Consider the following 56868-nt stretch of genomic DNA (forward strand, 5'->3'; position numbering starts at 1 on the left):
CTCGCCGGCGATGGCACGGCGCGGCGCGGTCGCGACAAGATCGGTCGGCGAAACGATCGCCCCGCCGGCGGGTGGCCCGGCCTGCGTGTCGGCAGGCGGCGCTGACGGCCGTGGCGTCGGCACGGGCGCTTCGGGAACCGGTGGGTTGGGAAACAGGTCGACGATCAGGGCCGGAAGGGTAACTGCGCCTGGTTCGCCGCCGACGTTGGCCTCATTGCCGTCTTTCGGGCAGTCGGCAGCCGCCGCTCCGGCCGCGTCGGTGCAGTCGGCCCGGCCGGCATTGGGATCATTGGTCTGCGCCGACGCCGGCACGGCGACGATTGTCGTCGCCGCCACCAGGATCGCCGCAAATCGAATGACCGCCCTAGCTGCCATCAACCGGTTTCCTTCCCTCGATCACAGTCTCCGCGAACGGCTGGGCGGCAATAAGGCCGACGAGCCTGGTGTAGTCTGCTCCGGTCTTGACCGGGATGGCAATGCGGAAGACGCCCGAGGCGGTCGGCCCGCCGGCGATCTTCAGCGCGTTCTGGTCGAGGAAGGCGGCGATGTCGGACATCTTCGCATCCGGCTTGAACTTGACCAGCGCGAACGGCAGTTTCGTCAGCTCATCCTCGGCGCCGGCAACCTCGAAATCATGGCTCTTGCCGCCGGTCTGCACGTAGGACTGCACCACGACCAACGCCAGCAGCACCGCCGCTGCCGCCCAGCCGACCGTGGCCGGCATCGCCGTGAACCGGCCGAGTGCCTGCGCCAGCCAGGAACGGCCCGCGGGAGCGCGGACCGGTCCGGCTTCGGCGTCGAGCGCCCTGGCAAAGCGGCTGAGCGCATCGGCCGGTGGCCGGATCGCCTCGTTGGCGGCGGTGGCGCCGGAGAATTCCGCCTCAGCCTCGCCAAGCGCCGCCGTCGCCGCCGGATCGCTCGCCAGCCATTCCTCGACGGCTTCGAGGTCCGAGCCTTCCAGCGAGCCGTTCAGGTAGAACGGCAGCAGCGTTTCCATTTCGTCACGGCGCGACGTTTTTTCAGCGGCGCTCATGTCTTCAGGATTGCTCATGGCCACCCCCTGTCGTAACCGGCGGCCTTGAGGGCTTCGCCGAGTTTCTTGCGGGCGTAGAACATTCGGGTCTTGACGGTGGCGACCGGGATGCCGAGCACCTCGCCAATCTCCGTCACCGACTGTCCATGGTAATAGGCAAGGTCGATCACCGAGCGGTGTTCCTCCGGCAAGGCATCGACGAAGCGCCGCAAAGCGGCGCCCTTGTCTTCCTTCATGGTGGCGACTTCCGGCGTGTCGGCGCCGTCGGGAACCTGCGCCGCATCGTCGTCATCGATCCAGTCTTCTTTTTTCTTGCGAAGCATCGACAGCGCCTTGAACCGGGCGATGCCGAGCAGCCATGTCGAGACTTCCGAGCGCCCTTCGAAACCGGGCGCCTGGCGCCACAGCTCGAGAAAGACCTCGTTTGCGATATCGTCGGCCATCATTTCCGATCCCGTCTGGCGCACCACGAAGCGGTAGACCCGCGCGTGGTGACGCATGAACAGCAGCCGAACAGCGGCACGGTCGCCCTTCGCGACCCGGTCGACAAGCGCGCGATCAGTCTCGGTCGCTGCCGTCATGGCCGGTCGAGCCGCCTGGCTCCTGTCTGCTCTGTCGCCGATAGGTTCAAAAAGGTTCATCCTTCCGCCAAGGAATTTTGGCGAAGCTAACCGAAGAGAGGGAGTGTTGCCAGAGCGTCTCCCTTCTCCCCGTCACTATACGGGGAGAAGGTGCCGGCAGGCGGATGAGGGACGGCGCCGGCGTTGGGGTATTTATTTTGATGTTAGCGCTGCCCCTCACCCTTACCCTCTCCCCGTATAGTGACGGGGAGAGGGGGTAGCGAACGGCGGCTCAGCGACGACCTCCGTCACCCCAAAAACGGCTTAGCCTTCATGGTCTCCGGCACCGGCACACCCAGCCGCTTCAGCACCGTCGGCGCCAGTTGCAGCTGATCAAGCAGCGGGTCCGGATCCGGCCCTTTGCCGGCTCCGAAATAATACAGCGCGAAATCCTGCATTTCATCGTCGCGGCCGCCATGATGGCCGCGGTCTGTCTGGCCGTGGTCGGCGGTTACGATCACCTCGTAACCGGCTTGCCGCCAGCCCGGCAGGAAGGCTGCCAGCATGCCGTCCATCGCATAGCAGGCATGGTCCATTTCGTGGCAGTCATGGCCGAAGCGATGGCCCATCGAATCCAGCGTGCAGGTGTGCAGGATCCCGTAGTCGATGGCGTGGCGCCGGGTCAGCTGGGTCAGTGTCGCAAACAGGTCGACATCGCTCGGGGTCATCTGGTTGCGGGCATTATAGCCGGTCATGGTGTGGAAGCGGCCATGCGTGATGGGTCCGTTGGGCTCGTCGAACTCCATGTCCTCGATCAGGTCGAACGGATAGGAGCGGAAGAATTCGGACCAGTAGGAGTGCGTCACCGCGCCGGTCTTGCCGCCGGCCTTGCTGACTTCGGAGAAAATATCCGGCTTGTTGACGAGAAACCGGTTTTCGTTGGACAGGATGCCGTGCTCCTGAGGCGAAACCCCGGTGTGAATCGAAGCATAGCAGCAGGCCGAAGTAGACGGCAGCACCGAGCGCATCTTCCACACCTGCGCCTCGCCCGATTGCACCCAGCCTTCGAGATTGCCCATCAGCCGGCGCCAGTTCCGGTAGGGCACGCCATCGAGAATGATGAGCAGCAGTTTGGTCTTGAGCGCCATGGGCGGCTCCGGAAAGCTTTTGCCGTTGAAAGAAGTTTTCGCGACAAAGGCCGCGAATTCCCTACTAATTCCCCGCGCTCGCCATGCGCCGTCCCTTGATCGCCTTTTCCAGCCAGCCGATCTCCATCTCGGGAACGGACGACAGCAGCAGGTCGGTATAGGCGTCGAAGGGCGGCGTCAGCACCTTGCTCTTGGCGCCGTAGCGCACCACCTCGCCGCGGTACATCACCGCGATCGAATCGGCGATCGACTTCACCGTCGCCAGATCGTGAGTGATAAAGAGGTAGGCGACCTTCTCGTGCTGCTGCAGGTTGAGCAGCAGCTTGAGAATGCCGTTCGCCACCAGCGGGTCGAGCGCCGATGTCACCTCGTCGCAGATGATCAGCTTGGGCTTGGCGGCGAGCGAGCGGGCGATACAGACGCGCTGTTTCTGGCCGCCGGAGAGTTCGGCCGGATAACGATCGAGAAAGCCCTTGCCCATCTCGATCTCGTCGAGCAGTTCGGCGACGCGCTTGTCGCGCTCGCGGCCGCGTATGCCGAAGTAGAATTCCAGGGGCCGGCCGATGATGGTGCCGACGGTCTGGCGCGGGTTCATCGCCACGTCGGCCATCTGGTAGATCATCTGCAATTGCCGCAGATCCTCCTTCGGCCGGTCGGCAAGCCTGTTGGCGAGCGGCCTGCCGTCGAAGGTGACGGTGCCTTCTTCCGGCGGCAACAGCCCGGTGATGGCGCGCGCCAGCGTCGACTTGCCGGAGCCGGATTCACCGACGACGGCCAGCGTCTGTCCCGGATAGATGTCGACCGAGACGTTCTTCAGCACCTTGACGTGGCTGCCGCCGTAAGCGGCGGTGACGTTCTTGACCGACAGGAACGGCGCGGCGCCGGGCTTCTGCTCGGCATGCTCGATCTCATGCACCGAGACCAGCGCATTGGTGTATTCCTGGCGCGGCTCCTTGATGATCTGGCGAGTGCCGCCCCATTCGACCAGCCTGCCATGGCGCAGCACCATGATCTCGTCCGAGACCTGGGCGACGACGGCAAGATCGTGGGTAATGTAGAGCGCCGCGACATGGGTGTCGCGGATGGCGTCCTTGATCGCCGCCAGAACGTCGATCTGCGTCGTCACGTCGAGCGCCGTGGTCGGCTCGTCGAAGACGATCAGGTCGGGTTCCGAACACAGCGCCATAGCCGTCATCACCCGCTGCAACTGACCGCCGGAGACCTGGTGCGGGAACCGTTCGCCGATGATTTCGGGGTTTGGCAGGCTGAGCTTCTTGAACAACGCCACGGCACGTTTCTCGGCCTCGGCGCGTGTCGCCGTGCCGTGCAGCAGCGTTGCTTCCACCACCTGGTCCATCAGCTTGTGCGCCGGATTGAAGGCCGCGGCCGCCGACTGCGCGACATAGCAGACCTCGCGGCCGCGCAATTTGCGGAAACCTTCCTTGCCGCCCTTGAGGATATCGCGGCCGTTGAGCAGCACCTCTCCGCCGGTGATGCGCACGCCGCCACGGCCATAGCCCATCGACGACAGGCCGATGGTCGACTTGCCGGCGCCGGACTCGCCGATCAGGCCGAGCACCTTGCCCTTTTCCAGCGTCAGCGAGACATCGTGGACCAAAACGATGTTCTTCGGCGCCTCGCCGGGCGGAAACACTGTCGCTTCGATGCGCAGATTGCGGATGTCGAGCAGCAGGCCGGGCTTTGCTTTTGTGTCAGCCATCACCCGCGTCCTCCCTTCAGGCTTGTCGTGCGGTTGAGCACCCAGTCGGCGACCAGATTGACCGAAATCGCCAGTGCTGCGATCGCCGCGGCGGGAATGAGTGCCGCCCCGATACCGAAGACGATGCCGTCCTTGTTCTCCTTGACCATGCCGCCCCAGTCGGCATCCGGCGGTTGCACGCCAAGCCCGAGAAAGGAGAGCGTCGACAAGAACAGCACCGCGTAGATGAAGCGCAGGCCAAGTTCCGAGACCAGCGGCGAAAGCGCGTTGGGCAGGATCTCGCGGAAGATGATCCAGCCGCTGCCTTCGCCCCGCAGCTTGGCGGCCTCGACATAGTCCATGACGTTGATGTCGACGGCCACCGCGCGCGACAGCCGGTAGACGCGGGTCGAGTCGAGGACGCCCATCACCAGGATCAGCGTCACCAGATTGGTCGGCAGCACCGAAAGCACGACGAGCGCCATGATCAGGGTCGGGATCGACATCAGCAGATCGACAAGGCGCGACAGAAGCGTGTCGAACCAGCCGCCGAACACCGCCGCCGAAAAGCCGAGGATGGCGCCGAGCGAGAATGACAGCGCGGTGGCCAGCACCGCGATGAACAGCGTGATGCGAGCGCCGTAGATCATGCGCGACAGAAGATCGCGACCGAGATTGTCGGTGCCCAGCAAATGTGCCGCCGTCATCGGTTCCCAGACATCGCCGACGATTTCGGCATTGCCGTACGGTGCGATCAACGGTGCCAAAACTGCCGCCAACACGAACATAGCCGTCAGCACGATGCCGATCAGCGCGGGGATGGGGATGCGTTTGATGTCGAGCATGCCCGCCGCCTATTTCGGATGTCTGAGGCGCGGATTGGCGACAATCGCCCCGATGTCCGCAATGATGTTCAGGCTGATATAGACGGCGGCGAAGACCAGGCCGACCGCCTGCACCACCGGCACGTCGCGCTTGGTGACGTGGTCGACCAGATATTGTCCCATGCCGGGATAGACGAAGATCACCTCGACCACGACGACGCCGACGATGAGGTAGGCGAGGTTGAGCATGACGACGTTGATGATCGGCGCTATGGCATTGGGGAAAGCATGCTTGCGGATGACGTTGAAGGCCGACAGGCCTTTCAGTTCTGCCGTCTCGACATAGGCCGACTGCATGACGTTGAGGATGGCCGCGCGGGTCATGCGCATCATATGCGCCAGCACAACCAGCGTCAGCGCGGTGGCTGGCAACGCGATCGCCTGCATGCGCTCACCGAACGGCATGCCGTCATAGACCGTGGAAATGGCCGGGAACCATTGATACTTCACGGCAAAGAAATAGACGAGCACATAGCCGATGAAGAATTCCGGGAAAGATGTCGAGGCGAGCGCCAGGCCGGAGATCAGCTTGTCGACCCAGCCATTGCGGTAACGCACGGCGATCAGGCCGAGGATGATGGCCAGCGGCACGGCCACGATCGCAGCCCAGAAGGCGAGGAACAGCGTGTTCCACAGCCGCCCCTTGATCGACGTGGCAATATCCTGGCCGCTCGACATCGCCGTGCCAAGATCGCCGGTGAGCACACCGCCTAGCCAATGGAAATACCTGATGTAAGCCGGCTGATTCAGGCCGAGCTGCTCGCGCAGATTGGCGAGCGATTCCGGCGTCGCCGACTGTCCGAGAATGGCTTGCGCGACGTCGCCGGGCAGGATCTGGGTGCCGGCGAAGATCAGGACCGAAACGGCCAGCAAGAGGACGATGCCCAGCGCAACGCGCTGGGCCACAAGTTTCACGACGGGTGAGGACATATCCGCAAAGCCGGGCTCAGGCTTCGAGCCAGCACTTCGCCAGCGCGTAGCCGTTCATCAGCTCCTGATGCGGATCGTCTACCCAGCCGCCGACCTTGGCGCCTGTCGCATCGATGAACTGATTGAACATCGGCAGGATCAGGCCGCCCTCGTCGCGCACCAGCACGGCCATGTCGTGGTACATCTGCTTGCGCTTGGTCTCGTCGAGTTCGGCGCGTGCGGCTAGCACCAGCTTGTCGAAGTCCGGACGCTTGAAACGGGTGTCGTTCCAGTCGGCGGTCGACAGATAGGCGGTCGAGTACATCTGGTCCTGGGTCGATCGGCCGCCCCAATAGGAGGCGCAGAAGGGCTGCTTGTTCCAGACCTCGTTCCAGTAGCCGTCGCCGGGCTCGCGCTTGAGCTCGATCTTGATGCCGGCCTTGGCCGCGCTCTGCTGGAAGAGCTGCGAGGCGTCGACCGCGCCCGGGAAGGCGACGTCGGAGGTGCGCAGCAGCACGGTGCCGTCATGGCCCGACTTCTTGTAGTGGAACTTGGCCTTGTCGGGATCATATTTGCGCTGCTCGATCTCGGAAAACAGCGGATAGGACGAATTGATCGGGAAGTCGTTGCCGAGCGAGCCGTAGCCGCGCAGCACCTTGTTCAGCATCTCCTCACGGTCGATCGCGAGCTTCAGCGCCATGCGCAGGTCGCTGTTGTCGAAGGGCGCGGTGTTGCAATGCATGATGAAGACATAGTGGCCGGGGCCGGCATGGTTGCGGATGGTGACGCCCGGTACACGCTTGATCAGGTCGACGATCTTCGGCTCGACGCGGTTGATCATGTTGACCTGGCCGCCCTGCAGGGCCGCCGTGCGCGCGGTCGCGTCGTTGATGACGATGATCTCGATCTGGTCGGCATGGCCCATCTTGTCGGCCTGCCAGTAATTGGCGAAGCGCTCGCCGCCATGGCGCACGCCGGGCTCGTTGGTGGTGACCTTGTAGGGTCCTGCCGAGATGCCGGCATCCGCCTTGTCCTTGCCGCCGTTGGGCTGGACGATGAGGTGGTAGTCGCTGAGGAGATAGGGAAGGTCGGCGTTGGCCTCCTTCAACGTAAGGACGACTTCCTTGCCACTGGCCTTGATGCTGTCGATGCCCTTCATGTAGCCCAGCGCGCCGGACTTCGACTTTTCATCGGAATGGCGCTCGAGCGTTGCCGCCACATCCTCAGCGGTCACCGTCTTGCCGTTGTGGAATTCGACGCCGTCTCGGATTTTCAGCGTCCACACCTTGGCGTCGTCCGACGAGCCGATCTCTTCGGCGATGCGGTTCTCGAGCTTGCCTTCCGGAGACAGCTCGACGATCAGTTCGCCCCACATCTTGCCAAAGGCGAACGGCACTTGCGTCATGAACAAAGCCGGGTCCAGGCTGTTCGTGGATTCGCCGCCGACGAGGCCGGCCTTCAGCGTGCCGCCCTTGACCGGGCCTTCCGCACGAGCCGCACTGGAAAGCAGCATATTGGCGAAGGGCGCTGTGACGCCGAGTGCGGCGGCGCGGCCGAGGAAATCACGACGGCTCAGCTTGCCGGACGCAACGCGCCGGCTCAGATATTCGAGTTCGTTGGACATTTGAGTTCCTCACTCTGTTGGTTCGACCTTATGGTCGTTTTTTGCTTGTTGTTACCAAAGGGATATTGACCGGAAGGCAAAGCCGTAAGCAAGACGGAATGCGACATGCCGTGGCGTAAATCGTGCGTCGCAACTGGACCAGTCGGGTGGACGCTCAGAGCAGGTCGCGCGGGATCGTCTCTTCGAAATCGCGTTCGAAAATCAGCGTTTCGCCCTCATAGGCTTCGATTCTGGCGCTGACGATGAAGTTTTGCGCATCGCAGCGCATTTCAGCCGACGTCTCGGTGCGCACCGACCATCCGTTTCGCGACAAGGTCTGCGTCCAGTGCGTGCGGCCCGAGGCAGACAGCGGGTCGTCGGGGTGGATCGTCCAGCTCTCGCGGGCAATGCTGCCATTGGCCAGTCCATGCGCGAGATCGCGCACTTCTCCGAAATCATCCGTGATCGACAGCGTGACGATGCCGGTCTTCTCATCGCGATCGACGTGACGCTCGGAATTCGCTGCACGGACTGTCGCGGTTGCCCAGGGTGTTGCGCCTTCGGGAGACTGGAATGAGGTCTCGTCGCTTTTTGCGAGCGGGCGCAGCGGCAGCCTCAGCGTCGCCGCTGAAAGGTCGAGCCGCACCGGCTCCGGCGACGGCCAGATCATCGGCCAGTAAGCGTTGGAAACAGCGATGCGCAGGCGGTGTCCGGCCGGCACGCGGTAGGCGCACTGGTCGAGAATAACGCGCGCCGAAACCGTTTCGCCCGGCACCAGCGCTTGCGGCTGTTCGTGCGAAGCACGATGCGTCAGGTTGAGCACGCCGTAGGAGATCAGTTCCGAGGCGCCGTCGGGGTGCACGTCGCACAGTCGAACCGCGATGTTCGCCTGCGGGCGATCGGACGATATCCGGACCAGAAGCTCCGGCGCGCCGACGATGTCGAGTGCCTCGGCAAGCACAGGCTGATCGAAGCAGACGGACAGCGCATCGTCCGGGCGCTGGTCGCCCGGCAGTTCCGGGCCAAAGGTGAAGGGAAAATATTCGCCGCCGGCGAGCCCGCAGCTTTGCGGGGTCGCCACGATCGCCGGCCTGACGCCGTCAGCAATGAGTTCGATCGCCCCGACCTTGATGTTGGGAGACGGCCATTCCTGTTCGGCCACCCAACGGCCCGGCCGCTCCGGGTGCCAGCGCGCGGGGCGCACACTGTCCATGACATAGGCGCGGTAGTCCGGGTCGGCCTCGACGCCGGTGTCGACGCCTTTCAGCCAGCGGTCCCACCAGCGCAACGCCTCCTGCAGGAAGCCGATGGCGGGTGTTGGCCCGGCATAATGCGGGTATTTGTGGATCCACGGCCCGACAATGCCCTTCACCGGCGCCTGGATGTTGGCGACGAGGTGCGAGATCGTGTTGCGGTAGCCGTCATGCCAGCCGCCGATCGACAGCACGGCGGCTTTGACCGCGGAGAAATCCTCGCAGATCGAACCGCGTTTCCAATAGGCGTCGCGATGCTGATGGCTGAGCCAGAGCGGCAGAAGGAAAGACTGGTTCTCCAGCCGCGTCAGCCAGAGGTCGCGCCAGCGGTTGTCGCCCGCAATCAGCGGATCCGGCGGTCGCGACGAATAGGACAACATGGTCGAGGCCCAGCCGAAATTTTCCGTCAAAAGGCAGCCGCCCTTGTAGTGGATGTCGTCGGCGTAGCGGTCGACGGTCGAGCACAGGCTGATCACCGCCTTCAGCGCCGGCGGCTGCTTGGCCGCCACCTGCAGGCAGTTGAAGCCACCCCAGGAAATGCCCATCATGCCGACACTGCCGTTGCACCAGGGCTGTGCTGCCGCCCAGGCAATCACATCGCAGGCGTCCTGCAATTCCTGCTCGGAATATTCGTCGTCCATCAGACCTTCGGAATCGCCATTGCCGCGCATGTCGACGCGGATCGAGGCGTAGCCGTGGCCGGCAAAATAGGGATGCGTCAGCTGATCGCGAAAGATGGTGCCGTCGCGCTTGCGGTAGGGCAGGTGCTCGAGGATCGCCGGCACCGGATCGCTGCTGGCGTCCTCCGGCATCCAAACCCGCGCCGACAGCCGGCAACCATCCGGCATGACGATGCCCATATCGGGGAATTCGACGACCTTGCGGGGAAATTCGGTGATGGTTTTCATGCGATGCTCCAGGATGTCAGTGACGCATGGAGCGGGCATGTCATGAAGTCAAACGGGCGACGGCCGGTGTCGCCGCGACGACGCCACGATATGTAGCCCGATTGTTTTGCCCTGATGTTGCAGGATTATAATTAATGTATTACATTTATTAGCTGAACCCAACGTGATGAGGATTTCGCCTGAAAATCGTTTGGGATGAGCCAAAGCGCGTGACGAACCTGGACAGCCGGGGTCTCGATTTTGCCGAACTCGATATTGAGTTTTTTTGCGACTTCAACCGTCCTTCCAGCCAAGGCCGACCGGTTCAAGGCGATTGGCGAATTCGGAGAGATCATCCTGGCCGTGATTTTCAAGCCGCTTGGTTCGGAGGTGATCTCGATGCGCGCCGTGCCAGCCGAAAGGAAAGGTCAGTATATGAACAATCCTAAATCGCGTGTTCGACCGCTTACCGATGCGGAGGAAGTGGAAATTCAAAGACAAATTGTTGATGATCCCGACGATGCGGAGACGACAGACGAACAGTTGGCGCAAGCCAGGCCTTTCGCGGAAGTGTTTCCAGAACTTTTCGAGAGCATAAGGCGTGCTCGTGGCCGGCCAGCCGTGGAGAAGCCTAAGCAAGTCGTGTCCATCCGTCTGGATCAGGATGTCATCAGTAAATTCAAGGCGACCGGCAAGGGCTGGCAGGCCAGGATCAACGAGGTGCTGAAAAACGCGAAGGTAGGCTAGGCAATCCGCGTCAGTTCAGCGGAATGTCGTTTTCGGCCTTGCGCGCCTGATAAGCGCCGGACAGTTCGTCGTAGCGGGCGGAAATATTGCCGATCCTTGCCTCAAGCCGGCCGCGCTCGGCCTCGGGCAGCGTCCGCACCAGCCTGCGAATGGAAAAACTCTTCCAATAAGCGTTCTCGGCATTGTAGCCGCCGGGATCAAGAGTGAAGACCTCTTTCAGGATTTTCAGATCGTGCGGGATCGCAAAGCTGTCGCGTGAATCCTCGTGGCTGAAGAGGTAGTAGAAATTGTCGAAGCCGGTCCAGGTGATCGCCGACAGGCAGAGCGAGCAGGGCTCATGCGTGGCGATGAAGATGGCGTCCTTGGTGTCGACGCGCTCGGCTTTCGGCATTTCATAGAAACGCTTCAGGCAGTGCACCTCGCCATGCCAGAGCGGATTTTCCATCTCGTTGTTGGTTTCGGCCAGCACCAGCGAGCGGTCGCCCTTCCGCAGGATGGCGGCGCCGAACAGCTTGTTCCCATGGGCCACGCCCTCTGCCGTTTTCGGCACGATGTCGTGCTCGATGACATCGAGCAGGCGGTCGATCAGCGACAAGTCGGTCATTTCTCAGGTCTCGTTGGGGAGATGGATTTCGTAGGGGTGCGAGAAATGGAACTCTTCGAGGTTGGAGCCGTCACCGCCGCGGTCGACGATGACGAAATCCTGCGCTTCGCCGAGCGGCGTCAGCACGCCGTGCCAGAGATTGCGCGGATAGTTGACGCCTTGCCCGGGTGCGGTGATGAAGGCGTGCGGCTCGCCCGGACCGTCCTTGCCGTCATGGCAGACGACGACCAGGAAAGGCCGCGGCGACAGCGGGATGAACGCCTGGCTGCCCAAGGGATGGCGCTCGACCATGGTCAGCTTCAGCGGCAGGTCGTAAGGCGTGCCGCGCGCCATCGAGATCAGCACGCAGGCATTCGGTCCCCCGGCTTCAGCGGTGGCGAGATTGTGGTAGCGCTCGGTCTTGCCGCCATTGATCGGGTAGTGATTGCCGCCGCCCATGTCGATGACATCGCCGAAGCCGGCAAAGCTTTCGCGCGTCAGCGGCCGCGCTGTGATGCGGGTCACCGCGCGCGACCGCCAATGCCCGCCCCGCCGAGCTTGGCGTGCCGGTTGACGTCCTTGTAAAGGAGATAGCGGAATTTGCCTGGGCCGCCCGCGTAGCAGGCCTGCGGGCAGAAGGCGCGCAGCCACATGAAGTCGCCGGCCTCGACCTCGACCCAGTCCTGGTTGAGGCGGTAGACCGCCTTGCCTTCCAAGACATAGAGCCCGTGCTCCATGACATGCGTCTCGGCAAACGGGATGACGGCGCCAGGCTCGAGCGTAACGATGGTAACATGCATGTCGTGGCGCATGTCGGCTGGATCGACGAAACGGGTCGTCGCCCAGCGACCCTCGGTGCCGGGCATCGGCGTCGGCGCCATTTGCTGGTCACTGCTGAACAGGACTTCCGGCGCGTCGATGCCGTCGACGGCCTCATAGGCCTTCCTGATCCAGTGGAAGCGTACGGCGTCGCGACCTTCGTTGCGCACCGTCCAGCCGCTGTCCGGCGGCAGGAAGGCAAAACCGCCGGCTTGCAGCACGTGCTTCTTGCCGGCCAGCGAAACGGTCAACTCGCCCTCAACCACGAACAGCACGCCCTCGGCGCCGGCGTCCGGCTCGGGCCGGTCGCTGCCGCCGCCGGGCAGGACCTCGACGATGTACTGCGAAAATGTCTCGGCGAAACCCGAAAGCGGCCTGGCGATGATCCAGGCCCTGGTCTCGTCCCAGAACGGCAGTGGGCTGGTGACGATGTCCTGCATCACTCCCTTCGGTATGACGGCATAGGCCTCGGTGAAGACGGCGCGGCCGGTCAAAAGCTCATTTTGGCCGGGATGGCCGCCATGCGGTGCATAATAGGTTTTCTGGTCAGTCTTGATCATATCCATTGGGTCCTGACCCCTCAGTCATTTCATTAGAGCGGGAGCATGTCTTTCAGGCGGAGCAGCGCGATGCGCTCGACCTGTTTGCAGGCGGTATCGAGTTCTACGCCACGGCTGTTGCCGATGCGCGCCTCGAACTCGGCGAGGATCTCCTCCTTGGTCTTGCCCCGCACCGCGATGATGAAGGGAAAGCCGAAGGTGGTGACGTAAGCGGCGTTGAGCTTGGAAAACAGCTCGCGCTCCTTGTCGGTCAGCGCGTCGAGGCCGGCGGAGGCCTGCTCGCGTGTGGATTCCGCAGTGAGGCGTCTCGCTTCGGCCAGTTTGCCAGCGAGATCGGGATGGGCGTTGAGGACGCCGATCCGCTCGGTTTCGCTGGCGGCGCGGAAGACGCGGCAGAGCGCATTGTGCAGGCCGCCGGCGCTGTCATGCGCCGGCCCAAGCTCCAGCTCATAGGCACGTTCCGCGATCCAGGGCGAATGTTCGAACACGCCGCCGAAAGTGTCTACGAAGGTTTCGAACTCCATCTTTGACGGCTTGAGCGCCGCCGGCTGGTAGGGGTGGTTCTCCTGCCAGTGCCTGGCGATATCGATCCGCCGCGCCAGCCAGACCTTGTCGTGCGATTTCACATAGTCGACGAAGCGCTTCAGCGCCGCCACCCGACCAGGACGTCCGACGAGGCGGCAATGCAGGCCGATATTCATCATCCGCGGCCGGCCCGCTTTGCCCTCGGCATAGAGCGTGTCGAAACTGTCCTTCAAATAGGCGAAGAACTGGTCGCCGGAATTGAATCCCTGCGGCGTGGCGAAACGCATGTCGTTGGCATCGAGCGTGTAGGGGATGACGAGTTGCGCGCCGCCGCTGTGCTCGAACCAGTAGGGCAGTTCGTCGTCATAAGTGTCCGACACATAGTCGAAGCCGCCCTCTTCGGCCACCAACCGCACCGTATTGACCGAGGTGCGGCCGGTGTACCAGCCGGTCGGCCGTTGGCCCGTCACCTCGTAGTGCAGCTTGATCGCCGCTTCGAGGTCGCGGCGCTCGTCCTCGGCGCTGTGGTCGCGGTAGTCGATCCATTTCAGCCCGTGCGAGGCCATTTCCCAGCCGGCCTCCTGCATCGCCGCCACCTGGTCGGGCGACCGGGCTAATGCTGAGGCGACCCCGTAGCAGGTCACCGGCACTTGCGCCTCGCTGAACAGGCGCAGCAGCCGCCAGAAGCCTGCCCGCGCGCCATATTCGTAGATCGATTCCATGTTCCAGTGGCGCTGGCCGACCCAGGGCGCGGCGCCGACGATTTCCGACAGGAAGGCTTCCGAGGCCTTGTCGCCGTGCAGCACGCAGTTCTCGCCGCCTTCCTCGTAGTTGACGACGAATTGGACGGCCACATGCGCACCGCCCGGCCATTTCGGATCCGGCGGATTGGCTCCGTAGCCGCGCATGTCTCTAGAGTAACGCATTGCCCCTCCCCGCCGGACGCTGCCGGAAGTTATGATCAGGATAGTCGAAAGGGTTGCTCGCGCATTCCCCCGAAATTTTTGAAAGTGTTTTTGTGCCACTCCGCTCGACCGGGACTTATGCATCGCCTTTAATTGGCGCACAATTCACTGCTTTGTTCGGCTGTATCGGAAATGGGAGGCGCCAGTGGCAGAAACGTCGAAAGCCGATGGCGGACGTCTGACGACGCATGTGCTCGACACCGCGACCGGCAAGCCGGCGGCGGGCCTGTCGATCGCGCTTTATCATCTTGAGAGCGACGCGCGGATACATTTGAAGACCGTCGTCACAAATGCCGACGGCCGCTGCGATGCGCCGCTGCTGGCAGGAGCGGAATTCCGCCTCGGCGAATACGAACTGGTGTTCGCCGCCGGTGACTATCTACGCGGCCAGGGCACCAAACTGCCGGAACCGGCCTTCCTCGACAGTGTGCCGATCCGCTTCGGCATGGCGGAATCCGTGCATTATCACGTGCCGTTGCTTATCTCTCCTTATGGCTACTCGACCTACAGGGGGAGCTGACGCATGGCCAAGATCACCATACGCAACGAGATCCGCTTCATCCTCAATGGCAGGGATGTCGCGCTGTCGTCGGTGGCGCCCGACGCGACCTTGCTCGACTGGTTGCGGCTCGACCGCTCGCTGCGCGGCACCAAGGAAGGCTGCGCCGAGGGCGATTGCGGCGCCTGCACGGTGCTGGTCGGAAAATTGTCCGCCGGCAAGCTGGTTTATGAAAGCGTCAATGCCTGCATCCGCTTCCTGGGCTCGCTCGACGGCACCCATGTCGTCACCGTCGAGCATCTGCGCGGCGCGCCTGGCCAATTGCATCCGGTGCAGCAGGCGATGGTCGATTTCCACGGTTCGCAATGCGGCTTCTGCACGCCGGGCTTCGTCATGTCGCTCTACGGCCTGTGGATGAAGTCGCCGGACCCGTCGAATGCCGCGATCGAAAAGGCCTTGCAAGGCAATCTTTGCCGCTGCACCGGCTATGAGGCAATCATGCGCGCCGCGCGTGCCATCTCCAGCTACGGCAAGGCGGCGAAGGATCCGCTGGCGGCCGAGCGCAAGGCGATCACCGCCAGGCTCGAGGCTATGCATGACGGTGCCCGCGTCGAAATCGGCGCCGGCAAGCAGCGGCTGGTTGTGCCGGCTGACGTCGACGATTTCGCCGCTGTACTGGACAAGGAGCCCGGCGCCACTGTTGTCGCCGGCTCGACCGACGTCGGCCTGTGGGTCACCAAGCACATGCGCGACATCTCACCGGTAGTCTTCATCGGCAATCTCGAGGGGCTGTGCGCGATCTCCGAAGACAATGACGTCATCACCATCGGCGCCGGCGTCACCTACACCGACGCCTTCGCGACACTGGCCAAGCGCATCCCCGCGCTCGGGCCATTGTTCGACCGCATCGGCGGCGAACAGGTACGAAACATGGGCACCATCGGCGGCAACATCGCCAATGGCTCGCCGATCGGCGACACGCCGCCGCCCCTGATCGCGCTTGGTGCGCAACTGACGCTGCGCCGCGGCAAGAAGCGGCGCACCATCGCGCTCGAGGATTTCTTCATCGCCTATGGCAAGCAGGACCGGCAGCCAGGCGAATTCGTCGAGGCCGTGCACGTTCCCGTGCCGGCCAAGGGCACGAAGTTTGCCGTCTACAAGATCACCAAGCGCCGCGACGAGGACATCACCGCAGCCCTTGGCGCCTTTTTCCTCGACTTGGCCAAGGACGGAACCGTGGCCGATATATGCATCGCCTATGGCGGCATGGCGGCCACCCCGAAGCGGGCTTTCGGTGTCGAAAAAGCGCTGCTCGGCAAGCCGTGGACGGAGACGACGGTGGAAGCGGCCATGGCTGAATATGCCGGCGATTTCACCCCGCTGACCGATATGCGGGCATCGGCCGAATACCGGGCGCTGGCGGCCAGGAACCTGCTGCTGCGCTTTTTTGCCGAAACCAGCGGCAGCAAGGCGCCGTTCCAGGTGTCGCGCAACGAGGCGGCCTGATGAACAAGCACGCCTCTCCAGATCTCAAGGCGCAGAAGATTTCCGGTGGCGTCGCCGCCGACCAGCGCCACGATTCCGCGCACAAGCATGTCAGCGGCAGCGCGGTCTATATCGACGATATGCCGGAACCGGCGGGCATGCTGCATGGCTGCCTCGGCCTGTCCACGGCGACGCATGCGACGATCAGCAAAATGGATCTGTCGGCGGTGCGCGCGGCGCCGGGCGTCGTCGATGTGCTGACGGCCAAGGACGTTCCGGGCGAAAATGACATCTCGCCGACCGGCCGCCACGACGAGCCGGTGCTGGCCGACGACAAGGTGCAGTTTTATGGTCAGCCGATCTTCTGCGTTATTGCCAAGACGCGCGAACAGGCGCGCCGCGCCACCCGGCTGGCCAAGGTCGAATACAGTCCATTGCCTTTCGTCACCGACATTGGCGACCTCGACCCCCGCAAGGACAAGCTGGTCACGCCGCCGCTCACGCTGAAGCGTGGCGATGCCGCTGCCGCGATCAAGGCGGCGCCGCGCCGGCTGAAGGGCAAGATGCGCATCGGCGGCCAGGAGCATTTCTATCTCGAAGGCCATATCGCCGTGGCCATCCCCGGCGAAGACCAGGACGTCACCATCTATTCCTCGACCCAGCATCCGAGCGAAGTCCAGCATATGGTCAGCCATGCGCTGGGCGTGCCGAGCAACGCCATCACAGTGGAAATCCGCCGCATGGGTGGCGGCTTCGGCGGGAAGGAGACGCAAGGCAACCAGTTTGCGGCATTGGCTGCGATCGCCGCCAAGAAACACCATCGCGCGGTAAAAATCCGGCCCGACCGCGACGACGACATGATCGCCACCGGCAAGCGCCATGATTTCCTTGTCGAATACGACGTTGGCTTCGACGACGACGGCAACATTTTAGGCGTCGATTTCATGTTTGCGGCGCGTTGCGGCTTTTCCTCGGACCTGTCCGGACCGGTCACCGACCGCGCGCTGTTCCATTGCGACAACACCTATTTCTGGCCGGCGGTGCATGCGCAATCGGCGCCGCTTTACACCAACACCGTGTCGAACACGGCGTTTCGCGGCTTCGGCGGCCCGCAGGGCATGGTCGGCGCCGAACGGGTCATCGACGAGGTTGCCTTTGCGGTCGGCAAGGACCCGCTCGAAATCCGCAAGCAGAATTTTTATGCCACCAGTGGTGATAAAGACGGGGGCCGCAACGTCACCCCTTATCACCAGACGGTCGAGGACAACATCATCCACCGCATCGTCGCCGAGCTGGAGGCGAGCGCCGACTATGCGGGGCGCCGCCGCATCATCCAGGCCTTCAACGCCAACAGCCGCTTCATCAAGCGCGGCCTGGCGCTGACGCCGGTCAAATTCGGCATCTCTTTCACAGCCACCCACTACAACCAGGCCGGCGCGCTGGTGCATGTCTACACCGATGGTTCGGTGCATCTGAATCACGGCGGCACCGAGATGGGGCAAGGCCTCTACGTCAAGGTGGCGCAGGTGGTGGCGGAAGAGTTCCAGATCGACCTCGACCAGGTCAAGATCACCGCGACGACCACCGGCAAGGTGCCCAACACTTCGGCCACCGCGGCGTCGTCCGGCACCGACCTCAACGGCATGGCGGCGCAGAACGGCGCCCGCCAGATCAAGGAACGGCTGACCGACTTCGCCGCCGAAAAATACCAGGTGCCGCGCGAGCAGGTGCTTTTCCTGCCCAACCGGGTGCGCATCGGCAACCAGGAGATCGCCTTCACCGACCTTGTCAAGCAGGCCTATATGGCCCGCATCCAACTGTCGGCGGCGGGTTTTTACAAGACGCCGAAAATCCACTGGAACCGTGACAAGGGCGAGGGCCGTCCGTTCTATTATTTCGCCTATGGCGCCTCGTGCTCGGAAGTCTCGGTCGACACGCTGACCGGCGAATATGTCGTCGAGCGCACCGACATATTGCATGAAACCGGCCGCTCGCTGAACCGCGCCATCGATCTCGGCCAGATCGAGGGCGGCTTCATCCAGGGCATGGGCTGGCTGACGACGGAGGAGCTGTGGTGGGACGACAAGGGCCGGCTGCGCACGCATGCGCCGTCGACCTATAAGATCCCGCTCGCGTCCGACCGGCCGAAGATATTCAACGTCACGCTGGCCGACTGGCCGGAGGCCAACGAGCCGACGGTGCACCGTTCCAAGGCGGTCGGCGAACCGCCCTTCCCGCTCGGCATGTCTGTGCTGCATGCGCTGTCGGACGCGGTGGCAAGTGTGGCCGATCATAAGATCTGTCCGCGTCTCGACGCTCCTGCAACACCAGAACGGGTGCTGATGGCGATCGAACGGCTGAAGGGTGAAGCCAAGAATAGCCCCTGACTCTGACCTGGATTCTGGCAAAACGTGCAATTCAGACTGAAAAACCCTATATTTCCCGAACGGGAATGCGAAATATGAAGTCGAAAGTGCAAAGCCTCAGAGCTTTTCTCGCCAGCGCCGGCCGGCTTGCTCTGGTCGAAGTGGCCGGCACCAAAGGCTCGACTCCGCGCGAGAAGGGCGCCTTCATGCTCGTATCGCAGGCGGCGATTTTTGGCACGATCGGCGGCGGTCAGCTCGAGTACATGGCGATCGACAAGGCGAGGCAGATGGTGGGGTCTTCACCCTCCCCCTTGTGGGGAGGGTCGGNTGCGCCTCACGAGGACCCCCACCCCGATCCGCTTCGCGGATCGACCCTCCCCACAAGGGGGAGGGTAAAGAAGCCCGCATCGCGGTCGATGAAGTCCGCGCCACGCTTGACGTGCCGCTAGGTCCCGAGATCGGCCAGTGCTGCGGCGGGCGCGTCGAAGTCTTGATCCGTATCGTCGATGCCGCGCTTGCTGCCGAGCTGATCGCGGCCGCAGAAGCCGAGGAAGCCCACCTGCCGCATGTCTATATCTTCGGCGGCGGCCATGTCGGCCAGGCGCTGGCCTCGACCGTTGCACTTCTTCCCGTGCGTGGTGTCGTCATCGAGACGCGGGCCGAAGCGCTGGAAGGCATGCCGGAAACCGTCGAGACGCTGCTGACGCCGATGCCCGAGGCCGAGGTGCGAAACGCCCCCGCCGGCACCGCCTTCGCCATCCTCACCCACGACCATGCGCTGGATTTCCTCATCGTCGCCGAGGCGCTGAAGCGCGACGACGCGGCCTATGTCGGCATGATCGGCTCGAAAACCAAGAGAGCGACGTTCAGGAACTGGTTCCTGAAATCGGCGGATGGCACGGAGGCTGAGTTGGCCCGCCTCGTCTCCCCGATCGGCGGCGACGCCGTCAGGGACAAGCGCCCGCCGGTGATCGCGGCGCTCGCGGCAGCCGAGATCATGACGGCACTGGTCGTTCACAACACCGCGCCGAATGCCGACCATGAAGTCCAGCACAAGATGATGGCCGGCTAAGCTTCGGCGCGGCTAAGCAGGCCGCTTCAGGCCAAGATGATCTCGCAAGGTGCTGCCTTCGTATTCCCGACGGAACAGTCCGCGCCGCTGCAGTTCCGGCACCACGAGTTCGCAAAAGGCATCGAGCTCGCCGGGGAAGTATGACGGCATGACGTTGAAGCCGTCCGCGCCGCCGCCCTCGAACCGCGCCTGCAATTCGTCAGCGATCTGCACCGGCGTGCCGACGATACGCCAATGGCCACGTGCGCCGGCGAAATGGCGCGCAAGCTGGCGGATCGACAGGCCGTCGCGGCGCGATTGTTCGATGACCAGCGCCTGGCGGCTTTTCATGCCCTCGGTCTCCGGCAGTTCGGGCAGCGGTCCGTCGATCGGATAGCTCCCGAGATCGGAGATGCTGAGATAGCTGGACAGCAGCGCCACGCCGACATCGTCGGGGATCAGCGCCTGCAATTCCTCCTGTTTCTCCCGCGCTTCGGCCTCGGTGTCTGCCACCACCGGGGAGACGCCGGGCATGATCTTGATGTCGTCGGGTTCTCGCCCATAGGCCGCCATACGGCCCTTGAGGTCGTCGTAAAAGGCCTTGGCTTCCTCGAGGGTCTGCGCCGCCGTGAACACGACGTCGGCCGTGCGTGCGGCAAGGTCGCGGCCGACATCCGAGGCGCCGGCCTGCACCATCACCGGCGCGCCCTGCGGCGAGCGCGGCAGGTCGAGCGGGTCGCGCACCGAAAAGCTCTGGCCGTTGTGGCCGTGAAAGCCACTGCCTTGCCAAAGTCCTGATACCACCTCGGCGAATTCGCGCGCCCGCTCGTAGCGGTCGGCATGGGGTTTCAGGCCCGTCGCGCCGAAATTGGCGGCTTCGATGGGGCTGGCCGACGTCACCAGGTTCCAGCCAGCCCGGCCACCACTCAGATGATCGAGCGAGAGAAAGGTGCGCGCCAGACCGTAGGGCTCGTTGTAGCTGGTCGACGCCGTCGAAACGAGGCCGATGCCGCTGGTCTGCACGGCGAGCGCGGACAGCAGGCTGATCGGCTCGAAGCCGATCGAGCGTGAGGTCTGGCTGGCGATGCCGACATTGGCTTCGCGCAGACCGGCGGCGTCCTCGCAGAACACCATGTCGAACTTCGCCGCTTCCGCCGTGCGCGCCAGCTGGATGTAATGATCAATGTCGATGCCTGCCGTAACATGCGCCTTGGGGTGACGCCAGGCGGCGATGTGGTGGCCCGTCGCCCACAGGAAGGCGCCAAGCTTCATCTGGCGGGTCATTGCGCTCCTCCGGCAAGTCCGAGATGCGAGCGCAAGGTGGTGCCGGGATAATCCGGGCGGACGAGCCCGCGGCGCTGCAATTCCGGCAGCACGCGGCCGATGAAACCGTCAATCGCCGCAGGCGGTATTGCGATGTTGAACCCGTCGCAGCTTTGCGAGCTGAACAATGTTTCGAGCGTGTTAGCAGCGACATCTGCGCCAACGTTCAGCAGCAGCTTGACCGCACCCGGATCGCGTCCGCAGGCCACAACGCGGCGCTTGAGATCGTCATGGCGCGCCTTGGCGTCCTCTGTGGGTCTGTCCAGCAGGACGACATCGGCGGTGCCGACGGCGATATCCAGGTCGGCCTCGGACAGGCCGGACAGCACCAGCACCGGCGTATCCTGCGGCGAGCGCGCGACGTTCAGCGGCCCGCGCACGGAGAAAAATGCGCCTTTGTGGTCGAGCAGGTGCATTTTTTCGGGATCGTGGAAGCGGCCGCCGGCCTTGTCGAACAGCAGCGCGTCGGCATCCCAGCCCTGCCACAGGCGCTGAACGATGCCAATGTATTCCTGCGTGCGGCGGCGGAACACATCGTCGGAAAATCCATCCGGCCGGCTGAAATTGGCGGCTTCCCCTGGCGCCTGCGCCATGGTCGCGTGCCAGCCGGCGCGGCCATGGCTGATGATGTCGAGCGAAGCAAAACGGCGCGCCAGATTGTACGGCTGGTGAGCGACCGTCGAGGCTGCAGCGACAAGGCCGATCCGACTTGTCACCGTCGCCAGCGCCGCCAGCAAGGTCGTCGCTTCGAAAGAACTCGACCCGGCGCTGTTCGGCGCGGAATCATCGAGGACAATCATGTCCAGCCCAGCCGCTTCCGCTTGCTTGGCAAAGCCGGCCAGGTCGCTAAACCCGAGCGGCTGCCCGGAAGTAATGTTGAGCGAAACGGCAAGATGCATTGTGGCTTGCTGGTCAGTCGGCATGGGACCATCGATCATAGGGCAGCGTATGCGACCCTAAGGTCACCTGCTTGTAAGACAACCCTGGCGACTGGGCCAACAGCCCCTCACCTGCCGGCCAGCAAATCCTTGATCAGCCGCTGGCAACGCTCGGCCATGAAGTCGAGCAGCAGCCGCACCTTGGGGTCTTGCAGCTTCTTGTGCGGATAGACGGCGGCGAACTGCACCGGCGTTGGCGGCGTGCTGGCCAGGATGACCTGCAGCCGCCGGTCGCGGATGAAAGGTTCCACTTCGAACCGCGGCTTGTTGATGATGCCGCGCCCCGACAGCGCCCAGCCGGTCAGCACATCGCCGTCGTCGGTGTCGTAGGGGCCGTGCACCTCGAATTTCTGCGGGCCGGACGGCGTCTGCAGGGTCCAGACATATTCGCGCGCTCCAGAATAGCGCAGCATCAGGCAGTCGTGCTTCTTGCCGATCAGCTCCTGTGGCTCCATCGGCTCGCCGCGCGCTTCGAGATATTTCGGTGCCGCCACCAGCACGCGTTCACATTCCATGATGCCGCGCATCCGCAGGCTGGAATCCTCGATGATGCCGAGCTTGAAGGCGACGTCGATGCCTTCCTTCATGATGTCGATATTGTGGTCGGAGAGCCTCAGCCGCACCTCGATATCGGGGTATTTGTCGTGGAAATCCGGAATGCCCGACGCCACCAGCCGCCGTCCAAGGCCGAGCGGGGCGGTCACCTTGATGGTGCCGCGCGGCTGGCCGGAAAGAGCCGAGACCGCGGCTTCCGCCTCGGTGATCGCCTCCAGCACCTGCTTGGCGCCGGAGTAGAACACCGTGCCATGCTCAGTCGGCATCAATTGCCGTGTGGTGCGGTTAAACAGCCGCACGCCGAGGTGTTTTTCCAGCTCCTTGATGCGGTTGGAGGCGACCGCCGGCGAAATGCGCATGTCGCGGCCCGCCGCCGAGAGATTGCCAAGCTCGACGACGCGGACGAAGACGGCGATGTTGTCGAGATAGGCCATTCGTGGCTCTTTATGTGGCGGCGTACGTGGTCAGCCTAGTATTTTCCATTTTTTTTTGAAAGTCATCGTACACCTCGCCTCTTTTCGTTTGCGCCCCACACCGTAAAGTCAGCCGATCGGCAGGGACGATTTCACATGATGGATTTCGCGATTTTCTGGGACTGGCTGAGTTTCGCCGTGCGCTGGCTGCACGTCGTCACCGGCATCGCCTGGATCGGCTCGTCCTTCTATTTCGTCGCGCTCGACCTTGGCCTGCGCCAGCGCCCCGGCATGCCGGCCGGCGCATTCGGCGAGGAATGGCAGGTGCATGGCGGCGGCTTCTACCACGTCCAGAAATATCTGGTGGCGCCGGCCGAAATGCCGGAACACCTGACCTGGTTCAAGTGGGAATCCTACGCCACCTGGCTGTCCGGCTTCGCCATGCTGTGCGTGGTCTACTATGCCGGCGCCGACCTGTTCCTGATCGACCCCAATGTTCTGTCCATGTCGGTTCCCGTGGGCATCCTGCTGTCGATGGCGACGATCGGCGTCGGCTGGGTTGTCTACGATCTGCTCTGCCGGTCGCCGCTCGGCAAAAGTGACACCGGACTGATGCTGGTGCTCTATGGCGTTCTGGTGTTCATCGCCTGGGGGCTGACGCATCTGTTCACCGGCCGCGCCGCTTTCCTGCATCTCGGCGCCATCACCGCCACTATCATGTCGGCCAATGTCTTCATGGTGATTATTCCAAACCAGAAGATCGTCGTCGCCGACCTGATTGCCGGCCGCAAGCCCGACCCGAAATACGGCAAGATCGCCAAGCAGCGCTCGCTGCACAACAACTACCTGACGCTGCCCGTGCTGTTCCTGATGCTGTCGAACCACTATCCGCTGGCGTTTGCGACGGAGTTCAACTGGGTCATCGCCTCGCTGGTGTTCATCATCGGCGTCTTGATCCGGCACTATTTCAACACCGTGCATAAGCGTGCCGGCAACCCCCACTGGACCTGGATGGCGGCTGCGGTGCTATTCGTCATCATCATGTGGCTGTCGACAGCGCCGAAAATACTGACCGGCGAGCCCAAGGCATCCGCCGCGGCCGAAGTCTATATCGCCTCGTCGCATTTCCCGGCGGTGCGCGACACCGTGCTTGGCCGCTGCTCGATGTGCCATACGGCCGAGCCGGTCTATGAAGGCATCTACCATGCGCCGAAGGGCGTGATGCTCGACACCGACGCCGGCATTGCCGAGCATGCGCGTGAAATCTATTTGCAGGCCGGGCGCAGCCACGCCATGCCGCCCGCCAACGTCACCCAGATCAGCGACAAGGAACGGGCGCTGCTGGTCGCCTGGTTCGAAGGCGCAGGGAAATAGGGATGACCTCCACACTTCTGCGCGGCCGCACCCTAAGTTTTTTGCGCTGGCCCGAAGCCATCGACGACCATGCCGCCTGGCGCTATGAGGAGGATGGCGGCCTGCTGATCCGCGACGGCCGGATCGTTGCCGTAGGCAGCTACACGGAAGTCGAAAAGCAAGCGGGCGACGGTGCGAAAAAGATCGATCATCGGCCGCATCTGCTGCTGCCCGGCTTCATCGATGCGCATGCGCATTTTCCGCAGATGCAGGTCATTGCCTCCTACGGCGCCGAACTGCTCGACTGGCTGAACACCTACACCTTTCCCGAAGAGACCAAATTCGCCAACGCTCAGCATGGCCGCCGCATCGCTCGGCTGTTCCTGGACGAGATGGTGCGCCACGGCACGACGACGGTCGCCGCCTACTGCTCGGTGCACAAGGCGTCTGCCGAAGCGTTCTTTGCCGAATCGCATGCGCGCGGCATGCTCAACATTGCCGGCAAGGTGATGATGGACCGCAATGCGCCGGCAGGCGTGCTCGACACGCCGCAATCCGGCTATGACGATACGAAGGCGCTGATTGCGGAATGGCACGGCAAGGGCCGCCAGCTTTATGCGATCACGCCGCGCTTCGCCATCACATCCTCGCCCGAGCAGCTGGAGATGGCCGGCACGCTCTGCCGCGAAAACCCCGACCTGCACATGCAGACGCATCTGTCGGAAAACCACGCCGAAATCGCCTTCACGCAAAAACTCTATCCGCAGGCGCGCGACTACACCGATGTCTACGAGCAGTATGGCCTGCTGGGGCCAAAGAGCCTGTTCGGCCACTGCATCCATCTCTCGGAACGAGAGGCCGATGCGCTGTCGGACTCAGGCTCCGTGGCGGTGTTCTGCCCGACCTCGAACCTGTTCCTCGGCTCCGGCCTGTTCGACTACCAGCGCATTCGTCGCCGCGACAAGCCGCTCAGGATCGCTGCCGCCACCGATGTCGGCGGCGGCACCAACTATTCGATGCTGCGCACCATGGACGAGGGCTACAAGGTGATTGCGCTGAATGGCGAAAAGCTGAACCCGTTCCAGTCCTTCTGGCAATTGACACGTGGCAATGCCGAGGCGCTGTCTGTGGCGGACAAGGTCGGCACGCTGGATGAAGGCACCGACGCGGACATCACCGTGCTCGACGCCCGCGCCACGCCGGCGATGCGGCTGAGGATGGAGACTGTGGAGACGCTGGCGGAGGAGCTGTTCCTGCTGCAGACATTGGGCGACGACCGTGCCGTGCGCGAGGTCTATGTCGCGGGGCGGCCGGCCAAGATCGATATGATCGCGGGTTAGGACTCATCATCCGCGCGGGACAAGATGATGATTGCGCCTGGTTGCCAAGAGGTTCCCCCACTCCGTCGCCGCTTCGCGGCGCCAACTCTCCCCCTCCGGAGGGAGAGGAAGGAGCCTTTGCTTCGGAGGACGGGCGCCGGTTCGGACAGCTTTGCGCCCTTCCTCTACCCCGTCGATCGGGGGAGAGGTGTCGAGAGAAGCTCGACGGAGTGGGGGGCGATCCTGGCGGGGCAAGACCACCACCGCGACGAGACCTTGACCGGGCGGAGCTTGTCGTACACACGATTTGTAACGATTTCGGAGAACAAAATGGCCGCCGCGGACGACATCGCTCTGATCCAGAAACAGGAAGAGATGCTGGTCTTCCCGGCCTTCGACGAGGCTGTCGCTTTCAAGGTTGGCTGGGCGATCCGCGAGCGGGCGCTGGCCGAAAAGCTGCCCATCATCATCGACATCAGGCTGTGGGATCGCCCGCTGTTCTATGCCGCGCTGCCCGGTTCGAACGCCTCCAACCCCGACTGGGCTCGACGCAAGATCAATGTGGTGAAGCGCTATCTCAAAAGCACTTATCGCCTGGTGCTTGAGCAGCAGCGTCCGGACCGCACCTTCAAGGTCGGCGAGGGGCTGGATATTGCTGATTACGTACTAGCCGGCGGCGGGTTTCCGGTGACTGTAAAGGGCGTCGGCGTCATCGGCGTCATCGCCGTCTCCGGCCTGCCGGAACGCCAGGATCATGGCGTCGTCGTCGATGCACTGTGCGATCATCTCGGCGTCGACAAGCGTGGACTGGCGCTGGCTGCGGAAGCTGAATGACTGTGCTCGACCCCAAGACTTTTCTCATCTCCATCTTCGACGCCGCCGTTGCCGCCGCCGATCCCGAACGCACGATCAGGGATCATCTGCCGGCTAGGCCGAAGGGCCGCACCATCGTCATCGGCGCCGGCAAGGGCTCGGCGCAGATGGCGGCGGCGTTCGAGAAGGTTTGGGACGGTCCGATCGAAGGGCTGGTCGTCACCCGTTACGGCTATGGCGCCAAATGCGAGCGCATCGAGATTATCGAGGCCGCACATCCGGTACCGGACGCTGCCGGTCTTGAGGCGTCGCGGCGCCTGCTCGAAAAGGTGCGAGGGCTGACCGCGGACGACCTGGTAGTGGCGCTGATATCGGGCGGAGGATCGGCGCTGCTGCCGTCGCCTGCCGCTGGCCTGACGCTCGCCGACGAAATCGCCGTCAACGAGGCGCTGCTCGCCTCCGGCGCGCCGATCGCGGCCATGAACACCATCCGCAAGCATGTCTCAACCATCAAGGGCGGCCGGCTGGCAGCTGCCGCCTGGCCGGCCAAACTGGTATCACTGGTTGTCTGTGACATTCCCGGCGACAACCCGGCCCTGGTGGCCTCCGGCCCGACCGTGCCCGACTCCGGCAACCGCGCCGATGCGCTGGCCTCGATAGCGGCCTATGGCATGAAGCTGCCCGACGCCGTCATGGCGCACATCAACTCGCCAGAGGCCGATGCGCCAGATCCGGATGACCAGCGCTTTTCACGCAATGAAGTGCACCTGATCGCCTCGGCTGGCGTATCGCTGGAAGCGGCAGCCGCTGAGGCAAAACGGCAAAGCATCGAAGCCGTCATCCTCTCCGATTCCATCGAGGGCGAGGCGCGCGAGGTCGGTGGCGTGCATGCAGCCATTGCGCGCGAAGTGGCGACGCGCAACCGGCCGTTCCAAAAGCCGGTGCTGATCCTGTCCGGCGGCGAGACGACCGTGACTTTGCGGGCCCCTGTTGACGGAAAAAGGGGCAAGGGCGGCCGCAACTCCGAATTCCTGCTCGCCTTTGCCATCGGCATCAGCGGCGCGGAAGGTATTCATGCACTGGCCGCCGATACCGACGGCATCGATGGCTCGGAAGACAATGCCGGCGCCTTTGCCGATGGCTCGACCGTCTCGCGCATGCGTGCCGCCGGCATCGACGCCAAGGCGATGCTGGCCGGCAACAATGCCTGGACGGCGTTCAACGCGATCGGCGATCTGTTCGTGCCGGGGCCGACGGGTACGAATGTGAATGATCTGAGGGCAATCCTGATCAGTTAATTCGGCCGTGGCGGCCGAAGTTTCCAACGTTGGATTCACGACCGTGAAGCCACTCAGCTTCGTCATCCCTGGGCGAAGCAGGAGCGAAGCTCCTTGCTCCGCCCGCGGATGACGATGTCGCTGAGGCTTTCGCTCATCTCACGACCCCATAAGCCGCTTCACCTCTCTCATATCGCTGAGAAACCGCTCGCGCTCTGCCTCCTTGTCCGCCGGCTCATGAATACGCAGGATGAAGGAAGGATGGATGGTGATGAACACGCGCAAACCGTCCTCGCGCTCGATCACCTGGCCGCGCATTTTCGTCACAGCAATGGCCTTGCCCAGCAGCGACAACGCCGCCGTTGCCCCAAGCGCCACGGCGAGGTCCGGCTTGATCAGCTCAAGCTCCCGGCCGATCCACCAGCGGCAGGCCTGGACTTCGCCGGTATTTGGCTTCGAGTGGATGCGGCGCTTGCCGCGCGGCTCGAACTTGAAGTGCTTGACGGCGTTGGTGACGTAGACTTTTTGCCGGTCGACGCCTGCGTCATCGAGAATTGCATCGAACACTTTGCCCGCTGGCCCGATAAAAGGTTTGCCGACGAGATCTTCCTGATCGCCAGGTTGTTCGCCGACGAAGACCACTTTGGCGTCATCCGGCCCCTCGCCGAACACGGTCTGTGTCGCGTCGCGCCAGAGCGGGCAGCGACGACAACCCTTTGCAGCCTCGCGCAAATCGGAAATCGTCTTGGCATCGTCTTCATCCGGCGCCTCGGCCGGCTCGGGCTTCGGCCAATGTCTTGCCTGCAGCTTGGCGTGGTGCGGCGCCGGCGTTGTCGGCAGTCTGGCAATCATATCCCTGGCGGCCTCGTCCGCTCCTGCGATCAGATCTGGAATGAGCGAGGCCTCGGGAAGGTTCCGCCAATATTTCTTCGGCATCTCCTTCTGCATCGCCTTCACCTTGAGCCGCGCCGGGTTGAAGATGTTTTCGAAATAGGTCAGCCACAACGCCTCGGTGTCGTCCTGATCGGGTGCATCGCCCTTGGCCGCACCCGGCCCGATCGCCAGCCTTTCGCCGTTCCAGTCGGCGGAGGCATAGGGCGTCAGGATGGTCCAGCGCATGCCGGTGAACCGCCGGACGAAGAAATCCGCGTTGCGCTCGACAATGAAATGCTCCGGCTCGAACCAGGCGACGTAGCGCTCGTTCTCGCCGTCGCCGATCTTCCGGAAGCGTACGAAGGCATGCATCTTATGGCTGTCGCGCCGCACCGCCTTTTCCATGGCTTCGAGCCGCCTGGTGTCGGGATCGGATGCGATCGCCAGCAGTTTCGGCTCGGTGCGCAGGCGCCAAAGCATCCGGTAGAGAAAGGCAAACCGGCCGGGGTCGGAGTGGCAGAAGGCGGTTTCTGCATGGGCGATGAACTCGCGCGGGACGGTAAGCTGCGCGCCCTCTGGCACCGCCGGCAAGGCATCTTGAGGATCATTGGCGTCGGACCCGACACCCCAACTAATATCCTCAGGCCGGACCTCATTCAGCGCCAGACGCCGTGCCGCATCGCGCCAACCGGCGAAATCGGTCTGGCTCGCTAGCCGGACAGTGTATCGGGCAAGGTCGAGCTGAGCCGGCTGCATGGTCAAAACAGCGACAGTTGTTCGCAGGACTTTACGATCGTGTCGCGCAGGCCTGTCTTGTCGGTGAGTCCGCCCGGCGACCAGCCTTCGGCGATGATGAAGGGCCTCAGCTTGGCGATCGAATGGCAGATCCGTCCGACATCTTCCAGCCGCATGCGTCGGTGGCGGCGGGTTTCAAGGATCTTCGCCACCACCTTGGTGCCCAGACCCGGAACCCGCAGCAGCGCTTCGCGGTCGGCGCGGTTGATGTCGACGGGAAACCTCGCCCGATTGCGCAAAGCCCAGGCGAGCTTGGGGTCAATGGCGAGATCGAGCATGCCGTCGCTGCTGCCGGCGAGGATTTCCGGCTGCGAAAAGCCGTAGAAACGCATCAGCCAGTCGGCCTGATAGAGCCGGTGCTCGCGCATCAGCGGCGGTTTTTGCAGCGGCAGCGACGATGACGAATCCGGGATCGGGCTGAAGGCGGAATAATAGACGCGCCGCAGGTGATAGCTGCCATAGAGCCGCGCGCTGGTGTGCAAAATGCCGTCGTCGGATGTTTTGTCGGCGCCGACAATCATCTGCGTCGACTGACCTCCGGGCGCAAAGCGTTCGCGCTTCTTGGTCCTCAGCGTCGGCTCGGCTTTTTCCTCCATCTTCCGGCGCAGGTTCGCCATGGAAAGCCGGATCGTTTCCGGCTTCTTCTCCGGCGCCAGTTTCTTGACGCCCTCATCGGTCGGCAGTTCGACGTTGATAGACAGCCGATCGGCGTAGAGCCCGGCCTGCTCGACCAGTTCGGCCGAGCTTTCCGGAATGGTCTTCAGATGAATATAGCCGGAGAATTTTTCGTCCAGCCGCAGCCGCCGCGCCACTTCCACCATTTCGGCCATGGTCTCGTCCGGGGAGCGGATGACTCCTGAGGACAGGAAGAGGCCCTCGATGTAGTTGCGCCGGTAGAAATCCATGGTCAGCTTCACCACCTCGTCGATGCTAAAGCGGGCGCGGCGCACATTCGATGACGAGCGGTTGATGCAGTAGCTGCAATCGTAAATGCAGAAATTGGTGAGCAGGATTTTCAGGAGCGAAATGCAGCGGCCATCCGGCGCATAGGAATGGCAGATGCCCATGCCTTCTGTGGAGCCGATACCGCCGGATTGGAGCGAATCCTTCTTCGCCGAGCCGGACGAGGCGCAGGAAGCATCGTATTTGGCGGCGTCAGACAGGATTGCCAGCTTTTCACGGACGGTGGGTGCGCTCATCCGTTCATGATATGTTCTTGAAGGCTGCAGCGCCACGTCATTTGATGCAGGCGGCGAAAAAGTAATCGCCGCCTGATCGTCGGGCTAGCAGGACGACTGCCCGAGTTCCAGGCGGTCTCTCAGACCTCGTGGAGGTAGAGGTGGTAATCCAGCTCGCTGACGGTGCGGGCGACGCGCAGATACTCCGACTGCTTGATCGCCACGAAGGTGCGATGCAGATCCTCGCCAAGCGCCTCTTTCAGGAAGCTCGATGCCCGCGCCGCCTCGATCGCAGCGCGCCAGTCGACCGGCATGGTCGTGCGCGTGATGGCGGCTTCATAGCCATTCCCAGTGGTTTCGGGGCCGGGGTCGAGGCGTTCATCCAGACCCTTGATGATGCCGGCCAGCACCGTTGCCGCGATCAGGTAGGGATTGGCGTCGACACCCGACGGCCGGTGCTCGATGCGCCGGTTCTTGGCGTCGCCCGCCGGGATGCGCAGCGCCACCGAACGGTTGTTGACGCCCCAGGTCGGCGCCACCGGCGCATAGGACTGCGAGACGAAGCGCCGCCAGGAATTGGCGTGCGGCGCAAACACCAGCATCGATTCGGCCATGGTCTGGATCAGCCCGCCGAGCCCCTGCAGCAGCGGCAGCGACCAGCTTTCGCCGCCAGCCTCGGCAAAAACGTTGCGGCCGTTCTTGTCCTGCAACGAAACATGGAAATGCATGCCGGAGCCGGCGTATTTTTCGATCGGCTTGGCCATGAAGCAGGCGGTGACACCATGGCGGCGCGCCTGCGCCCGCACCAGCCGCTTCAACATGACGAGGTCGTCGGCCGCCCGCATGACATCCTTGCGATAGTTCAGCGTCAGCTCGTACTGGCCGGGCGCGTATTCGGAAATCACCGTTTCGGCCGGAATGCCTTGCGCCTTAGCCGCGGCATAGATGTCGGAAAACAGCGGCTCCATGCCGTGCAGATGGTCGACGGAATAGACTTCCGTCTTGGCCGAGCGGCGGCCGTCGAGCACGGCGTCCGCCGGCTTTACCTTGCCGTCGGCGTCACGCTCATTGGCAAGCAGGAAAAATTCGAGTTCGAAGGCGCCGGCGGGATAGAGGCCCTTGGCCGCCAAGATGTCGACCTGCCTGGCCAGCGCCAGCCGTGGGTCCGACGACATAGGCTGTCCCTCGAGATGGTACATCGCCATCAGCAACTGGCCGCGCGGCGGGTTCGTGCCGTAAAGCGGCACCAGGGTGCCGGGGATCGGCCAGGCCCTGAGGTCGCCATCGCCGGTCGTCCAGATCAGCCCGGTTTCGTGAACATCCTCGCCGGTGATGTCGAGGCCGAGGATCGAGATCGGCATGTGGCGGCCGCCCTCGAAGATGCTTTTCAGCTCATGCCGGCGCACGATCTTGCCGCGGCCGACCCCGTTGGCGTCGGTCAAGACGATATCGAAGGCTTCGATTTCGGGATGGGCGTCGAGAAAGGCTTGCGCCTCGGCGGGCGTCGAGCCCGAAGGTGAAGTCATGATTAGTGTACTCGAGTTTGGCTTGGCAGCTTGTCTCATGCCGTCAGCCTTGCCGCAACCGTGGCGAAGGCGGTGATCAGCCGGTTGACCTGGGCGCCGGTGGTGGCCGGTGAGATCAGCATCATGTTGTGAAAGGGCGCGATCAGCACGCCCTGGTTGACCAGCGCGACATGGATAGCCGCCTCAAGCTCCGGCGCATGGGCAGTCTCGGCTTCGGCGCCGTTCCTGAGCGGGCCAGGGGCGCAGATGAACTCGACGCGGGCGCCGACGCGGGCGACATGCCAGGGCAGATTGTAGCGATCGATGACGCCGGTCAGCCCGGCATCGAGCCGCAGGGCGAGGCGATCCATCCGGGCATAATTCTCCTGCGTCATCACCTCTTCGAGCGTTGCGCGCATGGCTGCGAACTGCAGCGGGTTCGCCGACAGCGTCGTGCCCATGCCGGAATAGCCCGGCTCCTTGGTTCGGTTGTAGTCGGCATAGCGCGAGGCGACCTCGTCGCTCATGCCCCACACGCTTGCCGGCACGCCACCGGCGATCGGCTTGCCCAGCACGAAAAGGTCGGGCTGCAGCCCGAATTTTCTGGTGTAGCCCCCTGGGCCGGTCGAGATGGTGTGGGTCTCGTCGATCAGCAGCAGCGTTCCGGCCGCGCGCGTCAGTTTGCGCAAGGCGTCGTGAAAACCCGGATCGGGCAGCACCATGGAGGAATTTGTCAGCACCGGCTCGGCGATGACGCAGGCGACATCGCGGTCGGCGAGCGCCGCTTCCAGTGCAGCAACATCGTTGAATTCGATGACCTTCGCCGTCTTGGTCAGGTCGCGAAACTCACCCGCCAGCCCCGGCCGATTCACGGGCTTGCCGTCGACCATCCGGACCATCGTCTCGTCGACCGAGCCGTGATAGCAGCCGTTGAAGACCAGTATCTTTTCGCGGCCGGTGACGGCGCGGGCGACGCGCAGCGCGAAGCGGTTGGCGTCGGTGGCGCTGGTGGCGATCTGCCAGAACGGCAGACCGAAACGCTGTGTGAGCAGCGGCCCGATGGCCAGCGCATCCTCCGAAGGCAGCATATAGGTCAGGCCGCGCCCGGCCTGGCGGCGGATGGCGCGCGCCACCGGCGGCGGCGAATGGCCGAACATCGAACCGGTGTCGCCGAGGCAGAAATCGTCCAGCCTGTTGCCGTCGATATCCGTGATGGCGGCGCCCTTGGCGCTTTCGACCAGGATCGGGAATGGCGTCGGCCAGTCGTTCATCCAGTGCATCGGCACACCGCCGAAGAAGCCTGGCAGGCCGTTACCGACCTTGGCCTGCGATTTCGGCCGCGCCTTGCGGAAGGTGTTCGCCTCGCTTGTCCGCAATGCAGCGATGCGGTCACGGCTGATACCGCCAATGGACGCCTTTGAACTGTTCGTGCTGTACATGAAATCCCTCTCGGCCGGCACACTACCCAATTGGCGACGGCAACCGCAATTGGCCGTGTTGGTGCGCTGCATTGGGTCAGCAGCAAGTTCGGCAGACTTGACCTTCCGGCGCAGTCGGGCGCCAATGCGATCGGGTCTGTGGTTTGGGGAGAAAAATGCGGACGATCATCTGCGCTATTGCGCTACTCTTGTCGGCCGCTGCGGCTTCCGCATCGGGCGGCGTCTGGTGTTCCGTCGATGACAAAGCGGTGCAATTCGAGGTCGGCGCCGGGGTCACCAGAGGTATGGGCGGCCCGACCTTCAATTTTCGCGGCGATCTCGAGATACTTGGCCGGCCGGAAGGCGACAGTCTGCGCAAGACCGTCTTCGAGGATTCCGACCTCACCCAGTACTGGCTGGACGACAAGGAGTTGCGGCTGAACGTCTACCACGAGCATCAGCTCGGAGATAAATTCAACTCTGTCGAACTGACGATCCTGACCAAGACCAGTGACGAGGGCGTCTATGACGGCCGGTACACGCTTGCCGTCTACGACAACGCCGCCGACACGGAACAGGACGGCAAGCCGAAAGAATTGACCGGCAAGGTGTCGTGCGGAGCCGAATAGGTCACGCCGAGATATCGATGACGCCGCAGTCGCCGGCGGCACTGCCGAAGGCGACCCGGCGCTCTTCCTTGTCCCACATCATCGCGGTGATGGCGCCCATGCCCGGGCGGCGCAACAGCACCTCTTTGGCATCGGTAAAGCGCACCGCCATGACCATGCCGTCATCATAGCCGACGGCGACGACATCCTGGCTCGGATGGCAGGCAACCGATGTCACCATGGCGTTGCCGCGCGTGCCGAGCTCCAGCGGCGCCTTGCCCATCGGGCCGTCCTTGCCCGAAAACGGCCAGACGATCGCCGCCGGCGCGCCGGAACTCGCCAGCCACTTGCCCTTCACGCTCCACGACAGGCTTTTGACCTTGCCGGGATAGCCGGTCATGCGCATGTGCTTGCCGTCGGCGAGCTTCCAGCCATGCAGCGCGTTTTCCTGCATGGTGGTGACGAGGAAGGCGCCATCCGGCGAGAAGGTCACGCCGGTATGGGCGCCGGCCCATTCCAGCTCCACCGGTCTGCCCTCGGCGGCCGGGAAATGCAGCGTCGCGCCATTGTAGCGGGCGACGCCGAAGCGCATGCCCTTGGGGGAGAAGGCCAGCCCCTCGACCGAACGTGGATGGGCAAACTCTTTGGTCTTGCCGTCGGCAAAGCGCACGAACGCAGTCTTGCCTGTGGCATAGGCGATAGCGCCTTGCGGCCCGGCGGCGACGCTGGTGATCCACTTCTTGCCGGCGCTGGCGAGTTCGCTGACATTGCCGCCGGCGGCAACGGCAAAAATCTTGCCGTCCTCGCCGCCGGTGATCAGGCGGTCGTTGGCGGCGTCATGGAACGTGGAGAGCAGGCCGTCATTGGCCTGAATTGTCTTGTGGCCGTTGTCGAGCCTATGAACTGTCCCATCGGCGAGCGCAAAATGCGGCACGTTGTCGAGGAAGACGGCGGCAAGGCAGTGACCTTCCAGGTCGAGGGGAGCAACTGTGGGCATCAGGACCATTCCAATGAAGCTGTCACCACTCCCGGGAAGCCACTGAGGCGGCCAGGCCTGGCGTCAACCTTCTCCCCTTGTGGGAGAAGGTGGATCGGCGCGCAGCGCCGAGACGGATGAGGGGTGTTGAACGGATCGCCGTCGGTGCCGAGCTGGAGCACCCCTCATCCGACCTCGCTTCGCGAGGCCACCTTCTCCCACAAGGGGAGAAGGAAGAGCGGGCAGCGCTAGCGCCATAGAGTCCGGAAATCAAGCCGCCTGGCAGGCGTCAAAGCTCTTCTTCAGCCGTTCGGCGTCAAGCTCGCGGCCGATGAACACCAGCCGGCTCTCATGCTTTTCGCCGTCTTTCCAAGCGCGCTGGTGGTCGCCTTCGATGATCATGTGCACGCCCTGGATGACATAGCGCTCGTCGTCGCCCTTGAGCGCGATGATGCCTTTCAGCCGCAGGATGTTGGGACCTTCCATCTGAGTGATCTTCTCGATCCACGGGAAGAATTTCTTCGGGTCCATCTCGCCGCCGCGCAGCGACACCGACTGCACGGTCACGTCATGGATGTCGGAGGGATGCGCGTGACCGTGATGATGATGGTCGTGATCATGGTCGTGGTGATCGTGGTCGTGATCATGGTGGTCGTGATCATGATCGTGCGCCTCAAGGAAATGCGGGTCGTTTTCCAATGCGCGCGACAGGTCGAAGGCGCCGCGGTCGAGCACTTCGGACAGCGCCACGCCGGCGCGCGTGGTGCGGTGGATCCTGGCCGCCGGGTTGATGGCGCGGATGGTGGCCTCGACCTTGGCCAGTTCTTCGGGCGTCACCAGGTCGGTCTTGTTCAGCACGACGACATCGGCGAAGGCGATCTGGTCCTCGGCTTCCTTGGAATCCTTCAACCTGAGCGGCAGGTGCTTGGCGTCGACCAGAGCCACGACAGCGTCGAGTTTGGTCTTGGAGCGCACGTCGTCGTCCATGAAGAAGGTCTGCGCCACCGGCACAGGATCGGCGAGGCCGGTGGTCTCGACGACGATGGCGTCGAAGCGGCCGGGACGGCGCATCAGGCCTTCGACGACGCGGATCAGGTCGCCGCGCACCGTGCAGCAGACGCAGCCATTGTTCATTTCGTAGATTTCCTCGTCGGATTCCACGATCAAATCATTGTCGATGCCGATCTCGCCGAATTCATTGACGATGACGGCATAACGCTTGCCATGGTTTTCCGACAGGATGCGGTTGAGCAGCGTCGTCTTGCCGGCGCCGAGATAGCCGGTGAGAACGGTCACGGGGATTTGCGTCTGTGCTTCGCTCATATCTTGCCTCGAAATGGCTGGGCCACGGAATTGCGGGCCGCAAGAAGGGATTGTTGGCCTGATATAGGATGTGTGCCGGCCTTTTGCACGAGGCAAACCGCCTGGGTGTTTGACCCAGGATTGACGAAGCGGATGGGTAGACCCGAGAGGCCGAGTGCGAGGGATGCCGACCATCAACGTGTCGCCGGAAACGCCTCTTCGTTGACGTGTGCTAAGCCGCGCCGCGTCAAACCGTTGCAATCGCCTTGGCGGAAACTCGTTTGTCATCTAACTGAAATAAACATCTGGCATCACCATTTCGAGCACCACAAATGCTTGCCGGCAAAGCTGTTTCGAAAGCCGGAATCTTTTGGATCGTCGATTGCCAACCGGCCGGCTGCGTCTATGCTGCACGCACCGGTACGGCCGAAGAGGGATCACCATGGCCAAGGCGGACAAGACTGCAACGATGAGCCGGCTGCATTCGGCGGCAAGGCTGGCAAGGACCGCGCTGGCGGCGCGGCTTCTGGCGCACGGCTTCTATGCCGGCCAGGACCAGATCATGCTGACGCTCGACCGCGAGGACGGCCAGACGCCCGGCAATCTCGCCGGCCGCCTCGGCGTGCGCCCGCCGACCATCACCAAGACCATCAACCGGCTGCAGGCCCAGGGCTTTTTGGAAAAGCGCGCCTCTTCCGCGGATGCACGCCAGGCGCATATCTTTCTCACCGACACCGGCCGCGAGATCATCCACGCCATCGAGAAGTCGGTGAAGAAGACCGAGAAGCAGGCGTTGAAGGGCCTCGACAAGAAAGAACAGAAGACGCTGTTCAAGCTGCTCGCCCGCATCGAGGCCAATTTGTCGAACGAGGAGCTGGTGCTTGTCGACGACGATGGCGACATCGACGATTGATCTTCCTGACCTAGGCGGCTACCGAAGGCCCGCGCACCAGGGTCGACCAGCGGCCGGGCGTCAGGCCGAATGCTTTCTTGAAATGCCTGTTGAAATGGCTCTGGTCGCTGAAGCCGGCGCCAACGGCAATCTCGGCCAGCGGCTCGCCCACCTCGATCATCCGTCTTGCCTTTTGCAGCCGGCGCATCAGCAGGAACCGATGCGGGCTGGTGGAATAGGTCGCGCGAAAATGGCGTGACAGCGCATAGCGGTCGAGCCCGGTGACGGCTTCCAGCTCATCGGAACGAACGGACCGCTCGGCATTCTCCTCGAGATAGCCGCGCGCCAGCGCCGCCGCACGCGAGGCCGACTTCCCCATCGGCTTTGCCTTCTGTCCCGCATGACGCCCCAGATGCTGCGCCAGCTCCGCAACGAAATCGGCGACGAACAGCTCGTCCAGTTCCTCGTCGAGCGGCGCCAGAGCCGAAAGCAGCGTGCCACGCAAGGCAGGATCGCTGACCACAGCATCCCTGACGAAAGGCAGCGGCGCGCCGTCGAGGCAGTCGAGCAGCAGTGACGGTTCCAGATAGAGGATCCGGTAGCGCAGACCATCCTCGGTCCCGGCGCCGCCATCGTGCACTTCGTCGGGATGCAGCACGATAACCTGGCCGGGCAGGCTGTGGTTGACAGTGCCCCTGTAGTGGAAGCGCTGCACACCGGAAAGCGTCACGCCGACGGCAAGTGTATCATGACGGTGCAGGTCGAAGGCGTTGCCATGGAAATGCGCCTCGATGCGCTCGATGCCAGCGGTAACAGGCGCCGACACGATCCGGTCTTCATCCGCGCACGAACGTTCAAGACCCTGCGTCGCCTCACCTTCTAGATCGTGCGTCATCACCTATCCCTGCCCTTCATGGGCGTGCTCCGGAGTCCTCATTTTGGTGTTCGATACGAAATTTGCAATCGTGCTGCGGGACGATCTCGCCGTCTGGCAAAAGCTCAACGTCGCCGCCTTCCTGACCAGCGGCATCGTCGCGCAATTCCCCGGCATTATCGGCGAACCCTACCGCGACCGCGCCGGCAACCTTTACAATCCTCTGTCGATCCAGCCGGTCATCGTGCTTTCGGCCGATGGGCCGACGCTCAACTCCATCCACCGGAAGGCGCTGGAGCGGGGCGTGACGGGGTCAGCCTATGTCGAGGAGATGTTTGCCACCGGCTTCGATGCGGCCAACCGCGCGGTCTTCGCCGAGTTCGGGCCTGAGGACGCCAAGATCGTCGGCATCGCGTTGCGTACCGACAAGAAACTCGTCGACAAGATCACCAAGGGCGCCCGCATGCACGCCTAATTCAGCAGGAAGCGTGTAACGGCGCTCATGAATTCAGTCGGCCGCTCGACGTTCAGCATATGGACGCCCGGAAGCAGTGTAAGCGTGGCGCCGGGGATGCTGGCTGCGATCGCCTCGCTGTGGCTTGCCAGCGTTACCTTGTCGTCTTCTCCACCGATCACCAGGGTGGGCGCGGTAATGAGGGAGACAGTCCGGCGCAGATCGCAATCGCGTACGGCGGCGAAGCATCCCGCGAGACCTTGGGGCGGCGTCGCCAGGACCATCGCGCGGAACGCGTCGACGGTTTCGTTTGGGCCGACAAGCATCGAGGCGGGAAACCAGTTGTGCATGAACATGTCCGCGGTGGCCGACATGTTGCTCGCTGCAAGGACAGTACCGATCTGCTCATCAAAGTAAGACGCCGGCCCGAGATGCGGCGAGGTGTTGGAAAGGATGAGACGCTCGATGCGGTCCGGGGCATGGATACCCAGCCACTGCCCTACGAAGCCGCCCAGCGACAGCCCGCAGAAATGCACGCGGGCGATCTGAAGCGCATCCAGCAGCTCAAGGACGTCGCGGCCCAGCCGATCGAGCGAATAGGCTCCGGCCGGAGCATCGGAACTGCCGTGGCCGCGCAGATCATAGCGCAGCACCCGGAAAGATCCGGCAAATTCCGCAAGCTGCCGGTCCCACATATGCAGGTTCGTCGCAATGGAATTCGAGAGCACAAGCACAGGGCCGGCCCCCGCCAGCTGATAGGCGATCCGGCAGCCGTCGCCCGTCGTAAAATAAAGCGTGTCAGTCATCTGGTCCTCATCTCACCCTGGCGAAAGGAGTTCGATGCTCCCGCCGCCCTTTGAATGAGCCACCCTAGGCCTCGTAATTATCCAGGAAAATTACTATGATTGGACAATCTCAGTAGGTTTTTACGATAATGAATGGTCTGAAACTCCACGACCTACGGTGCTTTGACGCCGTGGCAAGCGAGGGCAGCTTCCAGGCGGCCGCCCTTGCCTTGAACCGATCGCATCCATCCGTCTTCGCCGCTGTTGCACGCCTCGAGCAGTTGCTCGGGCTCACACTTCTCGACCGCAGCGGATATCGGGTGGGGCTGACGGAGGCGGGCCGCGAGTTTCGCGCGCGAGCGCAGCTGACATTGCGCGAGCTCGACCATCTGCGAACCTATGCGGGCCAGTTGGCGAGTGGCGAGGAGACGGTCCTGCGTGTCGTCATGGGTGATCTGTGCCCGCGACCGCAATCCTGCCTATGCTCAGCGGCTTCTTTGCCGAATGCACCAGGACACGCCTGCGTCTGGAGTATGAGGCGATCGGCGGTCCGCTCGAACGGTTGATCGAAGGCGAGGCTGACCTCGTCTTCCATCGCGCGGATCCTTCCGATCCGCATCTCGAGCGGATCGATCTCTGCGCGGTGACGCTCGTGCCGGTGGTGGCGCCTGGGTTCCTGCCCTTCGCGCCTGGCCGGGAGATTGCGCCGGAGCAGATGCGGCCCTTCACCCAGTGCGTGATCCGCGACACGGCGCGGCGGCCGTCGCCGGAGAGCTATTTCCTCGTCGACGGTGCGCATCAGTGCTCGGTGCCGGATCTTCTGATGAAGAAGGAACTGATCCTTCACGGATTGGCCTGGGGCCATCTGCCGGCATGGCTGATCGAGGACGAACTGCGGGATAGGAGGCTGATCTCGATCGCTGGTGCACATCTGCCCGGCCGGACGGAGACCCTGGCGGCGGTGCGCCGGCGCGACCGACCGCATGGACCCGTCGCCCAGGCGTTGTGGCTTCATCTCCAGGCGCAAGTGGCATCCGGCGAGGCGCTTTAGCCGGCATAGGATCGGCCCGCGCTGAGCCTGCGCGCGGCTCCTGTTGTGCCAGTCGCTTTTGGCTTGCCGGGCGCTGGAGATTGCCGCAAAGGTTAAGCGTTGATCCTCCCTGCCCGGCCTGACATTTGAACGTTCCCGCAAGATCAGACGAAAGCGCAACGCCGCCCGCGGCGATGCTGTTCATGCTTTCCACCTATGTCTTTTTCACCTTTCTCGACACATCGAGCAAATATCTGGTGCTGGCCGGCGTCTCGGCGCTGATCGTCGCCTGGGCCCGCTTCACCGTCCATGTCCTGCTTGTCGGCGTTTTTCTGCGCGGCTGGCGCGAGCCGTCGCGCTTCCGCGCCAACAATCTGTCGGCCCACATCCTGCGCGGCGGACTGCTGTTCGGCTCGACCATGTGCAACGTCATGGCGCTCAAGACACTGCAATTGGCCGAGACCACCTCGATCTACTTCTTCGGGCCGATGGTGATCACCGCCCTTGCCGGACCGCTGCTTGGTGAATGGGCCGGCTGGCGGCGCTGGCTGGCAATCCTGTCGGGCTTTGTCGGCGTGCTGGTGATCACAAGGCCTGGCGTCGGCGTGTTCGGCGTCGGCCATCTTTTCGCGCTCGGCTCGATGCTGTCGAACAGTTTTTACGTCATCATGACGCGGCGGATGTCAGCCAGCGAAACCTCGGAAAGCCTGATCCTGTTTTCGGCGCTGGCGCCGGCCGTGCTGCTTCTGCCGATGCTGCCGTTCTCGCATGGGCTGCCGCAGGATGGCTGGCACTGGTTCATACTGGTGATGCTGGGCGTGTTCGGCGCCGGCGGCCACTGGCTGCTGGTGCAGGCCTACCGCCTGGCGACTACCACGGCGCTGGCGCCGTACCCCTATTCGCAGATGGTCTGGATGATCCTGTCCGGCTGGATCATCTTCCACCAGTTCCCCGACCGCTGGACGCTGGTGGGTGCTGCCATCATCGTCGCCAGCGGCCTTTACATCATCCATCGCGAGCACCGTTTGCGGCTGCGCAATCGCACGACCGTCGATGCCGAGGCGGAGGCGCTGGCGAAAAAACTTTGATTTGCTCCGAATCCGATGGCATAACGCCGCATTTAAAAAATTTTAAAAAAACTCGGGGAGCGAAGGGCTGGCACAAAAGATCAAGCTTTCGACGATCGCGGATGCGCTTGGCGTGTCCACGGCCACGGTCTCCCTCGCCTTGCGCGACAGCCCGCTGGTCGCCGGCGCCACGCGTGACCGCATCAAGGAACATGCGCGGGCCATCGGTTATATCTACAACCGCCGCGCCGCCTCACTGCGCACCTCGCGCTCGGGCATTGTCGGCGTCGTCGTGCATGACATCATGAACCCGTTCTTCGCCGAGATCCTGCGCTCGATCGAGAGCGAACTCGATCGCAGCCGGCAGACCTTCATCCTGTCCAATCACTACGACCAGCTGGAAAAGCAACGCACCTTCATCGACACGCTGCTGCAGCTCGGCGCCGACGGCGTCATCATGTCCCCGGCCATCGGCACGCCGGCCTCCGACATCGTCATGGCCGAGGAAAACGGCCTGCCGGCGGTGCTGATCGCACGCAGCGTGGAAGGCGCCGACGTGCCGGTGTTTCGCGGCGACGATGCCTATGGCACGGCACTTGCCACCAATCATCTGATCTCGCTCGGGCACAAGCGCATCGCCATGATCGGCGGCACCGACCAGACCTCGACCGGGCGCGACCGCTACCAGGGCTATCTCAACGCCATGGAGGCCGCCGGGCTTGAGGTCAGGCCGTCCTGGCGCATCGCCGGGCCGCGCACCAAGCAGGGCGGATTCGAGGCGGCTGGACAGTTTCTGGCGCTTAAAGACAAGCCAACCGCCGCTTGCTGCTGGAATGATCTGGTCGCCATCGGCCTGATGAACGGCATTGCCCGCGCCGGCCTGGTGCCGGGCGCCGACATCTCGGTGACCGGCTATGACGATCTCGAGGAGGCGGCAATCGCGACACCGGCGCTCACCACAGTCTGGAATGGCCAGCGAGAGGTCGGCCGCCGTGCCGCCAGCGCGCTGCTCGACAAGCTGAACGGACAGGCGGTACGGCCGTCACAGGAACTGATCAAGCCGGAACTGCATGTGCGCCAGTCGACCGGCAAGCCGGTGGAGCGTGCATGACCAAGACTGATGCGTTGCAGACCGTCGCCGTTCTGGTGCCGGGACATTTCAACGACCATGCGGTCGAGCGCATCGACCGCACCTTCAAGCGGGTCAAGATAGAGCGCGCCGATCCCGCCCTGGTCACCGAGGAGATGCGCCATGACGTGCGCGCCATTGCGTCCTTTGCCGGCGTCAATGCGGCATTGATGGATGCATTGCCCAACCTCGAACTCATCGCCTCCTTCGGCGTCGGCTATGATTCGGTCGATGCCGGCCATGCGGCCAAGAAAAACATCATGGTCACCAACACCCCCGATGTTTTGACCGAGGAGGTCGCCGACACCACGATCGGCCTTTTGCTCAACACCGTGCGTGAACTTTACAACGCCGAGAAATGGCTGCGCGACGGCAGTTGGGTGAAGAAGGGCAACTATCCCCTGAGCCGGCTGACCTTGCGCGGTCGGCATGTCGGCATTTTCGGCATGGGCCGCATCGGCCTTGCCATTGCGCGCCGGCTGGAAGCGTTCGGGCTGCCGGTGGCCTACCACAACAGGCGCAAGGTCGAAGGTCTGGCTTATGAATACCACCCGACGCTGAAGGGCCTTGCCGAAGCGGTCGATACGCTGATTTCCGTAGTGCCGGGCGGCGCTTCCACGGAGAAGGCGGTCAATGCCGAAATCCTGGCGGCGCTTGGCGCCAACGGCGTTTTCGTCAACATCGGCCGTGGCAGCACGGTCGACGAGGCAGACCTCGCCGCAGCGCTTGCCAACGGCACCATCGCCGCGGCCGGGCTCGATGTTTTCGCCGATGAACCGAATGTGCCCAAGGCTTTGCTGGAGGCGCCCAACACCTCGCTTTTGCCCCATGTCGGTTCGGCCTCGCACCACACGCGCCGCGCCATGGCGGATCTGTGCGTCGACAATCTGGTATCCTGGTTCAGCGAGCGCCGGCCACTGACCCCGGTGCCGGAGACGGCGCAAGTCAAGCCACGAAGCTGAGCGGCTGTCTGCCACACTCGTTAACGTCGGCTTAACGCTTTGGAATCATTCTGCATCTGCGCCGGGGGGCGCGGAGTGCAAGATGACGAAACTTCCGGCATTGATTGCGGCAGCGGCACTTTTCGCCGGCTTTCAGCTGTTTCACGGCGGCAGCAGTGAAAGTTCGGCCAATGAAGCAAGGCCGGCAACCACCTTCAGGCTGGTCGCCAATGGCGACGAAGGCGACTGCGCGGTTAGCCGCGGCGCCGCGATTGACGATGGCCTGTCGCTGTTGACCGTGGCGCCGAACTGCCGCGGGTTGCTGCCGGGGATCGAGCGGGCAAAATTCTGGCGAGAGGGCGAGGACGGCACGATCGCGTTCAGCGCCGACGGCACCGACCCGATCGTCACCTTCTCGGTTGCGGATGGCGACGGCTACGAATCCTACGCTCCGGCCACGCCGCTGCTTTCGCTGGCGACAACCGGCGAACGGGATCAATCCGCCGGCAATTGATCGTCGGGATTTATTCCGCCGCCGCCCGCGCGCCGGCCTTCGCCGCCGCATGCAGCCGCACCGCATCGCCGAAGGCGCGGAAGATCTTGGCCGAGTTGTTGTCCGACTTGACCCAGTATTCGGGGTGCCATTGCACGCCGACGGCGAAGGCGCGGGCGTCCTTCACCGAAACTGCCTCCACCGTGCCGTCGCCGGCAACCGCCTCGACCTGCAGCTTCGAGCCGAGCCGGTCGATGCCTTGGCGGTGCAGCGAGTTGACCTTGATGTCGCCGGCGCCAAACACGCCGGCCAGGCAGCTGCCCGGCTTGATCGAAATGGTCTGGTGAATGGCGAAGCGTTCGTCCTGATTGTCGCTCACCGGCGCGCGATGGTCGAGCGAGCCTTCGCGCTCCTGGATCTCGGTGCCAAGCGTGCCGCCCAGCGCAACGTTCAACTCCTGGATGCCGCGGCAGATGGCAAGCAGCGGCACGCCGCGCTCGATCGCCTTGCGGATCAGCGGCAGCGTGGTGGAATCGCGCGCCGGGTCGTAGGGGCCGTTGGCTTCGCTGGCGTCGCCGCCATAGAGCGATGGATGCACGTTGGACTTCGAGCCGGTGACCATGACACCGTCGACCGAGGACAACAGCTCGTCGAAATCGAGCCGGTCGCCGAAGGACGGCACCAAAAGCGGGAACACGCCGGCGCCGGAAAGTGCTGCCTCGATATATTGCTGCGGGACGGCATGCCAGGTGTAGTTGTCGAACTGACGGACGTCGGTCGATATGGCGACGAGCGGCTGGTGCATTTTTGGGTCCGGATTCCATTTGGAGCGAAGCGAATAATCTATTGTGCCTGCAAAATAGGCGATCCGAAGGCGCTTTTCCATGGCAAGTTTCGCCATCTCGCATGGGCCACGCGCGACCGTTAGACTATAGTTGCAGGCTGGCTGGCCGGCCGGCGGATTTGTCGCCAGCGCCGCCGTCAAATCCCGCTGCCATGCTGGACTCGACCCCTTGCCCGTGTATTGTTTCGGCAAATCGATACCGGGCGCGAGGAGATGTCCCTGATGTCGGTTTGTTGGTCCAAAAGGGAGGTTCTGCATGGATCGTCGTTCATTCATCCGCAAGGCCGGGGTCACCGGCGTGGGCGCTGCGGCGGCTGCCGCGACGCTAGCCGCACCGGCAATCGCCCAGTCCAATCCGAAAGTGACGTGGCGGTTGGCGTCGTCCTTCCCCAAGTCACTCGATACGATCTATGGCGGCGCGGAAGTCTTCTCCAAGATGCTGTCTGAGGCGACGGACGGCAATTTCCAGGTCCAGGTCTTCGCCTCCGGCGAACTCGTACCCGGCCTGCAGGCCGCCGACGCCACCACGGCCGGCACCGTCGAGGCCTGCCACACGGTGTCATACTATTATTGGGGCAAGGACCCGACATGGGCGCTCGGTGCGGCGGTGCCGTTCTCGCTCAACGCGCGCGGCATGAATGCCTGGCACTATCATGGCGGCGGCATCGACCTGTTCAACGAGTTTCTCGCCACGCAAGGCCTGTTCGGCCTGCCCGGCGGCAACACCGGCGTGCAGATGGGCGGCTGGTTCCGCAAGGAGATCAACACCGTCGCCGATCTCTCCGGCCTCAAGATGCGCATCGGCGGCTTTGCCGGCAAAGTGGTCTCGAAGCTCGGCGTCGTACCGCAGCAGATCGCCGGTGGCGACATCTATCCGGCGCTGGAAAAAGGCACGATCGACGCCGCCGAATGGGTCGGCCCCTATGATGACGAGAAGCTCGGCTTCTACAAGGTCGCGCCCTATTACTACTATCCCGGCTGGTGGGAAGGCGGCCCGACCGTCCATCTCCTGTTCAACAAGGCGAAGTACGAAGAGCTTTCGCCGGCCTACAAGTCGCTGGTGCACACGGCCGCGCACGCGGCGGACGCCAACATGCTGCAGAAATACGACTACCTCAATCCTGCAGCAGTCAAGCGGCTGGTGGCCGGCGGCGCGAAATTGCGCCCGTTCAGCCAGGACATCATGGCCGCCTGTTTCGAGAAGGCCAATGAGGTCTACACCGAAATGGAAGCCACCAACGCACCGTTCAAGAAGATCTGGGACTCGATCAAGGGCTTCCGCAAGGAGCACTATCTGTGGGCGCAGGTGGCCGAGTACAATTACGACACCTTCATGATGGTCCAGCAGCGCAACGGCAAACTGTAGGCTGGGATCTGTCCCTTCTCCCCGTCACTATACGGGGAGAAGGTCCCGGCAGGTGGATGAGGGGCGGTGCAAACTTCGGCGATTGATCGCCTTGGGCTTGGTAGCCGCCCCGAAATTATAGCTTATCTTTCCAAGCGTTGACGCTGCACCTCACCTGCCTGCCGGTATCCTCTCCCCGTATAGTGACGGGGAGAGGGACGCGGTCATCGTCGTTTCGCCAATCGCCAACGTCGCAGGATTGAGGCTGCCCTTCATTCCCTGCCCGGCACCACCAACACCTTGACCTCGCCGGGGGCGGCCGGGTTGGAGATAACCGAGGGGGCTCCGTCCAGGCCGACCTGTCTGGAGATGAGCTTGTCGATCTCGATTGCCCCGGACGCGACAAGGTCCGCCGCCCGCCTGTGGGTGAAGGGGTTGATAAACGAGCCGAGAACCTTCAGTTCGCGAAACAGGATGTCGAACGGTTCGAAGGGCACTTTCACGCCTTGCGGCATCACGCCGACGATCACCACCGTGCCGCCGGACTTCGCCAGCCGCATCGATTGTTCGACGGTATCGGGGACACCGGCGCATTCGAGCACCACGTCGGCCCCGCCGGGCACAAGGCCGGTTGGGCCGGCGATCGCCTCGATCGGGTCGACCGCGTTTGGGTCGACCGTCGCCGTTGCACCGAGCTCTTCGGCGAGCGCACGGCGGGAGGCCTGCCGCGTCGACAGGATGATGGTCGCCGCTCCTGCGAGCCTCGCCAATTGCACGGTAAGCAGGCCGATGACGCCGCCACCAAGCACCACCACGGCAGCGCCGGGTCTGATTCCGGCGAGGTCGACAGCGTGCAGGCAGCAGGCCAGCGGCTCGCAGAAGGCGCCATGCGTTGGCTCGAGGTTCGCAGGCAGAAGAAAGGCCTGGCTCTGCGGCATCACGACGTAGTCGGCGAAGCCGCCGTCGCGATGGATGCCGATGGCCCTGAGATTGCTGCACAAATTGACCCGGCCGGCCCGACAATGACTGCAGCGTCCGCAGAAGATGTTGGGATCGCCGGTAACACGGTCACCGATGGCGATGCCGGAAACCGCATCGCCGACAGCCTCGACGATGCCGCAGAATTCGTGACCAAGCGTCACCGGCGGGCTCGAAGGGAATTCGCCGTGGAGGAGGTGACGGTCGGTGCCGCAAACGCCGCAGGCTTCGACGCGCACCAGAACGTCCTGCGGTCCCGCAACAGGCTTGTCGACCTCCCGTAGCGCAATGCTGCCCACGGCTTCCAGGCGCACGGCTCTCATGACATCCTCACTCAGGTTCTCAGTGTTCACACATCAGTTGAAGTTCGGCGGCTGCGACAGGTCGGTCGCCGGCGCCGCCGGCTTGGCGGGCGGCGTCTCGCCGAAATTCGGCGGCTGCGAGAGATCGTTCGACGGTGGCGCCGCGGGTGATGGGCCACCGTTGGCTGGTGGTGGTGTGCCGAGAGGCGCAAGGCTTGGCATATCAGGCAAGTTGATCTCGATCGTTCCCGGATCGACGGCCGCACCCTTGTAGCGCATGACCATTTGCGGGAAGGCGATGGTCAGCCCGATCATGATCACCTGGATGCAGACGAAGGGCACGGCGCCCCAATAGATCTGGCCGGTGGTCACCGGCGCGATCTGCTTGCCGGTGAGGCGATCGAGATAGGGCACGCGCGCGGCGACAGAGCGCAGGTAGAACAGCGCAAAGCCGAAAGGCGGGTGCATGAAGCTTGTCTGCATGTTGACGCCGAGCAGCACGCCGAACCAGATCAGGTCGATGCCGAGCTTATCGGCAGCCGGCGCCAAGAGCGGTACGATGATGAAGGCGAGCTCGAAGAAGTCGAGGAAGAAGGCGAGCACGAAGACCAGGATGTTGACGCCGATCAGGAAGCCGACTTCGCCGCCCGGCAGCGACGTCAACAAATGCTCGACCCAGACGTGGCCGTTGACGCCGTAGAAGGTCAGCGAGAACACCCGCGCGCCGATCAGGATGAACAGCACGAAGGAGGAAAGCCTGGTGGTCGACGCGAGCGCCTGTTTGATGACATCCAGCGACAACCGCCCCTTCATTGCCGCCATCGCCAGGGCGCCAACCGCGCCCATGGCGCCGCCCTCCGTCGGGGTGGCGATGCCGAGGAAGATGGTGCCCAGCACCAGGAAGATCAGCGCCAGAGGCGGGATCAAAACGATGATCACCTGCTGCGCCAACCTGGACATCATGTTGATGTTCAGGCCCTTGTCGGCGATCGCCACGATATAGATCAGGATCACCCCGATGCTGGCGCCAAGGATATCGGCATTGTCGCCATGCGCCGGCGCAAGGTAGCGATAGGCCGCATAGGAAGCCGCGACTGCCACCAGCAGTGCCGCGAGCAGCGACAGCACGCCGTGGCCAAGCGTGCGGGCCGCCAGCGGCAACGCCGGCATCGAGTTCGGCCGGACGATCGACATGATCAGGATGTAGAGCGTGTAAAGGCCGGTCAGCACCAGGCCGGGGATCAGCGCGCCGGCATACATGTCGCCGACCGAACGGCCGAGCTGGTCGGCCAGAACGATCAGCACCAGCGACGGCGGGATGATCTGGGCGAGTGTGCCGGATGCCGCGATGACGCCCGACGCCAGTCGTCGGTCATAGCCGTAGCGCAGCATGATCGGCAGCGAGATCAGGCCCATGGCGATGACCGAAGCCGCGACCACGCCCGTGGTCGCGGCAAGCAGCGCGCCGACGAAAATCACCGCATAGGCAAGGCCGCCGCGAACCGGGCCGAACAGCTGGCCGATCGTGTCGAGCAGGTCCTCGGCCATGCCCGATCGTTCCAGCACGATGCCCATGAAGGTGAAGAACGGGATTGCCAAGAGCGTGTCGTTCGACATCACCCGGCTGCCGTAGAAATTGTCGGGCAGCGCATGCAGCAGCGGCCACGCCAGGTTGATCGAGCCGCCCGAATAGGGCGACAGCACGACGCCGATGAAGAAGAACATCAGGCCGTTTGCGGCGAGTGAAAAAGCGACGGGATAGCCGATCAGCAGGAAGATGATCAGCGAAGCGAACATGATCGGCGCCATGTTCTGGGCGATGAACTCGATCATGGGCGCGCCTCCTGGGCGAGCGCCTTGGCTTCTTCGGCAAGGGCTTTCGCCTCGAGCTCGGCCTGTTCGTGCACCGAGATGAACGGATTGGGATCGTCCATGTCGCCGCGCATGATGGCGATCTTCTTGATGATCTCGGAGATGCCTTGCAGCGCCAGCAGAAAGAAGCCGACGAGCAGGATCGCCTTGGCCGGCCAGATGATCAGGCCGCCGGAATTGTTCGACATTTCGCCGCTGCGGAACGACAGCGACACGTAGGGGACAAAATAGATCACCATCAGTGTCACGAACGGCATCAGGAAGAAGACATGACCGAGCAGGTCGATCCAGTGCTGCACGCGGCGCGACCACATGCCGTAGACGATGTCGATGCGGATATGGTCATTCTGCTTCAGCGTATAGGCGGCGGCCAGCATGAAGGCGGCGCCGAACAGGTACCACTGCAGTTCCAGCCAGGCATTCGACGAGACGTCGAAGACCTTGCGGATGATGGCATTGGCGGCGCTGACCAGGATTGCCAGCAGGATCAGCCACGATATCCACCGGCCGATGAACTCGTTCATACGGTCGATCGTTCTGGATAGAGCGAGCAGCCCTGCCATGCATTTCCTCCCTGAGGTCGAAGGCGCGCCGGCTCCCCTATTTTCCGTCGCGCCGCTGTGGCCCAACGGTATGCCGTGCGTGGTTCGGCGGGTCAACATGGCATGGGCGCGATCAACGCCGTCGTGACGGGAGGCAGGGGATAAGTGCCGACCGGCTGCTGCGTCATGCAACCAAAGTCTGACAGCGGATGCGGCGATCAGGCGATCTTCTGCTGGTCGCGGCCGGGACCGATCAGCACAAGTGCCGCGACCAGGAACAGATACATCCAGCCATCGCGCCATTCGATCGGGAAATAGCCGGCCCATAGCGATTCGGCCATGCCGAAGGCGGCCGCACCGAGCGCGGCCCGAGGCGGCGAGAGATAGCCGCCCACCGCCGTCACGAACAGGATTTTCAGCCCGTAAACGAGGCCCGAGCCGAAGCTGACATTGCCGTAGTAAAGGGCGGCCATGATTCCGGCCAGCGCGGCGCAGAAACCGCCAAACAACACCGCATGCCGGAACACTGCGCGCACGTCCACGCCGCACATGGCAGCCGCTTTGGGATCGTCGGAGACGGCTCGCCAGCGGCGGCCGAAGCCTGAGCTGGCGAACGCCCATGCGGCGAGCATGATTGCCGCCAGAACCACCGCGCAATCGATGAGCTGGATCAGCGTCAGCGTCGCCTGGAAGCCGGCATCCTGAGCGAAGACAATGGGTTGCGCCAGCATAGGCGGCAGCCACCAGTCATGCGTGTCGGCGGCGATACGGCTTGCTTCCGACAGCACCAGCAGGATGCCGAGCGTCGTCACCACAATGGCATTGGGCGTGCGGTCGGCCAGCGGTTCGAAGACGCTGCGCGACAGCACGTGGCCGATCAGCGCGGCATAAAGGAAAGCCGTGACGACGCCGAGCACCACTGCCGCCAGCAAGGTCAGCCACAATACCTGATAGCCGAAGGCCACGGTCAGGATCATCGTCTGGCCGCAAAAGGCGAACAGCGCGCCATAGGCGAGATTGGTCCGGTGCAGGATGCCGTTGGTCAGCACGTAGCCGAAGGCAAGCAGCGCATAGAGCGCGCCGGAATGCAGCCCGTTCAGCACCTGCTGGAAGAAATAGAGCATAGACAGCTTTCCGGGCGCTGGAGCCCGCGCCAAGGTTTGCATCGTAGAATCTAACTTGTCAAATGCGGTTTATCGGTTAGATTTCTGATATGACGGTATCTTGGACCCCGCATCGCTTCACCGGCGGCATTCTTGCGCTCGATACGGCCAACACCGTGGTGTTGCGCAACGATCCGGAAAAGACCTTCGACCGTTTTGACGATCCGGCCGAGATCGCGCGCTTCGCCGATGCCGCAAGCGGCTTTCGCGGTGCCGAGCTTGGCGGCAGACCGCTGGAGGCGACCTCGCCGGACAGGATCGCCCCGGTGGTGCTGGCGATCCGCGAGACGACCGACCGCCTGTTTCGCGGCGCGGTGTCGAAAGGTGCGCTTGCCGCCGGCGACCTCGCCGCTTTTCTCAAGGCCTGCGCCAACGGCCTCGATCGGAGCCCTGCCGAAATCGGCGCACCGGGTAGACCGTTCGGCGATCCATCGAAGCCGATCGCGTTCGAGGCGGCGCTGGCGGTTTCGGCCTTGTCGCTGCTGCGCGACGACACGGTCGCCAGGCTCAGGATCTGTCCCAATTGCAGCTGGCTGTTCGTCGACAGGAGCCGCAATTCCAGCCGCCTTTGGTGCGATATGGCTGTGTGCGGCAACCGCCAGAAAGCAAGCCGTCACTATCGCCGCCGCCGCACGGCGCCCCATGAGGTCAACAATGCCTAGGGTTGTTTTTCGTTCGATCCTTGTCGGTGCTGCGCTCATTGCAGCCGTTGCGCTTGGCGCCTGCCGCGACACCGGCGGCGACGGCAAGCTGTTCGAGGTTTCCGGCAAGGTCGTCGTCTTCAACTACCGTCTCGCCCGGGCGACCTATGTCGTGACGCTGCGGCCCCTGCAGCCGATGGGCGAAGGCCAGGTTGCGGTCGCCAGTTTCCAGAATCCGGCTGGCGGCCCTCCCCTGGTAGTCGAGCAGAAGGTCTGGCCGAAGCTCGACAAGGTCAGCCTGGAGAGCCCGGCGCTCACCTGCATCGTCAAGGACAAACCCTATGCGATCTCTATCAGCATCAGGGGTCCTGACGGCACGTTCCTGCAGAAGATCGACACCACGCTGATGTCGAGCGAGGACCAGTCGATCCTTCCCGACCGGCCGCTGGTGGTCGACCAGCTCTATACGGCCAATCCCGATCTTGCCGGCCATCCCGACGGCAAGCTGCCGGGTGAGCCGAAGCCGGATTGCTCGAAAGGCTGACGCGTTTTTGCCCGGCGCGACTGCGTGGAAATTTTCGGTCGCCGGACAACCGCCGCGGACCGATTTCGTGCCGGATACGCGACGGCAGCGGATCGTTCGTTGCGCTTTGCCTGGCACTTTCGATTTCGTTTGACCTGCCTTGCAAGCGGAGAAAGACTGCGCCATCTCACTCCTACGTTGGCTGCGCGCCCCCGGTGCTGCCTCCGCAGAGGAAATGCCTGATGACGCTGCACGACGTCGCGCTCGACGACAAGTTCGATCTTGGTAAGGAGCGCATCTTCCTGTCCGGCGCACAGGCGGTCATCCGCATGCTTTTGATGCAGCGCGAGCGCGACCGCCGGGCCGGCCTCAACACGGCCGGCTTCGTGTCCGGTTATCGCGGCTCGCCGCTCGGCGGCCTCGATATGCAGCTGTGGCGGGCGAAAAAGCAGCTGGCGCAGGCCGACATCGTTTTCCAGCCCGGCCTCAACGAGGAGCTTGCCGCCACCGCCTGCTGGGGCTCTCAGCAGACGGAATTAATGGGCGAAGGCAAGCATGACGGGGTGTTTTCGGTCTGGTACGGCAAGGGACCGGGCGTCGACCGCTCCGGCGACGTTTTCCGCCACGCCAACCTCGCGGGATCGTCGAAGCATGGCGGCGTGCTTGCGCTGATGGGCGACGACCATATGGCCGAATCATCGACCAATGCGCACGCCACCGAATTCCTGTTCGTCGACACCATGGTGCCGATCCTCAACCCGGCTGGTGTCCAGGAGATCATCGACTACGGCCTCTACGGGTTTGCCATGTCGCGCTTCGCCGGCACCTGGTCGGCGATCAAATGCGTCAAGGACAACATCGAATCCACGGCCTCCGTCGATGCCGCGCTCGAGCGCCTGAACATCGTCGTGCCGGAGTTCGATATGCCGTCCGGTGGCCTCAACATCCGCGACGAGATCGACATGCTCGGACAGGAGGAGCGCCTGCATGAATACAAGCGCGCCGCTGCGTCCGCCTTCATCCATGCCAACGGCCTGAACCGCATCGTCTATTCGGGCGGCCGCGCGCCGAAGCTCGGTATCATCACGCTCGGCAAGAGCTATCTCGATGTCCGCCAGGCGCTGGAAGACATCGGCATCGACGAGGCCGCCGCCGGCCGCATCGGCATCCGCCTGTTCAAGGTCGGTTGCCCATGGCCGCTCGACCTGCAGCATATCGCCGAATTCGCCCGCGGCCTCGACACCATCGTCGTCGTCGAGGAGAAGCGCTCGCTGATCGAGGTGCAACTGCGCGAAAACCTCTACGGCACCGCCTCCCAGCCGATGATCGTCGGCAAGAAGGACGAGCGCGGCGACTGGCTGTTCCCGGCCAAGGGCGCGCTCGACCCCAACGAGATCGCCATTGCGCTGGGCGAGCGCATCCTGCGCACAATCGGCCCTTCGGAAGAGATCACTGCAAAGGTGGCAAAGCTGCGCCAGTTCCAGGCGATGCTTGCCGACACCAGCGATATCGGTTCGCGCACGCCGTTCTTCTGCTCCGGCTGCCCGCACAATTCCTCGACCAAGGTGCCGGACGGCTCGATCGCCGCCGCCGGTATCGGCTGCCATTTCATGGCGCTGTGGATGGACCGCAACACGGTCGGCTTCACCGCCATGGGCGGCGAGGGCGCACAATGGGTCGGCCAGGCGCCATTCTCCAAGCGCGGCCACATTTTCCAGAATCTCGGCGACGGGACCTACAATCACTCCGGCACGCTGGCGATCCGCTTCGCGCTGTCGACCGATGCCAACATCACCTACAAGATCCTCTACAACGACGCCGTCGCCATGACCGGCGGCCAGCCGCATGAAGGCGGCCTGACTGTCGACATGATCGCCAGGCAGGTGCGCGCCGAAGGCGTCGAGCGCATCGCCATCGTCACCGACGAGCCGGACAAATATGCAGGAAAGGCCGAATTCCCCTCCGGCGCCACCATCCACCACCGCGACGACCTCGACCTCGTCCAGCGCGAGTTGCGCGACGTCAAGGGCGTCTCGGTGCTGCTCTATGACCAGACCTGCGCCGCCGAAAAGCGCCGCCGCCGCAAGCGCGGCACCTTCCCGGATCCCGACAAGCGGGTCTTCATCAACGAACTGGTCTGCGAGGGCTGCGGCGATTGCGGGGTGCAATCGAACTGCGTCTCGATCCAGCCGGTCGAAACCGAGTTCGGCCGCAAGCGCAGAATAGACCAGTCGAGCTGCAACAAGGACTTCTCCTGCGTCAACGGCTTCTGCCCGTCCTTCGTCACCGTGCACGGCGCCAAGATCAGGAAGGCCGAAGGCATTGGCGGGCGCTCCGACCCGCTTGACGGCGTGCCGGTGCCAGCCGAATTCCCGCTCGGTAGCGAGGGTTGGGCGGCGATCATCGACGGCGTCGGCGGCACCGGCGTCGTCACCATAGGTGCTGTGCTCGGTATGGCCGCCCATCTCGAGGACAAGGGCTGCGGCATGATTGACATGGCCGGCCTCGCCCAGAAGGGCGGTTCGGTGTTCACCCATGTCCGCATCGCCCGCACGCCGGACGACATCCACGCGATCCGCGTTTCGGCCGGCAAGGCCGACCTGGTACTCGGCTGCGACCTTGTCGTGTCCGGCGCCAAGAAGGTGCTTGGCGCGGTGCGCGAAGGCCATACCATCTTCCTCGCCAACACCGCCGAGATCATGCCCGGCGAATTCGCCCGTTCGGCCGATTTCTCGCTGCCGATCGAGCGCCTGAAGAAGGCGATCCGTGCTGCTGCAGGCGAAGACAAGACGCATTTCTTCGACGCCACGCGCACCGCCACCCAATTGTTCGGCAATTCGCTCGGCGCCAACATGTTCATGCTCGGCTTCGCTTTCCAGCATGGCGGGCTGCCGCTGTCGGCGCAAGCCGTTGAAAGAGCAATCGAATTGAACGGCGAGGCGGTGGCGATGAACATCGCCGCGTTCCGCTGGGGCCGGCGCGCCGCGCATCAGCCGGACTTTGTGCGCGGCCTCATCGCGCAGCCGGGCAAGGCCACTGAGATCGCCGAGACGCTGGACGATATCATCGCCCGCCGCGTCGCTTTCCTCTCTGCCTATCAGAATGCCACCTATGGCAGGCGCTATGCCGAGAAGCTGGCGGTTTTGCGTGCTGCCGAGGCCAAGGCCGTGCCTGGCTCGACCGCGGTGACCGAGGCCGCCGCCAGAAACCTGTTCAAGCTGATGGCGATCAAGGACGAATATGAGGTGGCGCGGCTCTACACCGACGGCTCCTTCGCTATGGAGCTCTCAAAACAGTTCCAGAGCTACGACAAACTCGAATTTCATCTGGCGCCACCGATCATGGGCAGGCGCGGCAATGACGGCAAGCCGAGGAAATCGAGCTTCGGCCCGTGGATGATGAAGGGATTTCGCCTGCTGGCGGCGCTGAAAGGCCTGCGCGGCACGGCCTTCGACGTGTTCGGCTACAGCACTGAGCGGCGCATCGAGCGGCAGCTTCTGGCCCGCTATGAGGCCGATCTGGAGCTTGTCGCCAAGGCCCTTGCGCCAGGCAGGATCGAGGCCGCCATCGCCCTTGCCTCGGTGCCGGCGCTCATTCGCGGCTACGGCCATGTCAGGCAGGCCAGCGCCGAAAAGGCGGCGGATGAACGAAATCGCCTTCTTGAACGATTCAAGTTGCCGGTGCAGCCAAGCGCATTACAAGCCGCTGAGTAGCCAAAAGGGCCGGAAAAACAGGCCCTTCAGCGCGAGCTAAAGGTTTTTTAATGGGACTATGCCAAGGCTGTGGTTCAGTTGGGCGCCAGTAATGGGCAGAACAAAGACCGATAACATCCCTGTGGATGTTTATATCCAGTTTGTGCGCTCGTTGTTCGACAACGCGCATATGCTGGTCATTGGCGCGCTTTGCCACGCAACCGCCAGCCTTATGGTCTATTGGCGCAACGGCCAGCCTGTCTTCCTGGTTCTTGCCGGAGCACTGCTTGGCATCGGCGTTTGGCGGTATTTCAGCTTGCGGCGGTTCCATCGCCTGGGTGGTTCCATCCACGATGCCTTGGATGCGACACGATGGGAGCGCGAATATATCCTGAACGGCAGCATCCAGGGGCTGATGCTGGGCCTGTTCTGCTTCATTTCGATCTATGTCTACTCGGATGCGTATGCCGAGATCGCAGCGCTCGCCATAACGCTTGGCTCTCTGGTCACGGTCGTAGGCCGAAACTACGGCTCGCCCCGCATGGTCACGATCTTCGCGGTAACCTTCGTCGGGCCGATCGCAGCAGCCCTTATCCTCAGGTTTGACATCCCCAGTGTCGTGCTTGGGCTGCTCATCATCCCGTTCATGTTCATCATCAAGGGCAGTGCCGACCATGTGCGCAACGTGCTGTTCTCGGCCGTGGTCGGGCATAAGCAGGCGAGGCAAATCGCGCAGCGCTTCAACCGCGCACTCAACACCATGTCGCATGGCCTGGTCATGCTCGGACCCGACGGCAAGGTCGTGGTCGGCAATGCCGAAGCAGCGCATCTGATGTCGCTGCGCTCGCCCGACCAGCTGCTCGGGCGGTCGATCCATTCGCTGCTCCTGCGCGGCGTTGCGGGCGGCATGCTGGCGCCGAAAGACTGCCGCTATGTCGAAGCGCAGCTGACGCGCGCCTTGCGCGAAGGCCGTGACCGCAAGGTGCTGGTCTCCTTCTCCAATGGCCAGCACTACGAGTTCTCGGCCCGCGAGGGCAATCAGGACCTCGGCGTCATCACGTTCGAGGACGTCACCGCCC

The 56868-nt window shown here is 63.5% G+C and carries 50 protein-coding genes and 3 pseudogenes (1 of these 53 only partly in view); 24 read left to right on the forward strand and 29 right to left on the reverse strand.

Features of this window, described 5'->3' with window-relative positions; genetic code table 11:
* The 9 genes and pseudogenes from X733_RS0135445 to X733_RS142100 all read right to left on the reverse strand — a co-directional run.
* A pseudogene (locus tag X733_RS0135445) lies at positions 1 to 375 on the reverse strand (peptidase S8); the annotation flags it as partial.
* On the reverse strand, positions 365 to 1033 hold the full coding sequence (locus X733_RS142135; protein ID WP_023752447.1) for a hypothetical protein: 669 nt from the start codon (positions 1031 to 1033) through the stop codon (positions 365 to 367). The gene X733_RS142135 and the pseudogene X733_RS0135445, both read right to left, overlap by 11 nt.
* A 14-nt stretch (positions 1034 to 1047) precedes the next feature.
* Positions 1048 to 1614 carry a sigma-70 family RNA polymerase sigma factor gene (locus tag X733_RS142130; protein WP_023683483.1) on the reverse strand — a complete coding sequence of 189 codons (567 nt, stop codon included), beginning with the start codon at positions 1612 to 1614 and terminating at the stop codon, positions 1048 to 1050.
* A 287-nt stretch (positions 1615 to 1901) separates the two neighbouring features.
* Positions 1902 to 2741, reverse strand: coding sequence for an alkaline phosphatase family protein (locus X733_RS142125; protein ID WP_023752448.1), 840 nt, complete (start codon positions 2739 to 2741; stop codon positions 1902 to 1904).
* Between the two features lie 64 nt (positions 2742 to 2805).
* On the reverse strand, positions 2806 to 4461 hold the full coding sequence (locus X733_RS142120) for an ABC transporter ATP-binding protein (RefSeq protein WP_023671390.1): 1656 nt from the start codon (positions 4459 to 4461) through the stop codon (positions 2806 to 2808).
* Entirely contained in the window at positions 4461 to 5285 is an 825-nt protein-coding gene (locus X733_RS142115) for an ABC transporter permease (protein ID WP_023819666.1), read from the reverse strand. Before X733_RS142115 ends, X733_RS142120 begins: the two co-directional genes overlap by 1 nt.
* A gap of 9 nt (positions 5286 to 5294) precedes the next feature.
* Positions 5295 to 6254 (reverse strand): ABC transporter permease, encoded by a 960-nt coding sequence (locus tag X733_RS142110; RefSeq protein WP_023671388.1) that lies wholly within the window; start codon positions 6252 to 6254, stop codon positions 5295 to 5297.
* Positions 6255 to 6270: 16 nt separating this feature from the next.
* Complete coding sequence (locus X733_RS142105) at positions 6271 to 7857, reverse strand: ABC transporter substrate-binding protein (RefSeq protein ID WP_023671387.1); 1587 nt, start codon at positions 7855 to 7857, stop codon at positions 6271 to 6273.
* Positions 7858 to 8011: 154 nt separating this feature from the next.
* Positions 8012 to 9997 carry a CocE/NonD family hydrolase gene (locus tag X733_RS142100; protein ID WP_023819667.1) on the reverse strand — a complete coding sequence of 662 codons (1986 nt, stop codon included), beginning with the start codon at positions 9995 to 9997 and terminating at the stop codon, positions 8012 to 8014.
* A 179-nt stretch (positions 9998 to 10176) separates the two neighbouring features.
* Here X733_RS142100 and X733_RS1000000168575 point away from each other — a divergent pair.
* A pseudogene (locus X733_RS1000000168575) lies at positions 10177 to 10402 on the forward strand (BrnT family toxin); the annotation flags it as partial.
* A gap of 9 nt (positions 10403 to 10411) precedes the next feature.
* Positions 10412 to 10723, forward strand: a complete 312-nt coding sequence (locus tag X733_RS142095) for a BrnA antitoxin family protein (RefSeq protein ID WP_023671384.1) — start codon at positions 10412 to 10414, stop codon at positions 10721 to 10723.
* Positions 10724 to 10733: 10 nt separating this feature from the next.
* On the opposite strand, the gene X733_RS142090 is transcribed toward X733_RS142095, so the two are convergent.
* Genes X733_RS142090 through puuE form a run of 4 tightly spaced genes read right to left on the reverse strand, consistent with a single transcriptional unit; the run spans position 10734 to position 14136 of the window.
* Positions 10734 to 11327, reverse strand: a complete 594-nt coding sequence (locus X733_RS142090) for a nucleoside deaminase (RefSeq protein ID WP_023695962.1) — start codon at positions 11325 to 11327, stop codon at positions 10734 to 10736.
* Positions 11328 to 11330: 3 nt separating this feature from the next.
* The gene (locus tag X733_RS142085) at positions 11331 to 11831 is read right to left on the reverse strand and encodes an ureidoglycolate lyase (protein ID WP_023819668.1); all 501 of its coding nucleotides are present in this window, start codon (positions 11829 to 11831) and stop codon (positions 11331 to 11333) included.
* Complete coding sequence (locus tag X733_RS142080) at positions 11828 to 12691, reverse strand: bifunctional allantoicase/(S)-ureidoglycine aminohydrolase (protein WP_023703641.1); 864 nt, start codon at positions 12689 to 12691, stop codon at positions 11828 to 11830. The genes X733_RS142085 and X733_RS142080 overlap by 4 nt, the downstream gene beginning before the upstream one ends.
* A gap of 26 nt (positions 12692 to 12717) precedes the next feature.
* Positions 12718 to 14136, reverse strand: a complete 1419-nt coding sequence (gene puuE, locus X733_RS142075; RefSeq protein WP_023819669.1) for an allantoinase PuuE — start codon at positions 14134 to 14136, stop codon at positions 12718 to 12720.
* A gap of 184 nt (positions 14137 to 14320) precedes the next feature.
* Here puuE and uraH point away from each other — a divergent pair, with 184 nt between their 5' ends.
* From uraH to xdhC, 4 genes and pseudogenes are all read left to right on the forward strand, one after another.
* A complete protein-coding gene (gene uraH, locus X733_RS142070; RefSeq protein WP_023694734.1) occupies positions 14321 to 14695 on the forward strand; it encodes a hydroxyisourate hydrolase in 375 nt (124 codons plus the stop codon).
* Positions 14696 to 14698: 3 nt separating this feature from the next.
* The gene (gene xdhA / locus X733_RS142065; protein WP_023819670.1) at positions 14699 to 16180 is read left to right on the forward strand and encodes a xanthine dehydrogenase small subunit; all 1482 of its coding nucleotides are present in this window, start codon (positions 14699 to 14701) and stop codon (positions 16178 to 16180) included.
* On the forward strand, positions 16180 to 18546 hold the full coding sequence (xdhB, locus tag X733_RS142060; protein ID WP_023819671.1) for a xanthine dehydrogenase molybdopterin binding subunit: 2367 nt from the start codon (positions 16180 to 16182) through the stop codon (positions 18544 to 18546). The genes xdhA and xdhB overlap by 1 nt, the downstream gene beginning before the upstream one ends.
* A 74-nt stretch (positions 18547 to 18620) precedes the next feature.
* Positions 18621 to 19597: pseudogene (gene xdhC, locus X733_RS1000000167305) on the forward strand (xanthine dehydrogenase accessory protein XdhC).
* Between the two features lie 12 nt (positions 19598 to 19609).
* Here xdhC and X733_RS142055 read toward each other — a convergent pair.
* The 3 genes from X733_RS142055 to X733_RS142045 all read right to left on the reverse strand — a co-directional run bounded on the left by X733_RS142055 (position 19610) and on the right by X733_RS142045 (position 22826).
* Entirely contained in the window at positions 19610 to 20860 is a 1251-nt protein-coding gene (locus tag X733_RS142055) for an LLM class flavin-dependent oxidoreductase (protein WP_023725926.1), read from the reverse strand.
* Positions 20857 to 21798, reverse strand: a complete 942-nt coding sequence (locus tag X733_RS142050) for an LLM class flavin-dependent oxidoreductase (protein ID WP_023819672.1) — start codon at positions 21796 to 21798, stop codon at positions 20857 to 20859. The genes X733_RS142055 and X733_RS142050 overlap by 4 nt, the downstream gene beginning before the upstream one ends.
* A gap of 107 nt (positions 21799 to 21905) precedes the next feature.
* Positions 21906 to 22826 (reverse strand): LysR family transcriptional regulator, encoded by a 921-nt coding sequence (locus X733_RS142045; RefSeq protein ID WP_023819673.1) that lies wholly within the window; start codon positions 22824 to 22826, stop codon positions 21906 to 21908.
* Between the two features lie 135 nt (positions 22827 to 22961).
* Between X733_RS142045 and X733_RS142040 the strand changes: the two genes are divergently transcribed.
* The 4 genes from X733_RS142040 to X733_RS142025 all read left to right on the forward strand — a co-directional run bounded on the left by X733_RS142040 (position 22962) and on the right by X733_RS142025 (position 27588).
* On the forward strand, positions 22962 to 24179 hold the full coding sequence (locus X733_RS142040; protein WP_023819674.1) for a urate hydroxylase PuuD: 1218 nt from the start codon (positions 22962 to 22964) through the stop codon (positions 24177 to 24179).
* 2 nt (positions 24180 to 24181) lie between these two features.
* Positions 24182 to 25498 carry a guanine deaminase gene (gene guaD / locus X733_RS142035; RefSeq protein ID WP_023819675.1) on the forward strand — a complete coding sequence of 439 codons (1317 nt, stop codon included), beginning with the start codon at positions 24182 to 24184 and terminating at the stop codon, positions 25496 to 25498.
* A 309-nt stretch (positions 25499 to 25807) separates the two neighbouring features.
* Entirely contained in the window at positions 25808 to 26311 is a 504-nt protein-coding gene (locus tag X733_RS142030; RefSeq protein ID WP_023819676.1) for a heme-degrading domain-containing protein, read from the forward strand.
* Entirely contained in the window at positions 26308 to 27588 is a 1281-nt protein-coding gene (locus X733_RS142025; RefSeq protein ID WP_023819677.1) for a glycerate kinase, read from the forward strand. The genes X733_RS142030 and X733_RS142025 overlap by 4 nt, the downstream gene beginning before the upstream one ends.
* Before the next feature lie 138 nt (positions 27589 to 27726).
* Here X733_RS142025 and X733_RS142020 read toward each other — a convergent pair whose 3' ends face one another.
* The 4 genes from X733_RS142020 to X733_RS142005 form a co-directional block, all read right to left on the reverse strand.
* Entirely contained in the window at positions 27727 to 29196 is a 1470-nt protein-coding gene (locus tag X733_RS142020; protein WP_023819678.1) for a UdgX family uracil-DNA binding protein, read from the reverse strand.
* A 2-nt stretch (positions 29197 to 29198) separates the two neighbouring features.
* Entirely contained in the window at positions 29199 to 30434 is a 1236-nt protein-coding gene (locus X733_RS142015; RefSeq protein ID WP_023694722.1) for a putative DNA modification/repair radical SAM protein, read from the reverse strand.
* Between the two features lie 119 nt (positions 30435 to 30553).
* Positions 30554 to 31939, reverse strand: a complete 1386-nt coding sequence (locus tag X733_RS142010; protein ID WP_023819679.1) for a glutamine synthetase family protein — start codon at positions 31937 to 31939, stop codon at positions 30554 to 30556.
* Between the two features lie 35 nt (positions 31940 to 31974).
* Positions 31975 to 33357: an aspartate aminotransferase family protein gene (locus tag X733_RS142005; protein ID WP_023819680.1), complete on the reverse strand. Its 1383-nt coding sequence runs from the start codon at positions 33355 to 33357 to the stop codon at positions 31975 to 31977.
* Between the two features lie 155 nt (positions 33358 to 33512).
* On the opposite strand from X733_RS142005, the gene X733_RS142000 reads away from it, so the two are divergent.
* Positions 33513 to 33965 (forward strand): hypothetical protein, encoded by a 453-nt coding sequence (locus tag X733_RS142000; RefSeq protein WP_023683507.1) that lies wholly within the window; start codon positions 33513 to 33515, stop codon positions 33963 to 33965.
* A gap of 1 nt (position 33966) precedes the next feature.
* Here X733_RS142000 and X733_RS141995 read toward each other — a convergent pair whose 3' ends face one another.
* Together X733_RS141995 and X733_RS141990 are read right to left on the reverse strand one after the other, a co-directional pair.
* Positions 33967 to 34941, reverse strand: a complete 975-nt coding sequence (locus tag X733_RS141995; protein ID WP_023711331.1) for a WD40 repeat domain-containing protein — start codon at positions 34939 to 34941, stop codon at positions 33967 to 33969.
* A 249-nt stretch (positions 34942 to 35190) separates the two neighbouring features.
* Positions 35191 to 36243 carry a GTP-binding protein gene (locus X733_RS141990; protein ID WP_023703656.1) on the reverse strand — a complete coding sequence of 351 codons (1053 nt, stop codon included), beginning with the start codon at positions 36241 to 36243 and terminating at the stop codon, positions 35191 to 35193.
* Positions 36244 to 36664: 421 nt separating this feature from the next.
* Here X733_RS141990 and X733_RS141985 point away from each other — a divergent pair, with 421 nt between their 5' ends.
* Entirely contained in the window at positions 36665 to 37135 is a 471-nt protein-coding gene (locus X733_RS141985) for a MarR family winged helix-turn-helix transcriptional regulator (RefSeq protein WP_023671361.1), read from the forward strand.
* 10 nt (positions 37136 to 37145) lie between these two features.
* Here X733_RS141985 and X733_RS141980 read toward each other — a convergent pair whose 3' ends face one another.
* Complete coding sequence (locus X733_RS141980) at positions 37146 to 38009, reverse strand: AraC family transcriptional regulator (protein WP_023711333.1); 864 nt, start codon at positions 38007 to 38009, stop codon at positions 37146 to 37148.
* 46 nt (positions 38010 to 38055) lie between these two features.
* On the opposite strand from X733_RS141980, the gene X733_RS141975 reads away from it, so the two are divergent.
* On the forward strand, positions 38056 to 38463 hold the full coding sequence (locus X733_RS141975) for a DUF2000 family protein (RefSeq protein WP_023711334.1): 408 nt from the start codon (positions 38056 to 38058) through the stop codon (positions 38461 to 38463).
* Here the strand turns inward: X733_RS141975 and X733_RS141970 are convergent.
* On the reverse strand, positions 38460 to 39248 hold the full coding sequence (locus tag X733_RS141970) for an alpha/beta fold hydrolase (protein ID WP_023711335.1): 789 nt from the start codon (positions 39246 to 39248) through the stop codon (positions 38460 to 38462). The genes X733_RS141975 and X733_RS141970 overlap by 4 nt on opposite strands.
* Positions 39249 to 39376: 128 nt before the next feature.
* On the opposite strand from X733_RS141970, the gene X733_RS1000000171535 reads away from it, so the two are divergent.
* The 6 genes from X733_RS1000000171535 to X733_RS141950 all read left to right on the forward strand — a co-directional run bounded on the left by X733_RS1000000171535 (position 39377) and on the right by X733_RS141950 (position 43908).
* The gene (locus X733_RS1000000171535) at positions 39377 to 39793 is read left to right on the forward strand and encodes a LysR family transcriptional regulator (protein ID WP_348625873.1); all 417 of its coding nucleotides are present in this window, start codon (positions 39377 to 39379) and stop codon (positions 39791 to 39793) included.
* Complete coding sequence (locus X733_RS01000000166530) at positions 39685 to 40278, forward strand: substrate-binding domain-containing protein (protein ID WP_348625874.1); 594 nt, start codon at positions 39685 to 39687, stop codon at positions 40276 to 40278. The genes X733_RS1000000171535 and X733_RS01000000166530 overlap by 109 nt, the downstream gene beginning before the upstream one ends.
* 182 nt (positions 40279 to 40460) lie before the next feature.
* On the forward strand, positions 40461 to 41345 hold the full coding sequence (locus X733_RS141965) for a DMT family transporter (RefSeq protein WP_032911426.1): 885 nt from the start codon (positions 40461 to 40463) through the stop codon (positions 41343 to 41345).
* 67 nt (positions 41346 to 41412) lie between these two features.
* A complete protein-coding gene (locus tag X733_RS141960; RefSeq protein WP_023671355.1) occupies positions 41413 to 42435 on the forward strand; it encodes a LacI family DNA-binding transcriptional regulator in 1023 nt (340 codons plus the stop codon).
* Positions 42432 to 43415 (forward strand): 2-hydroxyacid dehydrogenase, encoded by a 984-nt coding sequence (locus X733_RS141955; RefSeq protein WP_023671354.1) that lies wholly within the window; start codon positions 42432 to 42434, stop codon positions 43413 to 43415. Before X733_RS141960 ends, X733_RS141955 begins: the two co-directional genes overlap by 4 nt.
* A gap of 82 nt (positions 43416 to 43497) precedes the next feature.
* Positions 43498 to 43908 carry a hypothetical protein gene (locus tag X733_RS141950; RefSeq protein WP_023683514.1) on the forward strand — a complete coding sequence of 137 codons (411 nt, stop codon included), beginning with the start codon at positions 43498 to 43500 and terminating at the stop codon, positions 43906 to 43908.
* Positions 43909 to 43918: 10 nt separating this feature from the next.
* Here the strand turns inward: X733_RS141950 and X733_RS141945 are convergent, their stop codons facing one another.
* Positions 43919 to 44692: a gamma-glutamyl-gamma-aminobutyrate hydrolase family protein gene (locus tag X733_RS141945; protein WP_023671352.1), complete on the reverse strand. Its 774-nt coding sequence runs from the start codon at positions 44690 to 44692 to the stop codon at positions 43919 to 43921.
* 295 nt (positions 44693 to 44987) lie between these two features.
* On the opposite strand from X733_RS141945, the gene X733_RS141940 reads away from it, so the two are divergent.
* On the forward strand, positions 44988 to 46097 hold the full coding sequence (locus tag X733_RS141940) for a TRAP transporter substrate-binding protein (RefSeq protein WP_023725935.1): 1110 nt from the start codon (positions 44988 to 44990) through the stop codon (positions 46095 to 46097).
* A 251-nt stretch (positions 46098 to 46348) separates the two neighbouring features.
* On the opposite strand, the gene X733_RS141935 is transcribed toward X733_RS141940, so the two are convergent.
* From X733_RS141935 to X733_RS141920, 4 genes are all read right to left on the reverse strand, one after another.
* Complete coding sequence (locus X733_RS141935) at positions 46349 to 47377, reverse strand: zinc-dependent alcohol dehydrogenase family protein (protein WP_023739655.1); 1029 nt, start codon at positions 47375 to 47377, stop codon at positions 46349 to 46351.
* 33 nt (positions 47378 to 47410) lie between these two features.
* Entirely contained in the window at positions 47411 to 49189 is a 1779-nt protein-coding gene (locus X733_RS141930; RefSeq protein WP_023819682.1) for a TRAP transporter large permease subunit, read from the reverse strand.
* Positions 49186 to 49791, reverse strand: a complete 606-nt coding sequence (locus tag X733_RS141925) for a TRAP transporter small permease subunit (RefSeq protein WP_023683517.1) — start codon at positions 49789 to 49791, stop codon at positions 49186 to 49188. Before X733_RS141925 ends, X733_RS141930 begins: the two co-directional genes overlap by 4 nt.
* Positions 49792 to 49988: 197 nt before the next feature.
* Entirely contained in the window at positions 49989 to 50894 is a 906-nt protein-coding gene (locus X733_RS141920; RefSeq protein ID WP_023732628.1) for a branched-chain amino acid ABC transporter permease, read from the reverse strand.
* An 89-nt stretch (positions 50895 to 50983) separates the two neighbouring features.
* On the opposite strand from X733_RS141920, the gene X733_RS141915 reads away from it, so the two are divergent.
* From X733_RS141915 to X733_RS141900, 4 genes are all read left to right on the forward strand, one after another.
* Positions 50984 to 51595 (forward strand): CGNR zinc finger domain-containing protein, encoded by a 612-nt coding sequence (locus X733_RS141915; protein ID WP_023819683.1) that lies wholly within the window; start codon positions 50984 to 50986, stop codon positions 51593 to 51595.
* Positions 51576 to 52118 (forward strand): hypothetical protein, encoded by a 543-nt coding sequence (locus X733_RS141910; protein ID WP_031193855.1) that lies wholly within the window; start codon positions 51576 to 51578, stop codon positions 52116 to 52118. Before X733_RS141915 ends, X733_RS141910 begins: the two co-directional genes overlap by 20 nt.
* Before the next feature lie 221 nt (positions 52119 to 52339).
* Positions 52340 to 55810, forward strand: a complete 3471-nt coding sequence (locus X733_RS141905; RefSeq protein ID WP_023819684.1) for an indolepyruvate ferredoxin oxidoreductase family protein — start codon at positions 52340 to 52342, stop codon at positions 55808 to 55810.
* 91 nt (positions 55811 to 55901) lie between these two features.
* A protein-coding gene (locus X733_RS141900; RefSeq protein ID WP_023714564.1) for an EAL domain-containing protein crosses the window boundary here: on the forward strand, positions 55902 to 56868 show its beginning. The gene runs 1349 nt beyond the window's last position; the window shows 967 of its 2316 coding nt (coding positions 1-967); the start codon lies at positions 55902 to 55904; its stop codon lies off the right edge, out of view.

It is taken from the genome of Mesorhizobium sp. L2C066B000, assembly GCF_000502335.1.
Taxonomy (GTDB): domain Bacteria; phylum Pseudomonadota; class Alphaproteobacteria; order Rhizobiales; family Rhizobiaceae; genus Mesorhizobium.

What these genes read in the sequence shown, in the direction of transcription:
- X733_RS141985 (WP_023671361.1), top strand. Translation starts at nt 36,665, where the DNA reads ATGGCCAAGGCGGACAAGACTGCAACGATGAGCCGGCTGCATTCGGCG.
- X733_RS141955 (WP_023671354.1), top strand. Translation starts at nt 42,432, where the DNA reads ATGACCAAGACTGATGCGTTGCAGACCGTCGCCGTTCTGGTGCCGGGA.
- xdhB (WP_023819671.1), top strand. Translation starts at nt 16,180, where the DNA reads ATGAACAAGCACGCCTCTCCAGATCTCAAGGCGCAGAAGATTTCCGGT.
- X733_RS141990 (WP_023703656.1), bottom strand. Translation starts at nt 36,243, where the DNA reads ATGAGCGAAGCACAGACGCAAATCCCCGTGACCGTTCTCACCGGCTAT.
- X733_RS141905 (WP_023819684.1), top strand. Translation starts at nt 52,340, where the DNA reads ATGACGCTGCACGACGTCGCGCTCGACGACAAGTTCGATCTTGGTAAG.
- X733_RS142095 (WP_023671384.1), top strand. Translation starts at nt 10,412, where the DNA reads ATGAACAATCCTAAATCGCGTGTTCGACCGCTTACCGATGCGGAGGAA.
- X733_RS142130 (WP_023683483.1), bottom strand. Translation starts at nt 1,614, where the DNA reads ATGACGGCAGCGACCGAGACTGATCGCGCGCTTGTCGACCGGGTCGCG.
- X733_RS142120 (WP_023671390.1), bottom strand. Translation starts at nt 4,461, where the DNA reads ATGGCTGACACAAAAGCAAAGCCCGGCCTGCTGCTCGACATCCGCAAT.
- X733_RS1000000171535 (WP_348625873.1), top strand. Translation starts at nt 39,377, where the DNA reads ATGAATGGTCTGAAACTCCACGACCTACGGTGCTTTGACGCCGTGGCA.
- X733_RS141950 (WP_023683514.1), top strand. Translation starts at nt 43,498, where the DNA reads ATGACGAAACTTCCGGCATTGATTGCGGCAGCGGCACTTTTCGCCGGC.
- X733_RS142045 (WP_023819673.1), bottom strand. Translation starts at nt 22,826, where the DNA reads ATGGCCTATCTCGACAACATCGCCGTCTTCGTCCGCGTCGTCGAGCTT.
- X733_RS141970 (WP_023711335.1), bottom strand. Translation starts at nt 39,248, where the DNA reads ATGACTGACACGCTTTATTTTACGACGGGCGACGGCTGCCGGATCGCC.
- X733_RS141980 (WP_023711333.1), bottom strand. Translation starts at nt 38,009, where the DNA reads ATGACGCACGATCTAGAAGGTGAGGCGACGCAGGGTCTTGAACGTTCG.
- puuE (WP_023819669.1), bottom strand. Translation starts at nt 14,136, where the DNA reads ATGCGTTACTCTAGAGACATGCGCGGCTACGGAGCCAATCCGCCGGAT.
- X733_RS142115 (WP_023819666.1), bottom strand. Translation starts at nt 5,285, where the DNA reads ATGCTCGACATCAAACGCATCCCCATCCCCGCGCTGATCGGCATCGTG.
- X733_RS142080 (WP_023703641.1), bottom strand. Translation starts at nt 12,691, where the DNA reads ATGGATATGATCAAGACTGACCAGAAAACCTATTATGCACCGCATGGC.
- X733_RS141930 (WP_023819682.1), bottom strand. Translation starts at nt 49,189, where the DNA reads ATGATCGAGTTCATCGCCCAGAACATGGCGCCGATCATGTTCGCTTCG.
- X733_RS141940 (WP_023725935.1), top strand. Translation starts at nt 44,988, where the DNA reads ATGGATCGTCGTTCATTCATCCGCAAGGCCGGGGTCACCGGCGTGGGC.
- X733_RS141920 (WP_023732628.1), bottom strand. Translation starts at nt 50,894, where the DNA reads ATGCTCTATTTCTTCCAGCAGGTGCTGAACGGGCTGCATTCCGGCGCG.
- xdhA (WP_023819670.1), top strand. Translation starts at nt 14,699, where the DNA reads ATGGCCAAGATCACCATACGCAACGAGATCCGCTTCATCCTCAATGGC.
- X733_RS142005 (WP_023819680.1), bottom strand. Translation starts at nt 33,357, where the DNA reads ATGTACAGCACGAACAGTTCAAAGGCGTCCATTGGCGGTATCAGCCGT.
- X733_RS141925 (WP_023683517.1), bottom strand. Translation starts at nt 49,791, where the DNA reads ATGGCAGGGCTGCTCGCTCTATCCAGAACGATCGACCGTATGAACGAG.
- X733_RS142020 (WP_023819678.1), bottom strand. Translation starts at nt 29,196, where the DNA reads ATGCAGCCGGCTCAGCTCGACCTTGCCCGATACACTGTCCGGCTAGCG.
- X733_RS142125 (WP_023752448.1), bottom strand. Translation starts at nt 2,741, where the DNA reads ATGGCGCTCAAGACCAAACTGCTGCTCATCATTCTCGATGGCGTGCCC.
- X733_RS142100 (WP_023819667.1), bottom strand. Translation starts at nt 9,997, where the DNA reads ATGAAAACCATCACCGAATTTCCCCGCAAGGTCGTCGAATTCCCCGAT.
- X733_RS142000 (WP_023683507.1), top strand. Translation starts at nt 33,513, where the DNA reads ATGCGGACGATCATCTGCGCTATTGCGCTACTCTTGTCGGCCGCTGCG.
- X733_RS142110 (WP_023671388.1), bottom strand. Translation starts at nt 6,254, where the DNA reads ATGTCCTCACCCGTCGTGAAACTTGTGGCCCAGCGCGTTGCGCTGGGC.
- X733_RS142090 (WP_023695962.1), bottom strand. Translation starts at nt 11,327, where the DNA reads ATGACCGACTTGTCGCTGATCGACCGCCTGCTCGATGTCATCGAGCAC.
- X733_RS142015 (WP_023694722.1), bottom strand. Translation starts at nt 30,434, where the DNA reads ATGAGCGCACCCACCGTCCGTGAAAAGCTGGCAATCCTGTCTGACGCC.
- X733_RS142135 (WP_023752447.1), bottom strand. Translation starts at nt 1,033, where the DNA reads ATGAGCGCCGCTGAAAAAACGTCGCGCCGTGACGAAATGGAAACGCTG.
- X733_RS141935 (WP_023739655.1), bottom strand. Translation starts at nt 47,377, where the DNA reads ATGAGAGCCGTGCGCCTGGAAGCCGTGGGCAGCATTGCGCTACGGGAG.
- X733_RS141915 (WP_023819683.1), top strand. Translation starts at nt 50,984, where the DNA reads ATGACGGTATCTTGGACCCCGCATCGCTTCACCGGCGGCATTCTTGCG.
- X733_RS141945 (WP_023671352.1), bottom strand. Translation starts at nt 44,692, where the DNA reads ATGCACCAGCCGCTCGTCGCCATATCGACCGACGTCCGTCAGTTCGAC.
- X733_RS142105 (WP_023671387.1), bottom strand. Translation starts at nt 7,857, where the DNA reads ATGTCCAACGAACTCGAATATCTGAGCCGGCGCGTTGCGTCCGGCAAG.
- X733_RS142040 (WP_023819674.1), top strand. Translation starts at nt 22,962, where the DNA reads ATGATGGATTTCGCGATTTTCTGGGACTGGCTGAGTTTCGCCGTGCGC.
- guaD (WP_023819675.1), top strand. Translation starts at nt 24,182, where the DNA reads ATGACCTCCACACTTCTGCGCGGCCGCACCCTAAGTTTTTTGCGCTGG.
- X733_RS142010 (WP_023819679.1), bottom strand. Translation starts at nt 31,939, where the DNA reads ATGACTTCACCTTCGGGCTCGACGCCCGCCGAGGCGCAAGCCTTTCTC.
- X733_RS142025 (WP_023819677.1), top strand. Translation starts at nt 26,308, where the DNA reads ATGACTGTGCTCGACCCCAAGACTTTTCTCATCTCCATCTTCGACGCC.
- X733_RS142050 (WP_023819672.1), bottom strand. Translation starts at nt 21,798, where the DNA reads ATGCATCTTGCCGTTTCGCTCAACATTACTTCCGGGCAGCCGCTCGGG.
- X733_RS141965 (WP_032911426.1), top strand. Translation starts at nt 40,461, where the DNA reads ATGCTTTCCACCTATGTCTTTTTCACCTTTCTCGACACATCGAGCAAA.
- X733_RS142030 (WP_023819676.1), top strand. Translation starts at nt 25,808, where the DNA reads ATGGCCGCCGCGGACGACATCGCTCTGATCCAGAAACAGGAAGAGATG.
- X733_RS142055 (WP_023725926.1), bottom strand. Translation starts at nt 20,860, where the DNA reads ATGACCCGCCAGATGAAGCTTGGCGCCTTCCTGTGGGCGACGGGCCAC.
- X733_RS141995 (WP_023711331.1), bottom strand. Translation starts at nt 34,941, where the DNA reads ATGCCCACAGTTGCTCCCCTCGACCTGGAAGGTCACTGCCTTGCCGCC.
- X733_RS141910 (WP_031193855.1), top strand. Translation starts at nt 51,576, where the DNA reads ATGAGGTCAACAATGCCTAGGGTTGTTTTTCGTTCGATCCTTGTCGGT.